56 protein-coding genes and 1 pseudogene (2 of these 57 running past the window's edge) are annotated in these 57671 nt (G+C 56.3%); 15 read left to right on the top strand and 42 right to left on the bottom strand.

What is annotated here, in order from left to right; translation table 11 throughout:
* The 6 genes from xerD to ffh form a co-directional block, all read right to left on the bottom strand.
* On the bottom strand, window positions 1–577 hold the 5' portion of the coding sequence (gene xerD, locus ACJAXR_RS07560) for a site-specific tyrosine recombinase XerD (protein WP_415057885.1). Its footprint begins 335 nt before the window's first position; the window shows 577 of its 912 coding nt (coding positions 1–577); the start codon lies at window positions 575–577; the stop codon falls past the left edge of the window.
* Between the two features lie 133 nt (window positions 578–710).
* On the bottom strand, window positions 711–1058 hold the full coding sequence (rplS, locus tag ACJAXR_RS07555; RefSeq protein ID WP_150277828.1) for a 50S ribosomal protein L19: 348 nt from the start codon (window positions 1056–1058) through the stop codon (window positions 711–713).
* Between the two features lie 32 nt (window positions 1059–1090).
* Window positions 1091–1840 (bottom strand): tRNA (guanosine(37)-N1)-methyltransferase TrmD, encoded by a 750-nt coding sequence (gene trmD / locus ACJAXR_RS07550; RefSeq protein ID WP_415057647.1) that lies wholly within the window; start codon window positions 1838–1840, stop codon window positions 1091–1093.
* 3 nt (window positions 1841–1843) lie between these two features.
* Window positions 1844–2386, bottom strand: coding sequence for a ribosome maturation factor RimM (gene rimM, locus ACJAXR_RS07545; protein ID WP_415057646.1), 543 nt, complete (start codon window positions 2384–2386; stop codon window positions 1844–1846).
* Window position 2387: 1 nt separating this feature from the next.
* On the bottom strand, window positions 2388–2636 hold the full coding sequence (rpsP, locus tag ACJAXR_RS07540) for a 30S ribosomal protein S16 (protein ID WP_415057645.1): 249 nt from the start codon (window positions 2634–2636) through the stop codon (window positions 2388–2390).
* A 160-nt stretch (window positions 2637–2796) separates the two neighbouring features.
* Window positions 2797–4194, bottom strand: a complete 1398-nt coding sequence (ffh, locus tag ACJAXR_RS07535) for a signal recognition particle protein (protein ID WP_415057644.1) — start codon at window positions 4192–4194, stop codon at window positions 2797–2799.
* A gap of 155 nt (window positions 4195–4349) precedes the next feature.
* On the opposite strand from ffh, the gene ACJAXR_RS07530 reads away from it, so the two are divergent.
* Together ACJAXR_RS07530 and ACJAXR_RS07525 are read left to right on the top strand one after the other, a co-directional pair.
* The gene (locus ACJAXR_RS07530; protein ID WP_415057643.1) at window positions 4350–5150 is read left to right on the top strand and encodes an inner membrane protein YpjD; all 801 of its coding nucleotides are present in this window, start codon (window positions 4350–4352) and stop codon (window positions 5148–5150) included.
* Window positions 5151–5187: 37 nt separating this feature from the next.
* Entirely contained in the window at window positions 5188–6498 is a 1311-nt protein-coding gene (locus ACJAXR_RS07525) for an HlyC/CorC family transporter (RefSeq protein WP_415057642.1), read from the top strand.
* 27 nt (window positions 6499–6525) lie between these two features.
* Here ACJAXR_RS07525 and purT read toward each other — a convergent pair whose 3' ends face one another.
* The 4 genes from purT to ACJAXR_RS07505 are packed head-to-tail and all read right to left on the bottom strand — an operon-like array spanning window position 6526 to window position 9048.
* On the bottom strand, window positions 6526–7707 hold the full coding sequence (gene purT, locus ACJAXR_RS07520) for a formate-dependent phosphoribosylglycinamide formyltransferase (RefSeq protein ID WP_415057641.1): 1182 nt from the start codon (window positions 7705–7707) through the stop codon (window positions 6526–6528).
* Window positions 7704–7919 carry a DUF1289 domain-containing protein gene (locus tag ACJAXR_RS07515; protein WP_415057640.1) on the bottom strand — a complete coding sequence of 72 codons (216 nt, stop codon included), beginning with the start codon at window positions 7917–7919 and terminating at the stop codon, window positions 7704–7706. Before ACJAXR_RS07515 ends, purT begins: the two co-directional genes overlap by 4 nt.
* On the bottom strand, window positions 7919–8443 hold the full coding sequence (locus ACJAXR_RS07510; RefSeq protein WP_415057639.1) for a gamma carbonic anhydrase family protein: 525 nt from the start codon (window positions 8441–8443) through the stop codon (window positions 7919–7921). Before ACJAXR_RS07510 ends, ACJAXR_RS07515 begins: the two co-directional genes overlap by 1 nt.
* Window positions 8440–9048: an NUDIX hydrolase gene (locus tag ACJAXR_RS07505; RefSeq protein ID WP_415057638.1), complete on the bottom strand. Its 609-nt coding sequence runs from the start codon at window positions 9046–9048 to the stop codon at window positions 8440–8442. The genes ACJAXR_RS07510 and ACJAXR_RS07505 overlap by 4 nt, the downstream gene beginning before the upstream one ends.
* Window positions 9049–9167: 119 nt before the next feature.
* Between ACJAXR_RS07505 and ACJAXR_RS07500 the strand changes: the two genes are divergently transcribed.
* The gene (locus ACJAXR_RS07500; RefSeq protein WP_415057637.1) at window positions 9168–9725 is read left to right on the top strand and encodes an NUDIX hydrolase; all 558 of its coding nucleotides are present in this window, start codon (window positions 9168–9170) and stop codon (window positions 9723–9725) included.
* Window positions 9725–10225: a L,D-transpeptidase family protein gene (locus ACJAXR_RS07495; protein WP_415057636.1), complete on the top strand. Its 501-nt coding sequence runs from the start codon at window positions 9725–9727 to the stop codon at window positions 10223–10225. The genes ACJAXR_RS07500 and ACJAXR_RS07495 overlap by 1 nt, the downstream gene beginning before the upstream one ends.
* Before the next feature lie 31 nt (window positions 10226–10256).
* On the opposite strand, the gene ACJAXR_RS07490 is transcribed toward ACJAXR_RS07495, so the two are convergent.
* On the bottom strand, window positions 10257–10577 hold the full coding sequence (locus tag ACJAXR_RS07490; protein WP_415057635.1) for an NGG1p interacting factor NIF3: 321 nt from the start codon (window positions 10575–10577) through the stop codon (window positions 10257–10259).
* Between the two features lie 41 nt (window positions 10578–10618).
* On the bottom strand, window positions 10619–11479 hold the full coding sequence (locus ACJAXR_RS07485) for a LysR family transcriptional regulator (RefSeq protein WP_415057634.1): 861 nt from the start codon (window positions 11477–11479) through the stop codon (window positions 10619–10621).
* Window positions 11480–11582: 103 nt separating this feature from the next.
* Here ACJAXR_RS07485 and ACJAXR_RS07480 point away from each other — a divergent pair, with 103 nt between their 5' ends.
* The 3 genes from ACJAXR_RS07480 (at window position 11583) to ACJAXR_RS07470 (ending at window position 16497) form a co-directional block, all read left to right on the top strand.
* Entirely contained in the window at window positions 11583–13073 is a 1491-nt protein-coding gene (locus ACJAXR_RS07480; RefSeq protein ID WP_415057633.1) for an NADH-quinone oxidoreductase subunit L, read from the top strand.
* Window positions 13070–15415 (top strand): YbcC family protein, encoded by a 2346-nt coding sequence (locus tag ACJAXR_RS07475; RefSeq protein ID WP_415057632.1) that lies wholly within the window; start codon window positions 13070–13072, stop codon window positions 15413–15415. The genes ACJAXR_RS07480 and ACJAXR_RS07475 overlap by 4 nt, the downstream gene beginning before the upstream one ends.
* A gap of 176 nt (window positions 15416–15591) precedes the next feature.
* The gene (locus tag ACJAXR_RS07470; protein WP_415057631.1) at window positions 15592–16497 is read left to right on the top strand and encodes a carbamate kinase; all 906 of its coding nucleotides are present in this window, start codon (window positions 15592–15594) and stop codon (window positions 16495–16497) included.
* 15 nt (window positions 16498–16512) lie between these two features.
* Here ACJAXR_RS07470 and ACJAXR_RS07465 read toward each other — a convergent pair whose 3' ends face one another.
* From ACJAXR_RS07465 to ACJAXR_RS07435, 7 genes and pseudogenes are all read right to left on the bottom strand, one after another.
* Window positions 16513–17070 carry a cytochrome b gene (locus ACJAXR_RS07465; protein WP_415057630.1) on the bottom strand — a complete coding sequence of 186 codons (558 nt, stop codon included), beginning with the start codon at window positions 17068–17070 and terminating at the stop codon, window positions 16513–16515.
* A gap of 319 nt (window positions 17071–17389) precedes the next feature.
* Window positions 17390–18763 carry a C13 family peptidase gene (locus tag ACJAXR_RS07460; RefSeq protein ID WP_415057629.1) on the bottom strand — a complete coding sequence of 458 codons (1374 nt, stop codon included), beginning with the start codon at window positions 18761–18763 and terminating at the stop codon, window positions 17390–17392.
* The gene (locus tag ACJAXR_RS07455; RefSeq protein WP_415057628.1) at window positions 18760–19677 is read right to left on the bottom strand and encodes an endo alpha-1,4 polygalactosaminidase; all 918 of its coding nucleotides are present in this window, start codon (window positions 19675–19677) and stop codon (window positions 18760–18762) included. The genes ACJAXR_RS07460 and ACJAXR_RS07455 overlap by 4 nt, the downstream gene beginning before the upstream one ends.
* Before the next feature lie 36 nt (window positions 19678–19713).
* Window positions 19714–20196, bottom strand: coding sequence for a universal stress protein (locus ACJAXR_RS07450; protein WP_415057627.1), 483 nt, complete (start codon window positions 20194–20196; stop codon window positions 19714–19716).
* Entirely contained in the window at window positions 20168–21787 is a 1620-nt protein-coding gene (locus tag ACJAXR_RS07445; protein ID WP_415057626.1) for a BCCT family transporter, read from the bottom strand. The genes ACJAXR_RS07450 and ACJAXR_RS07445 overlap by 29 nt, the downstream gene beginning before the upstream one ends.
* Window positions 21788–21917: 130 nt before the next feature.
* Window positions 21918–23807: a monovalent cation:proton antiporter-2 (CPA2) family protein gene (locus ACJAXR_RS07440; RefSeq protein ID WP_415057625.1), complete on the bottom strand. Its 1890-nt coding sequence runs from the start codon at window positions 23805–23807 to the stop codon at window positions 21918–21920.
* Window positions 23808–23904: 97 nt separating this feature from the next.
* Window positions 23905–25125, bottom strand: a pseudogene (locus tag ACJAXR_RS07435) (spinster family MFS transporter).
* 104 nt (window positions 25126–25229) lie between these two features.
* On the opposite strand from ACJAXR_RS07435, the gene ACJAXR_RS07430 reads away from it, so the two are divergent.
* Window positions 25230–26471, top strand: coding sequence for an MFS transporter (locus tag ACJAXR_RS07430; RefSeq protein ID WP_415057624.1), 1242 nt, complete (start codon window positions 25230–25232; stop codon window positions 26469–26471).
* A gap of 25 nt (window positions 26472–26496) precedes the next feature.
* Here ACJAXR_RS07430 and ACJAXR_RS07425 read toward each other — a convergent pair whose 3' ends face one another.
* The 9 genes from ACJAXR_RS07425 to purL all read right to left on the bottom strand — a co-directional run bounded on the left by ACJAXR_RS07425 (window position 26497) and on the right by purL (window position 39761).
* Complete coding sequence (locus ACJAXR_RS07425) at window positions 26497–26976, bottom strand: DUF1456 family protein (RefSeq protein WP_415057623.1); 480 nt, start codon at window positions 26974–26976, stop codon at window positions 26497–26499.
* A gap of 69 nt (window positions 26977–27045) precedes the next feature.
* Window positions 27046–27294 carry a DUF3297 family protein gene (locus ACJAXR_RS07420; protein ID WP_415057622.1) on the bottom strand — a complete coding sequence of 83 codons (249 nt, stop codon included), beginning with the start codon at window positions 27292–27294 and terminating at the stop codon, window positions 27046–27048.
* 524 nt (window positions 27295–27818) lie between these two features.
* Window positions 27819–28403, bottom strand: coding sequence for a DJ-1/PfpI family protein (locus ACJAXR_RS07415; protein WP_415057621.1), 585 nt, complete (start codon window positions 28401–28403; stop codon window positions 27819–27821).
* A gap of 107 nt (window positions 28404–28510) precedes the next feature.
* Window positions 28511–28774 (bottom strand): Txe/YoeB family addiction module toxin, encoded by a 264-nt coding sequence (locus ACJAXR_RS07410; protein ID WP_415057620.1) that lies wholly within the window; start codon window positions 28772–28774, stop codon window positions 28511–28513.
* Window positions 28771–29013, bottom strand: a complete 243-nt coding sequence (locus tag ACJAXR_RS07405; RefSeq protein ID WP_415057619.1) for a type II toxin-antitoxin system Phd/YefM family antitoxin — start codon at window positions 29011–29013, stop codon at window positions 28771–28773. Before ACJAXR_RS07405 ends, ACJAXR_RS07410 begins: the two co-directional genes overlap by 4 nt.
* A 105-nt stretch (window positions 29014–29118) precedes the next feature.
* The gene (locus ACJAXR_RS07400; RefSeq protein WP_415057618.1) at window positions 29119–29481 is read right to left on the bottom strand and encodes an NADPH-dependent FMN reductase; all 363 of its coding nucleotides are present in this window, start codon (window positions 29479–29481) and stop codon (window positions 29119–29121) included.
* A gap of 605 nt (window positions 29482–30086) precedes the next feature.
* The gene (locus ACJAXR_RS07395; protein ID WP_415057617.1) at window positions 30087–31127 is read right to left on the bottom strand and encodes an HD-GYP domain-containing protein; all 1041 of its coding nucleotides are present in this window, start codon (window positions 31125–31127) and stop codon (window positions 30087–30089) included.
* Window positions 31124–35428 (bottom strand): PAS domain S-box protein, encoded by a 4305-nt coding sequence (locus ACJAXR_RS07390; RefSeq protein ID WP_415057616.1) that lies wholly within the window; start codon window positions 35426–35428, stop codon window positions 31124–31126. Before ACJAXR_RS07390 ends, ACJAXR_RS07395 begins: the two co-directional genes overlap by 4 nt.
* A gap of 436 nt (window positions 35429–35864) precedes the next feature.
* Window positions 35865–39761 carry a phosphoribosylformylglycinamidine synthase gene (purL, locus tag ACJAXR_RS07385; RefSeq protein WP_415057615.1) on the bottom strand — a complete coding sequence of 1299 codons (3897 nt, stop codon included), beginning with the start codon at window positions 39759–39761 and terminating at the stop codon, window positions 35865–35867.
* A gap of 142 nt (window positions 39762–39903) precedes the next feature.
* On the opposite strand from purL, the gene mltF reads away from it, so the two are divergent.
* On the top strand, window positions 39904–41349 hold the full coding sequence (mltF, locus tag ACJAXR_RS07380; protein WP_415057614.1) for a membrane-bound lytic murein transglycosylase MltF: 1446 nt from the start codon (window positions 39904–39906) through the stop codon (window positions 41347–41349).
* 21 nt (window positions 41350–41370) lie between these two features.
* On the opposite strand, the gene tadA is transcribed toward mltF, so the two are convergent.
* The 4 genes from tadA to ACJAXR_RS07360 all read right to left on the bottom strand — a co-directional run bounded on the left by tadA (window position 41371) and on the right by ACJAXR_RS07360 (window position 45574).
* Complete coding sequence (gene tadA / locus ACJAXR_RS07375; protein ID WP_415057613.1) at window positions 41371–41823, bottom strand: tRNA adenosine(34) deaminase TadA; 453 nt, start codon at window positions 41821–41823, stop codon at window positions 41371–41373.
* Window positions 41824–41834: 11 nt separating this feature from the next.
* Entirely contained in the window at window positions 41835–43742 is a 1908-nt protein-coding gene (gene cysN, locus ACJAXR_RS07370) for a sulfate adenylyltransferase subunit CysN (protein ID WP_415057612.1), read from the bottom strand.
* A 24-nt stretch (window positions 43743–43766) separates the two neighbouring features.
* Window positions 43767–44672, bottom strand: coding sequence for a sulfate adenylyltransferase subunit CysD (cysD, locus tag ACJAXR_RS07365; protein WP_415057611.1), 906 nt, complete (start codon window positions 44670–44672; stop codon window positions 43767–43769).
* A 143-nt stretch (window positions 44673–44815) separates the two neighbouring features.
* Entirely contained in the window at window positions 44816–45574 is a 759-nt protein-coding gene (locus ACJAXR_RS07360) for a Nif3-like dinuclear metal center hexameric protein (RefSeq protein WP_415057610.1), read from the bottom strand.
* A 165-nt stretch (window positions 45575–45739) separates the two neighbouring features.
* Here ACJAXR_RS07360 and ACJAXR_RS07355 point away from each other — a divergent pair, with 165 nt between their 5' ends.
* The gene (locus ACJAXR_RS07355) at window positions 45740–46888 is read left to right on the top strand and encodes a S1C family serine protease (RefSeq protein WP_415057609.1); all 1149 of its coding nucleotides are present in this window, start codon (window positions 45740–45742) and stop codon (window positions 46886–46888) included.
* An 11-nt stretch (window positions 46889–46899) separates the two neighbouring features.
* Here ACJAXR_RS07355 and hisC read toward each other — a convergent pair whose 3' ends face one another.
* The 10 genes from hisC to ACJAXR_RS07305 form a co-directional block, all read right to left on the bottom strand.
* Entirely contained in the window at window positions 46900–47955 is a 1056-nt protein-coding gene (gene hisC / locus ACJAXR_RS07350; RefSeq protein ID WP_415057608.1) for a histidinol-phosphate transaminase, read from the bottom strand.
* A 64-nt stretch (window positions 47956–48019) separates the two neighbouring features.
* Complete coding sequence (gene hisD / locus ACJAXR_RS07345; protein WP_415057607.1) at window positions 48020–49330, bottom strand: histidinol dehydrogenase; 1311 nt, start codon at window positions 49328–49330, stop codon at window positions 48020–48022.
* A 40-nt stretch (window positions 49331–49370) separates the two neighbouring features.
* Window positions 49371–50012, bottom strand: coding sequence for an ATP phosphoribosyltransferase (hisG, locus tag ACJAXR_RS07340; protein WP_415057606.1), 642 nt, complete (start codon window positions 50010–50012; stop codon window positions 49371–49373).
* Between the two features lie 19 nt (window positions 50013–50031).
* Window positions 50032–51294, bottom strand: coding sequence for a UDP-N-acetylglucosamine 1-carboxyvinyltransferase (gene murA / locus ACJAXR_RS07335; protein ID WP_415057605.1), 1263 nt, complete (start codon window positions 51292–51294; stop codon window positions 50032–50034).
* Between the two features lie 68 nt (window positions 51295–51362).
* A complete protein-coding gene (locus tag ACJAXR_RS07330; RefSeq protein WP_415057604.1) occupies window positions 51363–51602 on the bottom strand; it encodes a BolA family protein in 240 nt (79 codons plus the stop codon).
* Between the two features lie 54 nt (window positions 51603–51656).
* Window positions 51657–51962, bottom strand: coding sequence for an STAS domain-containing protein (locus ACJAXR_RS07325; protein ID WP_415057603.1), 306 nt, complete (start codon window positions 51960–51962; stop codon window positions 51657–51659).
* Window positions 51959–52606 carry an MlaC/ttg2D family ABC transporter substrate-binding protein gene (locus ACJAXR_RS07320; protein WP_415057884.1) on the bottom strand — a complete coding sequence of 216 codons (648 nt, stop codon included), beginning with the start codon at window positions 52604–52606 and terminating at the stop codon, window positions 51959–51961. The genes ACJAXR_RS07325 and ACJAXR_RS07320 overlap by 4 nt, the downstream gene beginning before the upstream one ends.
* 11 nt (window positions 52607–52617) lie before the next feature.
* A complete protein-coding gene (gene mlaD / locus ACJAXR_RS07315) occupies window positions 52618–53082 on the bottom strand; it encodes an outer membrane lipid asymmetry maintenance protein MlaD (RefSeq protein WP_415057602.1) in 465 nt (154 codons plus the stop codon).
* Between the two features lie 18 nt (window positions 53083–53100).
* Complete coding sequence (gene mlaE / locus ACJAXR_RS07310; RefSeq protein WP_415057601.1) at window positions 53101–53883, bottom strand: lipid asymmetry maintenance ABC transporter permease subunit MlaE; 783 nt, start codon at window positions 53881–53883, stop codon at window positions 53101–53103.
* Entirely contained in the window at window positions 53880–54698 is an 819-nt protein-coding gene (locus ACJAXR_RS07305) for an ABC transporter ATP-binding protein (RefSeq protein ID WP_415057600.1), read from the bottom strand. The genes mlaE and ACJAXR_RS07305 overlap by 4 nt, the downstream gene beginning before the upstream one ends.
* Before the next feature lie 244 nt (window positions 54699–54942).
* Between ACJAXR_RS07305 and ACJAXR_RS07300 the strand changes: the two genes are divergently transcribed.
* The 5 genes in view from ACJAXR_RS07300 to lptB are tightly spaced (each overlapping or abutting the next) and all read left to right on the top strand, a layout consistent with a single transcriptional unit that may run on beyond the window.
* Window positions 54943–55914, top strand: a complete 972-nt coding sequence (locus ACJAXR_RS07300) for a KpsF/GutQ family sugar-phosphate isomerase (RefSeq protein WP_415057599.1) — start codon at window positions 54943–54945, stop codon at window positions 55912–55914.
* The gene (locus ACJAXR_RS07295) at window positions 55911–56444 is read left to right on the top strand and encodes a KdsC family phosphatase (protein WP_415057598.1); all 534 of its coding nucleotides are present in this window, start codon (window positions 55911–55913) and stop codon (window positions 56442–56444) included. Before ACJAXR_RS07300 ends, ACJAXR_RS07295 begins: the two co-directional genes overlap by 4 nt.
* Window positions 56444–57022: an LPS export ABC transporter periplasmic protein LptC gene (lptC, locus tag ACJAXR_RS07290; protein ID WP_415057597.1), complete on the top strand. Its 579-nt coding sequence runs from the start codon at window positions 56444–56446 to the stop codon at window positions 57020–57022. The genes ACJAXR_RS07295 and lptC overlap by 1 nt, the downstream gene beginning before the upstream one ends.
* A complete protein-coding gene (lptA, locus tag ACJAXR_RS07285; protein WP_415057596.1) occupies window positions 57009–57539 on the top strand; it encodes a lipopolysaccharide transport periplasmic protein LptA in 531 nt (176 codons plus the stop codon). Before lptC ends, lptA begins: the two co-directional genes overlap by 14 nt.
* Window positions 57536–57671 carry the 5' portion of an LPS export ABC transporter ATP-binding protein gene (gene lptB, locus ACJAXR_RS07280; protein WP_415057595.1) on the top strand. Its footprint extends 590 nt past the window's final position, so the window shows 136 of its 726 coding nt (coding positions 1–136); it begins with the start codon at window positions 57536–57538; its stop codon lies off the right edge, out of view. Before lptA ends, lptB begins: the two co-directional genes overlap by 4 nt.

The following is a 57671-nucleotide window of genomic DNA, read 5'->3' as shown; positions in this document are numbered from 1 at the left end:
TCAGCGCCTCCTCGCCAAGCGGCACCAACCGCTCCTTGCTACCCTTGCCAGTCACCCTCACCACCCCCTGACGCAGATTGAGCTGATCCAGCCGCAACCCTGTCAGCTCGCTTACGCGCAGACCGCAGGCATACAACACTTCGAGCATGCATCGATCGCGCAAGCCCAAACTGTCCTCGACATCGGGTGCAGCAAGCAGAGCTTCGACATCGGCCTCACTGAGTGCCTTGGGCAAAGGACGACCCATCTTGGGCAAGGCGATATCCAGCGTGGGGTCTTGAGCAATCAGATTCTGGCGCAGGGCATGCCGATAGAACCCGCGCAGACAAGATAGCAACCTGGCGGTAGACCGTGCCTGGTAGCCCTTGTTGATGCGCCAACCAAGATGCTCCATGAGATCAGCCCGACTAGCCCCGAAGAGTCTAGCGTTGCGGGTGGCAAGCCAACCAGCCAGGTGTTCCAGGTCAGTCCGGTAAGCGTCCAGTGTCGGCCGCGCCAGACCACGCTCCAGCCAAAGGTTATCAATATAACCGGCGATAATGCGCTGTTCCTTTTCGCTTACAACTGCCCGCGGCATCGGATGCTGCATGGACGATAAGCCCGTAATAGCCATGTCACACCCCGTGAGAACCAACCGTTCTTGGCATCATACGCCAGACAATAAAAAAGCAGCCCGAGGGCTGCTTTTATCGTACCGAAGAGCGGACTGATCAGCCCAGCTTTTCCTTGATACGTGCAGCACGACCTGACAGTGCACGCAGGTAGTAAAGCTTGGCTTTACGAACATCACCACGACGCTTGACGGTCAGGCTATCAATCAACGGCGAATAACTCTGGAACGTACGCTCGACGCCTACACCGCTGGAGATCTTACGCACGGTGAACGCGGAGTTCAGACCCCGGTTACGCTTGCCGATAACCACGCCTTCAAAGGCCTGCAGACGCTCACGCTCACCTTCTTTCACTTTAACCTGAACGATCACGGTGTCACCCGGAGCGAACTCGGGTAACTTCTTGCTCATCTGCTCAGCTTCGATCTGGGCAATAATGTTAGACATTTAAAACTCCTGCACAAGCCGTCGGACTTGAATCAATGGTTATCGGTTTCCCGTTCGCGGATAAATTCCGCCAACAGCTGTTGCTGTTCTTTGCTCAGCGTTAAATCCTCGAGCAACTCTGGCCGACGTTGCCAGGTTCTGCCCATGGACTGCTTGAGGCGCCAGCGCCGGATCAATTCATGGTTACCACTAAGCAGCACCTCCGGTACGCGCCGCTCTGCAATCTCTTCCGGCCGAGTGTAGTGTGGACAATCCAACCACCCCTCCGAAAACGAATCCTCTACCGCTGAGTCCGCATGCCCAAGCACGCCAGGAATCAGTCTGGTAACCGAGTCAAGAAGCACCATGGCTCCCAACTCCCCCCCCGACAACACGTAGTCGCCAAGGGAAACCTCTTCATCAACGCACATCTCAATAATGCGTTCGTCGATTCCTTCGTAACGCCCGCAAAGCAGCACCAGGCTGTCCAGCGAAGCCAACTCCTGCACCCGCTTCTGGGTCAGAGGCTGGCCCTGGGGCGACAGATAAATCACCCTGGGCGGCGAAGGCGCCTGCGCTGTGATCGCTTCGATCGCCTCCAGCAATGGCTCGACCTTCATCAACATGCCGGGACCACCGCCGAAAGGCCGGTCATCTACCGTGCGATGCCGGTCGTGGGCGTGCTCACGGGGATTACTGAATACGACCTCCAGCTGCCCTCGCTTGACTGCGCGCCCAGTCACACCGTACTCGGTTAACGCAGCAAACATCTCCGGAAAAAGCGTTACTACACCGGCCCACACCGGTCAGAATTCCGGGTCCCAATCAACCTGCATCACTCCTGACTGCAAATCGATGGATTTAACGTACAGGTCCGGTAAATAGGGCAGCAGGCGTTCACGCTGATCCAGACTACCTTCACACGGCCTGACCACCATGACATCGTTGGATCCCGTCTCAAGCAGATGATCGATTCGACCCAGCAATTCGCCCTGGACCGTTATCACCTGCAAGCCTTCCAGCTGATGCCAGTAGTATTCGCCAACATCGAGATCGGGCAGCGCATCTTGCACTACACAAATCTCGAAACCCACCATGCCCAGCGCCTGATCACGATCGGTCACCCCCTCAAGGTTGACCACCAGTATCCGGCCCTGCACTCGCGCATCAAGAAACTTGATGGTTCGGGTCTGTTGACCTTTGCGGAGTATCCACTCGGGATAGTCCAGCACGTTATCCAGCGGGTCCGTGTCGGAGTACACCTTGACCGAACCGCGAACACCATGCACCGAAACAATCTTGCCGAGAACCACCAAAGGTGATCCGGACGACTCCGGCAGGTTGTTCATATCAGGCAGAAGCCTGATTTTCCTTCAACAAACATGCTACGCGCTCGGAGGGCTGTGCGCCCTGGCTCAGCCAGTAAGTAACGCGTTCCTGGTCGACAGACAGGCGAGTTTCGGCACCGTTTGCTACTGGGTTAAAGAAGCCAACGCGCTCAACGAAACGGCCATCACGGGCGTTGCGGCTGTTAGCGACAGTCAGGTGATAGAAGGGGCGCTTCTTGGAGCCACCACGAGCAAGACGAATGGTTACCATGTGGACATCGTTTCCTGTATTTGAATAACACTCATTGAATCAATTACGGGCCACTACCTGGGATGCAGGTCTATTGTGCCCGAAAGGTCGCGTATTCTACGGAATATCGCGGCTATTGAAAACTGTTTTCTGAACTGCAGTCAGGCTGCTGGCAAAACGCCTAGAACTTGGGCATGCCACCACCGCCGGGGGGCATCATGCCACCGCCGCCGCCCATACCACCCATACCGCGCATCAGCTTGGCCATACCACCCTTGCCGCTGACCTTCTTCATCATCTTCTGCATCTGCTTATGCTGCTTGATCACACGACCAATATCCTGGATCTGAGTACCCGAACCCGCCGAAATACGGCGTTTACGCGACCCACTGATGATATCCGGGTTACGCCGCTCGGCCTGCGTCATTGAGTTAATGATCGCTTCCATACGGGTAAACTGCTTTTCCGCCTCAGTCTGTGCGGTTTCCATCTGGGACGGATTGATCTTACCCATCATCGGCAGCTTATCCATCATCGAACCGAGTCCACCCATACCGCGCATTTGCTGCAGCTGGTCGCGAAAGTCCTCGAGATCGAAGCCTTTACCTTTCTTCAGCTTCTTGGCGAGCTTCTCGGCCTTGTCCTTGTCGAGCTTCTGTTCGGCCTGTTCGATAAGACTGAGCACATCTCCCATGCCGAGGATGCGTGAAGCGATCCGATCGGGATGGAAAGGCTCCAAGGCATCGGTCTTTTCACCCACACCCAAAAACTTAATTGGTTTACCCGTGATGTGCCGCACCGACAACGCCGCACCACCCCGTGAGTCGCCATCAACCTTGGTCAGAATCACGCCGGTCAGCGGCAGCGCCTCATTGAACGCCTGTGCGGTCAGGGCCGCATCCTGACCTGTCATGGCGTCGACCACGAACAGCGTCTCGGCCGGCTTGGCCGCCGCGTGAACAGCGCGAATCTCGTCCATCATGTCAGCATCGATCGCCAAACGACCGGCGGTGTCGATGATCAGCACATCCATGAAGCGGTTGCGCGCTTCCCGCAAGGCAGCCTGGACGATATCGACCGGTTTCTGACCGGCATCGGACGGGAAGAAGGTTACTCCGACTTCCGCCGCCAGGGTCTCAAGCTGCTTGATCGCCGCCGGACGGTACACGTCGGCACTGACCACCATGACCTTTTTCTTCTGCCGCTCGCGCAAGGTCTTACCCAGCTTGGCAACAGAGGTGGTTTTACCCGCACCCTGCAGACCGGCCATTAGAATCACCGCCGGCGGCGTAACGGCCAGATTGAGACCTTCGGCCTCCCCCATGACAGCTTCAAGTTCGGCCTTGATGATCTTGACGAATACCTGACCTGGAGACAGGCTGCGAGACACTTCCTGACCCACTGCGCGTTCGCGCACCTGGTCAACGAACGCCTTGACCACCGGCAGGGCAACATCCGCTTCCAGCAAGGCCATGCGGACTTCACGCAGGGTATCCTTGATGTTTTCTTCTGTTAGCTTGGCCCGACCTGTTACGCCCCGCAGACTATGGGACAGACGCTCGGTAAGATTGTCGAACATACTGAATCTCCTATGCTTCCCGTTACCCGGACAGACGGGTGAAGCGATCAAGCGCCGCAGTATACCCTGCAGCGATTGTGGATGACAGGGAGCGCTTTAACAGTAACGCGCCTTGTGCCACACTTCGATTTCGATGAGTCTCTTTGCAAGGAAGTATGACAGCCCTCACCCCCAGCCTGCTTGCCGTGCTCCTGTACTTGAGCGGCAGTATTTACCAAATGCACTGCCTGGCCAAGCGTCGAGCCGTAAACAACAATCTGCTGCGCGTCATCGGCCTAGTTGCGCTGCTGGTGCACGCCGCCAGCCTATACTTGCAGCTAATTACTGACGCCGGACTGGCTCTTGGCGTCTTTAACGCAGCATCGCTGGTTGCCTGGCTGGTTATCGCGATTACTTTGCTGTCCAGCTTTCGCGCTCCGGTCCTCAGCCTGCTACTCGGCTTGTACCCGCTCTCCGTGATTACCGTGCTTTTGGCCTGGCTGTTCCCTGGCCATGGCAAAGTACTAGTATCCGGCGAAGGCATACTGATAACGCATATCCTGCTATCGATCCTGGCCTACGGCATTCTCACCATAGCCGCTTTCCAGGCCGGCCTCTTAGGCCTGCAGAACTATCAGCTCAAACATAAAAACCCAACGCGCTTCATCCGCACCTTCCCACCGCTGCAGACCATGGAGCGATTACTCTTTCAGTTCCTCCTGTGCGGCGAGCTACTCCTGACCCTGGCCCTGATCACCGGTTTCGTATTCCTCGACAACATGTTTTCCCAGGATGTTGCCCACAAGACCCTACTGTCCTGTATGGCCTGGATTGTGTTCGGCATTCTTCTCTGGGGTCGGCATTTCCGTGGCTGGCGTGGCAACAACGCGATCCGCTGGACCCTAGCGGGCTTTTTACTGCTCGCCCTGGCCTATTTTGGCAGCAAGCTGGTCAGCGAGTTTTTTCTGGCCGTCTGACCGGGTCCCTATTACATATTGTCCTTGAGGCCATCCCTTGAACGACTCGCACACCACTCTTCTGCTGATAATTCTCTGCGTGCTGATCGTCCTGTCCGCGTTCTTCTCGAGCTCAGAAACCAGCATGATGAGTCTCAACCGGTATCGTCTCAAACATCTCAGCAAGGAAGGACATAAAGGAGCGCGGCGAGCCTCGCGTCTCCTTGAACGCCCGGATCGCTTATTGGGCACGATCCTGGTCGGTAATAATATTGTCAACATTCTTGCTGCTTCGATAGCGACAGTCGTAGCCGTGCAGATCTGGGGTGAAGCGGGGATTGCCATCGCCACCATCGGCCTGACCATTATCATTCTGATCTTCGGCGAAATCACACCCAAAACCCTGGCCGCCCTGCGCCCGGAGCTCATCGCCTTCCCCGTCAGCATCATATTGCAGATACTGCAGAAGGTGCTGTATCCGGTGGTCTGGGTCTGCGGCAGTATCAGCAATCAACTGTTGCGTCTGCTAGGCGTCAACGTATCCGCCGATGCAGGGGATCAGTTGAGTGTCGAGGAACTGCGTACGGTAGTGCGCGAGGCTGGTCTGGGTATCACCCGCAGCCGTCAGAATATGTTGTTGGGCATCCTCGATCTGGAAAAAATGACTGTCAACGACATCATGATTCCGCGCAACGAAGCAATCGGCATTGACCTCGAAGACAGCCTTTCAAGCATCAATAGTCAGCTACGTACCTGCCACCATACCCGTCTTCCCGTCTTCCAGGGCGACATCAACAATGTAACCGGCATCGTCCATATGCGCTCCATCGCCCGACTGCTCAGCCGCGGCGATTTGACCAAGGAAAACCTGACCAGCGTCTGCAAGGAGCCCTACTTCGTCCCCGAAAGTACGCCGCTGCATACTCAGTTGTTCAACTTTCAGAAGCAGAAACGGCGCATTGCGATCGTAGTGGACGAATACGGCGACGTTATCGGACTGGTTACCCTGGAAGATATTCTCGAGGAAATCGTGGGTGAATTCACCAGCGACATGCTCCTGCCCAGTCAGGATATTCACCCCCAAAACGACGGCCGCTTCGTGATTGAAGGCGGCAGCGCCATCCGGGCGATCAACCGTCAGTTGAAGTGGAAGTTGCCCGCTGACGGCCCGAAGACATTGAACGGCTTGATTACCGAGCAACTCGAGAGCATTCCCGAAACCAGTGTGTGTCTGACGGTAGGCTCTTATCGTATGGAAATCCTGCAAACCAAGGACAACATGGTCAAGAGCGTGAAAGTCTGGGACCGAGCCCTCGACATGGAGGGCCCGCTACCCGAGATTGAGTCCGAGGACGACGACGCGCGCTAACCCAATGGAAAGCGCGCCACCGCCGGCTCACAGCTGGACGTCTATCGCCTCGATAACCGCCATGGCCTTTGCCCGCGCCAAGGTAACATCTACGTCACGGGCCAGTGCGACACCCATTCGGCGCTGACCGCTCACATCCGGCTTACCGAACAGGCGTAATTGGGTATCAGGTTGCTTGAGCGCCTGATGCAAATTACAGAAACTCACCGCACTGGACTCACCCTCCACCATCAGCACCGCCGAAGCACAGGGTCCCATTTGCCGCACCGCCGGGATGGGTAGCCCAACGATAGCCCGAGCGTGCAAGGCAAACTGGGACAAATCCTGAGAAATCATCGTGACCATTCCAGTATCGTGCGGTCTGGGTGAGACTTCATTGAACCAGACCTGATTCCCCTTCACGAACAACTCGACACCGAATACGCCGCGCCCGCCCAGGGCTTCAGTAATAGCTAAAGCGATACGCTTGGACTCGGCCATTGCCTCGTCACTCATGGCCTGCGGCTGCCATGATTCCCGGTAGTCACCCCCGGCTTGACGATGACCGATGGGGTCACAGAACAGGGTGCCGTCGACGTGTCTCACCGTTAACAAAGTGATTTCGTAATCAAATTCGACCAGCCCCTCGACGATGACCCGGCCGCTACCTGCACGGCCGCCGGACTGGGCATGATCCCAGGCGGCCTGAACCTCTTCGTGGGCGCGTACCAGCGTCTGTCCCTTACCTGAGGAACTCATCGCCGGCTTGACTACGCAGGGCAGACCGACTTCATTGATTGCCGCCCGATATTGCTCGGGCGTTTCGGCAAATCGATAATCGGAGGTAGGCAGACCCAGCTCCTCGGCAGCTAGCCGTCGTATGCCTACACGGTCCATGGTCAGCCACGCCGCACGTGCAGTCGGAATCACCGTATAGCCCTCCCGCTCCATGTCGAGCAGGGTCTGAGTGGCGATCGCTTCAATTTCCGGCACGATGTAATCCGGTTGTTCGATCTCGATCACCGCTCGCAAGGCCTCGCCATCAAGCATGCTGACGACGTGACTACGATGGGCGACCTGCATCGCAGGTGCATTTTCATAGCGATCAACAGCTATCGTCTCACAGCCGAGTCGCTGCAACTCAATGACCAGTTCCTTGCCTAGCTCTCCCGCTCCCAAGAGCAATACGCGCATAGCGCTCTGCGTGCCTGGCGTTCCTATCTGGCTCATGTCTGTAACCCGTTATCCGGCGTAGTAGAAAACCAGAGACCCTGCGACTGAGCGCGTGCCTGACACAGGCCAAGCACCTCTCGGCGCCGGGACTCGCTCATGCGTGCCCATTGCGTGATTTCAATCCCGCTGCGCTGGCAACCGGTGCAAATGTCCTGCTCGTCCAGCGCGCACACGCCAACACAGGGAGAAGCAACTACTTCGCCCGACATCAGTCGTCCTGAGGCTTAAGATCGCGCTGATAGCGCTTGGCATTGTGCACGTAATGCGCGGCACTCGCCTCGAGCATCTTCTTCTGCTGCTCGTTCAGCTCCCGCACTACTTTGCCGGGAGAACCCACCACCAGCGAACCATCGGGAATCTCCTTGCCTTCGCCAATCAGCGTGTTGGCGCCAATGATGCAGTGCTTGCCGATCTTCGCACCGTTAAGCACCACAGCGCCGATACCCACCAGACTGTAATCACCCACAGTGCAGCCATGTAACATCGCGTTATGACCCACGGTTACGCCCTTGCCCAGCGTCAACGGATAACCCATATCAGTGTGCATGACGGCACCATCCTGCACGTTGCTGTGCTCGCCAATCAGAATCAACTCATTGTCGCCGCGCAGCACCGCGCCAAACCAGACATTCGCGCCAGCTTCGAGCCGAACCTTGCCGACCACAGCGGCGGAATCAGCGATCCACGCATCGTCCGCCATTTCTACTCGGTCGTTACCCAGGCTGTATTTCATTTTCTCTCCTGCTTGCGATCTTCGTCGTAAGGGGTGTGCAATTGTATTTCGGCATCGAACGCCAGATTGACGAACTCCACCAGCATCAAGGCCGTCAACCCCCAAATCTTGTGGCCTTCGTAACGATAGCTGGGAACATACCAACTGCGCCCTTCGTAATCTATCCGATGGGTCATCTCGCGCCGATCCTCGAGAAAGAAACTCACCGGCACCCTAAATACGGTTTCAATTTCGCCGCTGTTGGGTACCAGGTCGAAGACATCCGGCACGATACCGACAAAAGGGGTAACTTTGATGCCATAGCGCGACACCAGAGAACCAAGCGGGCCAAGCACGTCAACCAGTTCCGGCAACAGGCCTATCTCTTCATGGGTCTCACGCAAGGCAGTGTATTGCAGGTCAACGTCACCCGGGTCCCGACGCCCACCCGGAAATGCGACCTCACCGGAGTGAGTGGACAGGCGCTGGGAGCGGACGGTCAGGATGATCTCGGGCCGATCTTGCACACAGGTCACCGGGATCAACACCCCCGCTTCCGGCAAGCCTGCCGCTTCGATCTCCCGCGGGCGATGTTCGCCTACCCGCAGGCGCATCTTGTCCAGCATTCAGTTCACCTCCGTCGTTTTAGTAATGATGTCATGATCACTTACGTAGAACCAGTTGCCCAACAGGCAAATGCGCCGCAAGATAAGACAAAACGAATTGGACATAGAGATAGTAAACAATGAAATTCTGTAGCGACTGCGGTCAGCAGGTCAGCCAGCGCATCCCCGACGGTGACAACCGTTCGAGGTTCGTTTGCGATCACTGCGATACCATCCATTACCAGAATCCGCGTATTGTCGCCGGCTGTTTGGTGATTCACGAAGAGCAGATCCTCCTTTGCCGTCGCGCAATCGAGCCCCGCATGGGATTCTGGACTCTGCCTGCTGGCTATATGGAAAACGGCGAAACCACAGAAGAAGCCGCATTGCGCGAAACCTGGGAGGAAGCCCAGGCACGAGTCAGTGAACAGGAACTGTACATGCTGTTCAACCTTCCGCACATCAACCAGGTGTACATGTTTTTTCGTGGCAACCTGATCGATCGAGCTTTCGCAGCAGGCGAAGAAAGCCTGGAAGTCAGACTCTTTTCCGAAGGGGAAATCCCTTGGGATGAACTGGCTTTTCCAACCGTTGGCAAGACGCTCAAGCAATATTTCCACGACCGCCAGCACAGTCATTATCCGTTTCGTACCCACGACATCCTTTATCAACCTGGACAGTCACGCAGGAACAGCTGATGTGCCTGCACGCACTCCTTCTGCTAGCCTTGCTAGGCGCGATATCCGTCTCTGGCGCAGCTCAAGCAGATGGGGCCAGAATCGACAAAGTGTTGATACTCAAACAGGAACGTCGGCTTGACATCATCAGTGGCGGCGAGATTATCCGCACTTATCGCGTGGCCTTGGGCCGTCAACCGGTGGGGCACAAGCAAGAGGTCGGAGACCAGCGCACACCGGAGGGCATCTACACTATTGACTGGCGTCACAAGAGTGCCGATTTCAACCTCGGCATGCATCTGGATTATCCCAACTTGAAGGATAAGACCTCCGCCTATAAAAGAGGGGTCGATCCCGGTGGTATGATCATGATCCATGGCACGCCGATTGATGAGGAGTATCCCGAGTGGTACTTCGAAGGCCTAGACTGGACAAATGGCTGTATCGCACTGACCAATCAGGAAATGCGCGCACTGTGGGAGTTGGTACCGGACGGCACTTTAGTAGAAATAAAACCCTGAACCGTATCAAACGTCTTGAACGTCCTGCTCGTCATTGTCCAAGTATTGGACTCAACAACCAACAATCGAACGCCGGCTCTTCATAAGGGTGGGCACTTTTTAGAGCCGCAACAGCGTCCTTGATTCTGTTATCGGCGCAGACCATCTCCACCCGGTACTCCTCGACTATTTCGAGCACTCCCGTCTCTCCCATAAACGGCTGGCTGCCGGGCAAAGGACGGAATTGCCCTTGGCCGCTGATCTGCCAGCAACATTGATCATAATCACCGATTTGCCCTGCACCAGCGGCAAATACTGACGCTTTTACCGCATCAAGGTGACTCTCTGGTACGTAAAAACACAGCTTGTACATTTACCCTCCAATATTCGGATCAGCATGAGCACACCACCAGCTTAGTCGTATCCGGCTAACAGCACGTCCAATAACTCCGGCTTGAAAATCCGTTCGACAGTAATGGCATAGAACCGCTCATAAACGCCGGTCAATGCCTCGCGCTCCACCAGTCTGCCGGTCGCAAGCTCGTCCTTGGCCACAACGCGGGGAAGGACTGCAAAGGCCTGACTGTCCCTGGCCATCAGTCGCAGCATAGCCATGTCGTCTACTTCTGCCTTGAGTGTAGGACTGAAGCCACGTCGCAGACAAAAGGCATCAAACTCACCACGGATGGCGTGTTTACGCGACGGAAGCACCCAGGAATGCGCCTTGAGATCCGCCGTCGCCAATGCGGGCGGGCAGACAATCGCCACCGGCTGCCTGGACAATAGCTGGATTTGCCACGCCTGATTATCACTGATCTCAACGTTGGCGTTGGTCAGAACGACATCAAGCTCATGTCGGGTCAAATCATCCACTAACTTGTTCTGGTTATCTGACACCAGTGACACGCTGGCCTCGGCGTCCTGCATCGCCGGGCCGATGAACTCCTCGATAAAGTTTCGCGACATGTGGCTGGTGGTTCCAATGCGCAAGCGTTTGTTGGCGGAGCTGACGCCAAGGCGAAGTAGGGACTCAAGCTCTGCACCCCGATGGAATATATCTTCGGCGAACTGCATCGCCCGCTGGCCAGCTTCAGTGAGCACAAGCTTGCGCCCTTCGCGATCAAAGAGTTGACACTCAAGGTTGTCCTCCAAGTTGCGGATCTGGGTGGACAACGCTGACTGGGAAATATGCAACTGTTCAGCGGTACGCGTGAGATTGCCGGTGACGGCGACCTGCCAGAAGTAATAAAGATGATGATAATTAAGTCGGCTCATGGCTATTCTGTTCTAAAAAATAGAACGATAGCATCCTTATAATGAATTTCACAGAATGAATAGAGGCGCCGATACTCTCTACAGACCACTGGGAGGATATCGTATGGAATCTGTAGCCGCTTTTGCTGTTTTTGCAGTGCCCCTTGCCTACGCAGCAGCCATGTTGCGAGGGAGTCGCAGTATGAGTGCTCTGATCGCTTTACTGCTCGCGCTGATAGTCACCCTCGTTGACGGTTTCGGGCTCTTCGATTTTGCTCTGGCCCCAGTGCAAATGATCATGTTGCTGCTCGTGGCGAGTATCGGCTGGATTGTCAGCCGATTCAGCGAGCAATACCTGGCAGGTGACCCAGGACAACCGCGCTTCTATCGCTGGCTCAACGCATTACTGGCCAGCGTGACCGTCGTTGTTCTGGCGGATAATCTGCTCTTGTTGTGGGTCGCCTGGGTAGCAATCAGCCTGACACTCCATCAATTGCTGCTGTTTTATCCTGAACGACCCCGAGCAGCCCTGGCTGCCCACAAGAAATTTGTTTTTGCGCGCTTAGCCGATGTCGCCCTGCTGAGCGCCATTGCAATAATCTACTGGCAGTACAAGACCCTCTCCATAAGTACTTTAGGCGATATCTGGCAAACCCAGCAGGTGCTGCCAGTGTCGATGCAGTTCGCCGCACTGTTAATTGTTCTGGTCGCCCTGCTCAAATGTGCCCAGATGCCGTTCCATGGCTGGCTGATTCAGGTAGTCGAAGCGCCAACTCCGGTGTCAGCGCTACTGCATGCCGGCGTGGTCAACCTGGGTGGTTTTCTGCTCCTGCGCCTGGCTGGTATGCTGGAACTGGCAGCAGCCGCGACCGGGCTTCTATTACTGGTCGCGGGTATCACCTTGGTGCTGGCTGGGCTGGTCGCGGTCACGCGCATAAGCGTGAAGATCCGTCTGGCATGGTCAACAGTCGCCCAAATGGCCCTCATGCTGATGCAAATCGGCCTTGGCCTGTACGCTCTAGCGGTGCTGCATCTGGTCGCGCACTCTTGCTACAAAGCCTATTCCTTCCTGAATTCCGGAAGCCGGGTAGAGGAGTTCGTAGTGTCTCGAATGGCGCCAGGTAAAGGTCTGAAACTGCGTCATGCTGCGCTGGGCAGTTTTGCAGCACTGGCAGCCTATATTTATCTCGCGCAGATACTGACGCTGCAGATCACGGCTGCGCAGTGGTTACTACTGGGACTCTACAGCGTCGGCTTCGGCACTCTATGGCGCCGCCGCGGCTGGCTGATGTCACTTGGCATGATTGTCACTCTGGTCTCGCTGCACTTGGGTCTAAAGGCCCTGGTCGAGACTCAGATGATTCTTACTGGTAGCCCCGCGGATACCTGGGCACTGGTATGGACCGCAGTCGCCATCCTGGCGCTTGGTGCCGGTGGCTGGCTGGTGATGTTCGGTCGCAACACCGCGCTGCATCAGGATCTCTATCGCACCCTGTATGCCGGGCTTTATCTGGATGAGTGGGCCACCCGGCTCACCCTGGCACTCTGGCCCGCGCGACTGCCCAAGCCCTTCCCACTGATCAACCACGCACTGGCTCAGGAGACTCGCTCATGATCATGACCGCAGAAAACATCGTCCCGTCAACATCAGTTCTGGATGCTGCCAGTGAGGCCTGTGGCCGGATTGCACCCAATTGGCCACTGGATCAACTGATCGCGGTCAATCCCTGGTGGGCCATGCGCCACCGACCGATGGCCGAGGTAGCGGGTGAATTATCCTGGCTGGGAGGCATAAGCTGCTTTCTGGATTCGGACGATTACCGCGCACAGGGTATTCCCAACGCCATCATTGCCGAGGTGCTGGCCGAACAGGGCGTGCACAACCCGATCGACCAGTTCGTTGCCGCTAACCCAGTGCGGCCTGCCGTTTGGCAGAACCTTGACCAGATGCTCGACGGTCATCGTGATCTGACACGTCAGATTAGCTGGCGCGATGAGGTCCAACATCAGCTAAGCCAGTTTGCCGGGCGTTATTTTGTCGATCAACAAAGTGATTTTTATCAAGCCTGGTTGAAGCAGGTACGCAAGGATCGAGGTCTCTCCATTCTGATGGCAGAACCTGGTCTCACTCGTCAATTCGATGCACTGCCCGACTCGGCCGACACGCTATTGATCATGGCGATGGAGGAACTATTGGTGCCACCACAGCAGCAAGCCGCTTATGCCCACGCCCTCTTACTGAGCCTGAACGGCTGGGCCAGTACCGCGGCCTACCGCTCATGGCAGGCCGGACTGAATGGGACCAGCGACAGCAGCAGCATGGAACTGCTTGCCGCACGCCTGGCCTGGGAGCTGGTATTGTGGCGCCAACTTGGTCAGAAAAAAACCAGCGTGGCAGCCGACTGGAAGCGTCAGATAGACAATGCCAAAAATCAGCGCGCGGCACACCTGGCGTATGCTGAGCACCTTCATTGCTGGCAGTTAGCAATCGAGCGCTTTTTTCAGCAGGGACTGCAGAGCAAGTTTATAGAGCCCTGGAATAAAGATTCAGAGCCAACAACTGACGCGTCTGCGCCCTCTTTGCAAGCAGTCTTCTGTATCGACACACGCTCTGAAGTCATGCGCCGGGCCCTTGAGATTCAGGATCCGACCATCCAGACATTCGGCTTCGCCGGCTTTTTTGGCTTGCCTATCGCTTATCATAGCGGCGCCTACCAACGCCCCCAATTACCCGGGTTACTGGCCCCTCAGCTAGCGGTCACTGACGCCGACAAACAGTATCAAGAGCCCACTGCAGCGAGCCTGACCAGCCGCTGGTTGGCTCTGGCCAAGTCGCCGAACGGCGGATTCAGCCTGGTCGAATCGTCGGGCCTTGCCTATGGGCTGGGCCTCTTGCGCAACACCTTCGGCTGGCGATCCTCGGCCAGCGCGGTTAAGCCAGGCAACCGGCTACATCTGCACAGGGATGGACAAATCCTGTCCACCGTAGAGCAGGCAGAGCTGGCGTTAGGGGTGCTCAAGGCCATAGGTCTGGACAAGGTGCTGGCCAGCCAGGTGCTACTGGTGGGGCATGGCAGCGATTGCCAGAACAACCCTCATGCTGCCGGGCTTGATTGTGGCGCCTGCGGCGGGCAAACGGGCGAGGTCAATGTACGATTACTGGCGCAGATGTTGAACGATAGCCACATTCGGCAGGCTATCTCCGACAAGGGGCTAACCATCCCCGAAACCTGCATTTTTATCCCTGCGCTACATAACACCACCACCGATGAGATTCGTATTCTGGCCGGCGAACTAAGCGCTCAAGCCCAACAGTGGATAGCCATGGCCAGCATAGGCTGTACCAAGGAAAGATCATACAACCTGGGAATTAGTAAAGAGTCCGCTGTCAGGGCAGTTGCCCGTCGTGCCAAAGACTGGTCACAAGTGCGCCCGGAATGGGGCCTGGCCAACAACGCGTGCTTTGTAGTGGCCGCTCGGGCAAGGACTCGACACCTGGACCTCGCTGGGCGGAGTTTCCTGCACGATTACCAATGGCAGGATGACCCCTCGTTCGCATTACTCACCCAGATACTTACAGCGCCCATGCTGGTGACCAACTGGATCAACATGCAATACAACGCATCAGTCACCGAGCCCCACCTCTACGGTTCGGGCAACAAGACGCTGCATAACGTCGTAGGGGGCAACCTCGGCGTGTTTGAAGGTAACGGTGGTGATCTGCGCATTGGTCTGCCATATCAATCGATTCACGATGGCCAGAAGTGGATGCATCAACCCTTGCGGCTGAGCGTCTACGTGGATGCGCCTAAACAGGCCATCGCAGAGATAGTTGCCGCCCACGATGACGTTCGCTGGCTGGTGGATAATCAGTGGTTGTATCTGTTGCAGCTGACTGACGCCGGTGGCTGCCGCTATTTTGAGGGGCAGTGGGCCAAGACGAATAATCTGGACTAGGTTTGCGACAAACAATCTGCCCGCCAAGGCGTCTGGCCGGCAGACTACAATGGCAGCGCTTCAAAACCTGCAGCTAGGTTGATCCTGATCAATTTTTATCCAAAAGAGTGGCCTAGGCTGGGCTGGGATGGGATGGGATGGATCGATAGTTTAATCATCCCGCCCGGAGACGCCACGTGGATAACAATAAGCAAGCTTCGTCCAAGCCTGAAGAAGACCTGGCATCGCGGTTCCCGACAGCCTATACCATTCTGTTTCTGCTTATAGCTCTGGTTGCCGCACTGACCTGGATCATTCCGGCCGGGCACCAGCTGGTCATCACCCATGGCAAGGGACCACAGGTAGGGCTGTTAGCTTTAAAGGGCGCTGCCTACAAACCGGAAGAGGCCTACCCGCTTGACGTATTAGGCGCTGAAACCGATAGCATGATTGGTTATATCATCGAGCAGGAACTGGAAAATGCGCTGGACCACCATCGACCATTGGCCACTCTGTTTACTCAGGTGCTGGTAGACAAGAACGATCCGGCATTCAGCAATCCCAGAAAGTTCGTAGGGCCGACGTACGACAAGGCAGAAGCTGAAAGCAAAGCCACAGCCGCCGGCTGGCATATAGCCCAGGACGGCGATAAATGGCGGCGCGTAGTACCTTCGCCCCAGCCCCTGGAAATTCCGGATCTGCGCGTGCTCAAACTGTTGCTGGCTCAGGGCGTCGTGATTATTTGCGCCGGTGGTGGCGTTCCCATTCTGCGCCGTGAGGACGGCAGCCTGATGGATGTGGAAGCCGTGATCGACAAGGACGCCGCCAGTGCACTGCTCGCGCGCCAACTCGGCGCCGACGCCTTGCTCCTGCTGACTGACGAGGCGGCAATTTACCGTGATTTCGATAAGGACACCGCAGCGCTAATTCTCAGCCTGACTCTGGATGAAGCCCGCAATCTCAACTTGTCAGCCTGCTCCATGGGACCAAAGCTGACCGCTGCGAGTGACTTTGCCTCCAGTGGCGGCCTCAGCGGCATCGGCCGCCTGGAGGATGCGCTGGCGATCCTTGAACGCCGCGCAGGTGCCTGTGTGACCGGTTAGCTTTTAAGGCGAAAATTATCCTGGGTTTTTCCCAAAGAACATACGCCGCAACGTGTTATCGCGAAAAAAGTAGTGATGGACCAGCGATGCAGAGGCGTGAAAGCCGATGAGGTAATAGCCCACAACCGCCGCCGTTTCGTGGATATCCTTCACCCACTTGGACAAGTCCTTGTTCTCCGCAACAAGAGCCGGCAGCTCGAACCCGAAAAAAGGAATCGGCTTGCCACCGAAGCTGAGAATCAACCAACCTGCCAACGGCATCCCGAACATCAGTGCATAAAGCGCGATATGAAAACCTCTGGCAAGCCATTCCTGCCATTGTGGCGGGCGCGGCAGAATGGGGGGTTTTGGGCCGTTATAAAAACGTATCGCCAAGCGCAAAATAACCAAAAAGAGCACCGAGAGACCCAGCATGAAATGCCAGGTCTTCAAACCTTCACGAAAGTCGCTTCCCTTTGGAGCCAGAAAACGCAGCTCCATGCAGGCATACACCGCGGCGATTAACAACAGCATCAGCCAATGCAAGCTGATCGATAAAACGCCATAACGAACAGAATTATTCTGCCAGTTCATATAATGTCTCGATGATGTGGCGTTAACGCCATGCCCGGCGAAAGACGAATCTATCGCAGGCGTTTGGGGCCATCCTTTGACAAGGATGGAGGTTTGAATGACTTGTATTTCAGAGACTCTGAACGGCGATCTGGGTTGCCGCTGGGGAAATCTACTGTATTCCCGTACCGCACTAATAGATACGGCCAAATCGTAATGTTGTGTACTCCTAGGCAATACAGGACCGCTGCGACGCTGTAACTCAAGTTTCAAAAAAGATTTGGCTGAAGCTGGTTACCTATGTATCTGCACCGGCGCTCCCTCCGCGCCAGCTTTATCTTTACTCTTGGCTAGCCACTCTCTGACTCAACCATTGCCGCAGAGTCTCGCCAAGATGAGCCTGGGGATAAGACCAACTCTCTTCTTTCATGCCAATCTCTTCTTCCCAGACGCGTATTTGCTGGTTGATCTGCGCGATCATGGCATCCGGATTGGTAAATGACAGGCCTACGCTCTGATACACCGCCTTGGTGAACCAGGTCATTTCCGAGTCGTCGCCACAGCCAAATGAGGTTCGATCTTCGCGGGCGGAGGCCAGGATCAATATATCGCTGTCCTTCATTTCGTTTAGCCAGTGACCTGAATAGCATGCAGAGACTACCAGCACTTTATGTCTAGCGTTTAACGGCTCGAGCATCTGCGCAAAGTCCTCAGGCGAGAGGTCTGGCAGATCCATTCCCGGTTGCTGCAACAACAGCTGGCCATCCTGGCTGCCGTGGCTGACCAGATGAATGACCAACAGATCTTCCTCGGGGTTCATCTGCTCATCCAGCGCCTTCAGGGCGGCGGCAATTGAGGGCCGGATAGCCAGAGGATAGGTTTGGTAGTCCCGATGATTGAGCAGCATGATGGCGCGATTCTCCACATCAAACTGTTTCTGCAGACCTGCCTTGGCCACCTGAATATCACGCATGAAAACGGACTCGGTACCGTCACCTCCTACTGCCAGAAAGTAGGCATCGGTGACCCCGGGGCGCTCAAGCTCCAGACCCGCGATCTGATCATTCAGACGTTGACGGTCCTCGGCCAGAATCTGCTCGGTAAGAGGCTGTGCTGTGGCCAGCGGGGCGGGCTGGTCGGCGTCAACATAGTCGCCGTACTCCCACATACCCGAAAGGCTCCCTGCCCCGTCGGGCGCATCGGCGTAAGAGTAGGTACCTTCGCCATGGTATAGCCAGTCACGAAACTCACCGTGATAGACGCCGTAGTCCGTCACGTGCTGTCCGGTGACCGGATCGCCGTCCACGAACTCAGCAAAATAGACACTGCCATTCACTTCGTAACGGCCTTGACCATTGAATTCATCGTTCTTGAAGGTACCCTCATACCGGATAGTGTCATCTTCGAATACGCCCTGCCCCGCCATTACTCCTTGCTGAAATTCGCCTTGGTAACGCCATCCTGCATGGGATTCAAGCTCACCCTGGCCCTGCCAATACCCATCGCGAAACTGACCGCTATAGATCATGCCACTGGCAAAGTGTTGAACACCCTGACCATGGAAAAGCCCTTCGTGGATTTCGCCGGAATAGGTACTACCGTCAGGAAGTCGGGCATCCGGTGGCATTAATGACGGAACGTCGCAAGCAGCAAGCAAGAGAGCAGCCATCAATGAGAGAGGTGTGCGAACGATACGCAGAAGGGCAGATGTCATGGTTTTTCTTCAGTCCTGGCAGGGGCATGAGGCAGTCCATTGGATGGCTGGCAGGCTATTCGAAAGGCATCGTCCAAACCCACTGGTAGGATCAGGGTACTGAACTCCAAGCTATTGGCTGTATCGCACAGGGCCATTGTCGCGGGGTTCTGGGCGAGAATATCACCCACTTTCGGGTATTCGGCATTCAAAACTGGCTTGCCTGCCTCGATAAAGGGCGCCAAGAGCTCGCACTCATCGTATTGAAAGCACTGCTCATTGACCGAAAAATCGTAATAATCGACCAGTACAGGGATTTGTTCAAGGTCGTTTTTCAGGCCAACCGCCAGACCGCGTCGATGGGCTTCATTGGCAATAAAGCGGTTGTAGGCAAGCTGGTCGCTGGCAGTAAAGTCAAAGCCGGAGTCGTTCAGGTAACCGTCTACATTATCCGGATCGACGCCGTCGCAGCCTTTAATAACAGCTAGATCGAGCCGGTCCTGCATAATGCGGTGCACATTGGCTGAACGTATATCCAGCCAGCGCTCGTCGGGCCAGCCAACGAGTGGGTGACCTAGCTCGTTGTCGTTAAACCGGACCTTATCCTCGCGAAAACTCTCATGGGAGCCGGCGGAAAAGTAGCAAATAACCTTACGACCCTCAGCCTGGAGCGACTTGATAGTGGCTTCAGACGTGTCAAAGAGGTCGAGCCCATACAGAGCAACGTCATAGTCCGTATTCAGCGGCTGCTCGTCACTGGCCTGCAGTTGCCATTGCCAGGTCACTCCCAGCGGCGGCGCATACCAATCGCCACCGATCATGGGCGCCACATCCACCGCCAATGGCATAGTCCGGCGCGGAACAGCCGAGTCTGACACGTGACATCCGGTGAGCAGCACGACACAGCCTGCTATTAACCACTTTGTTGCTGTCATGACACCTTCTGCTCAAAAAACGAAGGCCCAGGGGCGCTAATGAATGCCGCCAGCGCTGCCACCCTCTTCGTCCGCTTCCTGAGCACTGGGCTTCTCCAGTGACGGCAGCACAAGTACCGGACAGGGCGCATTGACCGAAATATACTCCACCGTTGCCCGACGCAAAGACCAGCGTCCACTGCTGCCACGGGATACCAGCACCATCAAGTCAGCACACAGCTGCCCTGCCAGGCCTACCAACTTCTCACCCGCGCTGCCCGCTACCACGTGCAGACTTGCGTTGCGATTCATAGGCAGGTATTTGCGCCCAAGCAGATCAAGTGTCTGCCGAACCTCCGCCTCTTTCTGCTCCGGCGCCTCTTCCGTCACATACGGAAAGAACCCACCGCCACCCGGACTGTACACACTGGCTAGGTGGAGCTCGCCGTCCTCGGCCAGCAGAGTCATGGCCGTCTCCAGAGCGCATTTGGCTTCGCCATCATCCTCAGGATCAATGGCGATCAACAGTTTCCGATACATGGTCGTTCTCCTGTGCAGTTTCAGCGGTGGCCACCACTTCCGGGAAAGCTTTCCCCTGAACCAGCTCATTCATGCTGTAGCCCCGATAGTCTGCCCTCAGAGCTCTGAAAAGCGCGACTGCCATAAAAATCAGCAGAATACAGAACGGCAAACCCAGGGACGTAATCACGTTTTGCAAGGCGTCCAGCCCACCAGCCAGCAACAGCGTACCGGCGATCACACCTTGAGCCACCGCCCAGAAAATACGCTGGCGCACCAGCGAAGGCTGGTCGTCCCGGCGCGTCAGCATATCAATGACCAAGGAAGCGGAGTCCGATGAGGTAGTAAAGAAAATCACTATAATCATCACGCTCAGGGCCGAGGCAAGCCCCGACAGCGGAAGAGCTTGCAGGAAAGCAAAAATGGCCACCGAAGGATCCTGCTGCACCTGCTCGGCAAGGGCTATCTGACCGTTCATTTCCACCTGAATAGCCGATAGGCCGAAGATGCCAAACCACACAAGAGTGAAGGCGGTAGGCGCGAACAGTACACCGGCCACAAACTCTCGGATAGTGCGCCCCCGGGAAATACGCGCAATAAAGATACCCACATAAGGCGCCCAAGAAATGGTCCAGGCCCAGTAGAACAACGTCCACTGCCGTTGCCAGTCAGTGTCCTTGAAGGTCTCGGTCCAGAATGCCAAACGCGGCAAGGCGTCAAGATAATCACCTATGCTCTGAACCATGCCCTCAGCAATGAAAACTGTCGGGCCAACGATAAAAACAAAGCCGAGCAAGGCCATGGCCAGCACAATATTGAGTTGCGACAGCCGCCTTACCCCCTTGTCCAAACCCAGCGCTACCGATATAGCAGCAATGCTGGTAATGACTGCAATCAGGATCACCTGCACCAGACCGGTAGAAGGCACATCAAATAGATAGTTCAGACCGCTGTTGAGCTGCAGCGTCCCAAGGCCCAGCGAAGTTGCCACGCCAAACAGGGTGCCCAGCACGGCAATCACATCCACTGCCCAACCCCAGGGTCCGAACGCACGGTCCCCAATAAGCGGGTAGAACAGACTGCTGATGCACATGGGCAGGTTATGGCGATAGGAAAAGTATGCGATTGCCAACCCGGGCATGGCAAAGATGGTCCAGGTGTGAAGACCGAAGTGGTAAAGCGCAATGGTCATGGCATCGCTGGCAGCCTGCTCCGAACCTGGCTGTACGCCATCAAAGGGTGGATTGGCAAAATGAGAAATGGGTTCCGCCACGCCCCAGAACATCAGAATAGTACCGATGCCGGCGGCGAACAGCATGGTAAACCAGGTCAGATTGGAGTAATCGGGACGGCTGTCATCCGCGCCCAGACGGATGTTGCCGTAGCGGCTGAATGCCAGACCGAGCAGAAAGATCAGCAGAGCGCTAACGGACAGAATGTAGAACCAACCGAGATTACGCGCCACCCAGCCAGTAAGCAGCCCAAAGCTGTCAGCAACAACAGCGTCGAACGGGATCGCCAGCGCAACAAACAGCGCTGCGATACCCGCCGAGGTGAAAAACACCCCCGGTATGATCTGCAGTCCCAAGCGGCGTTGCAGGCGTTCCAGCATGAGAGCCTCCGTCTATTCAACAGTATCCAAGGGAGGCCTTACGCTAACACACACGCCAACGGGTTATGGGACACAGGTCAATGTTGCACCAGTTACCCGCAGGAAGCTTCCAACCCGAGATTGATCGTGGTCAGTCATTCGCTTGCGGCGGCGTCCAGACCGGAACATCTTCCTTTTTGGGCTCCTCCCAATCTTTCTGCATGGCGCTGCTCAATGCGCCTTCCAGCTTCATGAACAGCTCTCCATAGCGGGGACTGAAGGCAATGCCCTCTTCGATCTCTTTCCAGGCAGCGAACAACTCATCCTCATGGGCCGCTTCGTTTTGCACGAAGGACCATGTCATTTGCTTAGCCCTTAGCGGATGAATACCCAGCGCCGTGAGCGCATGGCCACCCAACTCGAGTGCAGAATGATACGTCTCGCTGACTACGTCATCGGCACCAGCGGCCCTCAGTTCATAACCATGGCCACGGTCAAACGCACGGGCCAAAACCCAGACACCCGGATAAAGCTTTTTCACATGTTCGACCATTTGCGTCGCCCGGTGACGATCATCAATAGCAACCACCAGTAAACGAGCGCTGGCAATCCCAGCGGTTTTAAGTAGATCGTGGCGGCTGGCATCGCCAAAAAAGCTTTTGATATGAATCTGACGCACGTTCTCGATCTGTTTGATCTCATGATCCAGAACAACAATAGGTATGTTGTTGGCCCTGAGTAGCCGACAGACAATCTGCCCGAAGCGCCCCACACCAGCCACAATCACCGGCGCGATCTCATCTATGGTGTCCGCCTCGCGATCATCATTTTGTGAACGCCTATAACGGGGCAGCACCACCCGATCGTAAATGATGAACAGTACTGGCGTGAGGAACATGGAGAACGCCACAACCAACGAGAGAATCTGTGCGATGTCATCGGGAATGACACTGTTCTGCACGCTGTACGTCAAAAGCACAAAACCGAATTCGCCGGCTTGGGCAAGACTCAGCGTAAACAACCAGCCGTTACTGCCCTTGATCCGAAAAATAAGCGCCAGCGCCAACAAGATCAACGCTTTAACTGTGAGGACAGCCACCCCGAGGGACACCACCGTGGCCCACTCCTGGGCCAATATATCGAAGTTTATGCCAGCCCCAACCGTAATAAAAAAAAGTCCCAGAAGCAGGCCTTTAAAAGGTTCGATATTAGCTTCAAGTTCATGCCGAAATTCGCTGTTGGCCAGCACTAGGCCGGCCAGAAAGGCACCCAGTGCGGGCGACAGATTCACCAGGCTCATCAGCGCAGCAATACCGATTACCAACATCAGCGCCGTAGCGGTAAATACTTCCCGCAGGCCCGACTGCACAACGTAACGAAAGAGCGGACGGCTAAGATAGTAGCCACCGACAATCACCGCGGCGACGGCAACGATCACCACCAATGCGTGCGCCCAACCGGGCAGATTTGCCACCAGACTAAGATCACTATGTTGCGCAACGGCACCGGCAGAGCCGCCCATCAATGCGGGCAACGCCAGGAGTGGAATCAACGCCAACATGGGTATCACTGCGATGTCCTGGAACAGCAGGACCGAAAAGGAGCTACGCCCTCCTTCCGTTTTCTCCAAGCCTTTTTCTTCCAGGGTTTGCAGCACAATTGCCGTGGAGGAAAGCGCAAACACAAAACCAACCGTCAACGCCGTTTGCCAGACGAGTCCCAGCCACCACGCCACAAGCATGCCAGCGGCAGCTGTCAGCACGACCTGCAAGCCGCCCAGGCCGATCAGGCGTACACGCATTGCCCATAGAGCTTTGGGATCAAGCTCCATGCCCACCAGAAATAACATCATCACTACGCCAAACTCGGCAAAGTGCTGGATGGTCGTGGTTTCCTGCCCAACCAGACCCGTGACCGGACCGATCACGACGCCTGCGACCAAATATCCCAGCACCGATCCCAAACCAAAGCGTTTCGCCAGCGGGACGGCAATAACGGCGGATACCAGATAGATAAAGGCCTGAATAAAATAGGCGGTCATAACGGGATATCCTTGAAGGCCATGAGAGCACAGACAATGACTACTGAATCGAAGCGGATTGCAGACCTAGCTTACCCGCCTTCACACCCTCAAAAAATCAGCGACTAACCAACTCGGACGCAGAGGCACGTAAGCCGTCTTTCATTTTTCGGGCATCAGCAACAAAGGTGCGCGAAGCACAAAACAGCGCCAGCATAGCCACCAACAGACCGAGCGGAATCAAGAGCATAGCGTCATGCAAACCCTGCGCCTTGAACACTTCATTCATCTGCTCGGCACCGGCCGCCAGCTGCGCGGCGTTTGAGAAGTAATCGGACAACAAGCCAACCGCCAAAGGGCCCATACCACCGCCCAGCAAATACAAGGCAGCAAAAAACAGCGCCATAGCCGTACCCCGCAAGCGCGGTTCAATCACATCCTGCATAGCAGTATAGGTCGTAGTGAAAAAGTTATAGGAAAACAGCCAACCAATGGCGAATATCCCTACAAACATGCTCACCTCAATCTGCCCGGCAATCAGCGCATAGGCGGTTGCCGCTGCAGCAATCAACATACTGATTGCACCAAATAGCATGCGGCCTCTGGCCCAGCGATGATGCACTTTATCGGTAATCCAACCGCCGAGGGTCAGGCCGATCAAACCGGTCACACCAACGATAAGACCCGTTGCCACCGCGGCTTGCTGCAGTGGCAGATTAAAATAGCGTTGCAATAAAGGTACATAAAGGTGTTGCACGCGTAGGACGCAAAATTAAACGCCAGTCCAGCCAACACCAGCCACCAAAAGGTGGGAACCGCAAAAATCTTTCGTACCGGATTGCTTACCGGGTCAGTCGAAGCTTGCGCTACCTCGGACGAACCGCGCAGTGGCTCTTTAATCCTGAAAATAAATATTGCCAGGATTAGCCCGGGTACCGCCGCGATGAAAAACGGTGCCCGCCAGCTATCAAAGGCCGTCACCATCAAACCCACAGTGAAATAAGCCAGTAACAGGCCCACCGGCATCCCCAGCATAAAAATGCCCATCGTCCGGGCACGCATGTGCGCCGGAAACAGATCTCCAATCATTGAATTGGCAGCCGGTGCGTAGCTGGCCTCACCCACACCAACCCCCCATACGGATGATCAGGAAGCTCATGAAACTCCCGGCAGCACCAGTCAAAGCGGTAAAACCACTCCAGACCGCCAGACCCCAGCCCATGATCTTGCGGCGAGAGCCAATATCAGCCATGCGACCGAGCTGAATTCCCGCCAGCGCAGACACCACCGTGTAAAACAGTGCCCGCCAAACATTTTTCGCTTGCTTTGGTTGTTGCATTTATCAACCTCCATTGTTGTTGTTTTTGCAACCCAAGCAAGATGCTACCACCGCAGAAAAAGGGTAACCTGCCCCCTGTAAAACAAGGTGATAAGAGAGTTTCAATGCCCCAAAGCATGAACCGCCCAAACATATTCATTACCGTGCTGTGCGGTACCCTAACGTCCCTGGTTGTGATTGGCTTTGGCCGTCTGGCATACGGGGTCATATTGCCCTCAATGCGCACAGACCTAGGATTGTCCTATCAGCAAGCCGGCATTCTCAGCACGGTCTCGGCCCTTTGCTATGTCTGCTTCGTTCTGATCGGCGGTCTGGCGGCTGCACGTTGGGGAGCCAAGGCATCAATCGTGTTTGGCATGCTCATGGTGGTGCTGGGCTTTGTAGGTCTCGCGTTTGCAGCGAATTTCTGGCTGCTGGCGATCCTGATGGGGTTGCTGGGTATCGGCGCCGCCTTCGCGTTTGCACCCATGGTGGCCTTGTTGGCCGCTTGGTTTCCCGAGAAACGGGGGCTGGTAATCGGCTGCATGACCAGTGGTGTGGGTATCGGTATTCTAGCAACCGGCTTACTGGTGCCTTTTCTGTTCACCGCGTTTGGAGATCAGGGTTGGCGCGTCAGCTGGGCTGTGTTTGCAGGCACTGCCCTGTTCGTCGCAGTGATGATTAGCCTGTTCGTACACAATCCCCCGCGAGCTCATACCAGCGCCGGGGGCCAACTGCCAGCAGACGAAAAGTGGTTGATCTACCGTAACCCTCGCGTGCTTATTGTAGCCGCCACCTATGGCATTATCGGTCTGGGCTATATCGTTCAGACGGTATTTATGGTCAGTTTTATGGTGGAGAGCGGGTACAGCGAATCCACTGCAGGACGCTATGTAGCGATGATGGGCCTGCTATCAATTATTGCAGGGCCGCTGTGGGGTTGGGTATCCGACTTCTGGGGGCGAGGGAATGCCCTGTCGATATCGATCTTCCTGGTAATCGTATCCATGGGATTACCACTCATTGAGCAGACGCTGCCCTACTTCTTCTTTCACTTCGTGATTATGGGGGTGTCTCTCAACGGGGTCTTTGCGATGATTCAAACCAGTGCAACAGACCAGGTCGCACCCCGTTATATCCCCATCGCATTCAGCTTTGCGACCCTGTTCTTTGCCGTTGGCCAGTTCCTCGGCCCAGCCATCGCAGGCTGGCTAATCGGCACCTCAGGAGGCTTTACCGCCGCGTTTGGCTTTACCATGTTGGTCCTGACCACTGGTTTTGCTTTGACACTCGTGATCCGCCGTTTTCCCAATGAGCTTGCGGTGGGGGAGCCGAGCGCAACCCCGAACAAAACCAATGCGCCATGATATGAATCGGATAAGTAACGACTGACTATGACTCCAGTTCAGAATCCCCTGGTCTCAATTGGAGCTGAATACCTGACAAGAATTTGCGAAGAATTTGATCTTTACACTCTCGATAATTCTTGTTGTCTGGCTTACGGAAAAAAGCACTTAATTCGTGCTTACTCAAACGAAAATCAGCCAACTCCATAATATCCAGAACATCTTCGGCTTTTAAATTAAGCGCAATCCGCAATTTCTGGAAAACCATATTATTATTCAGGCGTTCTTCTAATACTGGCTGCGCCCCATCACGCTTACCGCGCTTGAAGTTAATAAATCCATTCAGAAAAGCGACCAGTTCTCTATCTTGCATTTTAAGATAGGTATCATCCTCTTCCTTTTTCAACCATGCACTCACCTGATCTGCTGTAACAGCACAATCTGCTAATGAGAAAATGTCGATTACCACGCTGTCCTTCAAATCAAATGTATAACGTACACGGCGTAAAATATCATTATTGGTCAAAATATATTCCCTAGTCTTAGGTAAACTGAGCGCAATCAAAAGGTCACAAGCATCACATTACTGGGTAACTTAACTATAAAAGGCCTCAACCTTACCTTTCAGGATAATCAACAGGGGTTGCCCGCGACGATCCAACGCTTTCGGCGAAGGGGTTTTTACCCAACCTTCACTGATGCAATATTCCTCGACATTGGTACGCTCTTTTCCATTCAGCTTGATACCGATATTATTTTCAAAAATCTCTTCCACGTAGTGCGGGCTGCGGGGATTGCTGGATAGCCGATCTGGTAGGGCTGGTAGTGACTTGGTGTCATTCATTTTAATAACCTGGAGCGAAGATAAAGCCGAAAATTATAGTCAAAACAGAACCTGCACTCAAGAACTAGATTAGGACTTAAAGGCACAGAACAGATACATTCAACAAACCACAGTTAACTGGTTTTTTTATCTATCGTTATTTCAATTGATTTGCAATCACCAGCAAACCATTTCTGAAAATATAAAGTACCCAATATAGGGGCAGTGCCTTCGTCAGGAGTCTCCTTGTAACGAACGCTATTTTTTGTTTCTTTCTCATATTCAAACATTATTACTTTCTTCAAAATACATCTTCCCTCTAACTAACGTCAAAAATCGTAATTGCTTAATAGCACACGGCCGATTTGTCAAAAAAGCGATAAATATTGCTGCGCGCCTCAGTTGCGGTATTGTCGATCATGATGCACCGCTGACGTGCTCGGCCTGTGTCTAATGTACGTTTCCAAGTACGTACGTCAAGACGAACACTCTGTAGAACGCGGGGCGAAGCGGCGGATGAGAAACCGACCGCCTTACGCGGTTTATTATGTGTTTTGTGTCCATGCGAATTCCATTTGACGCGCTGTGTTTTCCGCCAATTTTTCACTGTGCAATCTACTCACCAGGTGCAGGCTCATATCAATACCAGCAGATATGCCGCTTGAGCTCACAATACTGCCCTCATCAACCCATCGAACACCTTCGAGTACATCGAGGCGGCCGAACATTGTTCTAAGCTCTGGGATGTCTTCCCAATGTGTCGTGACCTTGCACGACAGAGTCTGAATAGCATTGGCCAGTAAAAAGATACCAGTGCAAACGGTAGCCATCAGCTTCACGGACTCAGCTTGACGCTTGATCCAATTGATGACCGTCGTATTTTCCATTTGAGCGGTATGAACACCGCCCGAAATAATCAGCACATCTAGTGGCGGGTGATCCTCGATCGAATAACCTGGAAGGACCTTGTAACCGCCGCGGGCCGAAACGGTTGCACCGCCCTCGGCAATTAAAAACACTGAGAACGGATTTTCAGTTTCACACAAACGCGATGCGGTGGAGAAGACTTCGAATGGCCCAGAAAAATCGAGGACTTCAGCGTCAGGGTAGATAAAAATACCAATATTCACTTAGTTCTCCAAAAACACAGAACGCAAAGCTTTGTGGCAAGTTTGGAGCCGCTAGATAAGCCACGAAGCGGTGGAAAAATTGTCCGGCAACAGCGGCTAGTTATGCATCATTCGTAGTGACTCCAGAGCCTGAGAACTTTCACCACTCGCTCGTCCTCGAGTACTTGGTAGACCAGACGATGTTGAATGTTGATGCGACGTGAGTAGGCTCCCGCAAGATCACCGATTAGCTTTTCAAACGGAGGCGGTTTGCGATATGGGTCTACCGCAATCAGTTTCAACAATTCCTGGGCTTTTGGCTTGAGGCCTCTGGAGGCCAATTTCTTTGCATCTTTCTGGGCTAGCTTGGCGTAAACCAACTTCCATGTCACCAGTCCAGCTCCTCATCGCATTGGTTCACAGGGGTATCCATCCCCTCACGAATAGACTCCCGCATACCTGGTACGGAGAGCAGGTAAAGTGTTTCTTGAATTGCCGACCAGTCTTCTTCGGATACCAAGACGGCTTTGTTCCGTTTACCCATGATGACGATTGGTTGGTGGGACTCAGCGGTCTCGTCAATCAACCGATAAAGGTTGCTGCGCGCCTCAGTTGCTGTGATTCCGGTCATGAAGCACCTCTTGCGTGTTCAATTTTTCACCAAGTGTACGCTTTAAAGTACGTACGTCAAGACGAACGTCTTGCATAACATCCGGCTTACGCGCCGATTGTTATGCTAATCGCACGAAGAGACGTTGCGTTCGGATGGATCCGTCTTGAAATCCTTTACCAGCTTATGCGGGTCAACCTGCGTTCGATATTCCTTCGCTGCTTGAGCCCACCAAGTCAATTGATTGAATGTTCGGCCAAAATAATCAAAACATGCGTCTTGATCCTCTCGGACCAGCATTGAACCATCTGCGTTAAAAATTTCTTGAGCCTTGGGCACATGTATCATTGCAGAAACTGGCAGGCAGCCCAGTTCCGAAAGAAACGTACGCATTCCAACAGCTGCACGCATCCCGCCCCATTGCCCTGCTGAATACGTAATGATCGCGCTCGGCTTACAGGAAAACAAAGAACTGCCAAAGTGGTTCATCGGCTGGAGTACCTTGTTATGGATCAGCCAAGCCGGGAAATCCGGCCCCCAAGACCAGTTTAGTAACAGCCAACTGGCTACGCCAGTAGCCACTGCATTTTGGGAGATGGTCGTCTATGTCCCCCACTCGCGAATGGTAGAAGATGTGAAGTGCTACGGCGGGAAGAACATAAGACCCTGGGTAGTTCCGGCTTGGAATGAACGCCAAACGAAGAAAGGGTGCGACAGTCAGAAACCCGGCGGCAGGCAAACCACACGATGCGCAGGATCCACGGCTGAGCGCCGGAGGGCTGCGGTATGTCTTAAATTGAATATTGTTAGTCTCGGGCAGAACAACGCTTTTGGCCCAGAGTAAGGTTACGTCAGCGAACGGCGCGCGATACAACGACTGGCAAATAGTGCAGTGGCACACGAACCTTGCGAATGGGCGACTAGTAATGGCAAAAGTGGATTTGCCACAAGGACAGCTACAGGTCTGGTTAATCATTTCTGCCACGAGTGACCTCCAATGTAATTGGAGGTCAGATGTACATTAATGCTTGGTGAAATGCTCATTTGACCGTATAACACCCGAAATTAGTGGCCACCGGCCGGCGATCTTAGGATCATTCTAGTTCAGCCCCGACGGTCTTCGGGATTGAGTAGTTAGAGTCCAATACACCTACTTCGGCATCGTCCCAGTGGCTCTGGATGGCAAGAATCTGTGGCAGGATGCCGTTAAATAAAACCACCAGTTCCGGGTCGAAGTGCGTGCCTGAGCCGGCTTCGAGTTGCACCAATATCATCGCCAGCGGCCACGGCTCCTTGTAGGGTCGCTTCATGCTCAGCGCATCGAACACATCAGCCATCGCTACGATGCGTGCCGACTGAGGTATGTCCTGGCCTTTCAAGCCCGCCGGGTAGCCGCTGCCATCCCACTTTTCGTGATGGCACAGCGCAATCTCGGCGGCCAGCTTGAAGACGGGCGCATCGCTCGCGCTCAAGATGTCGAAGCCTATCTGCGGATGCGTGCGCATGACGATCCACTCCTCCTCATTCAGCGGCCCGGGCTTGCGCAGAATGGCCTGCGGCACACCGAGCTTGCCGGTGTCGTGCATCGGTGCGGCCAGTTCCAGGCGCGCACTGCTGTCGTCGTCCCAGCCGCAGGCCACGGCCAGGGCGCGCGAGTAGGCCGCCATGCGCCAGATATGGGCGCCGGTATCGGTGTCGTTGTAATGCCCGGCGTGGCCCAGCATCAGGATCGCTGCGTGGTAGCTTTGCTCCAAGGCGCTCACCTGCACGCGCGCCAGATGCGCGCTCACTCTGGCCCGCACAATCTGGGGCATGAGTGGCTTGACGATGTAGTCCACGCCGCCGGCTTCGAAACCGGCCGCCTCATGCGCGGCGTCGCCATAACCCGTGACAAAGATGACCTGCATGTCGTGCGCGGAGTCGAGCTGCCTGATCTGTCGGCATAACGCGTAGCCATCGATGTCTGGCAAGCCAATATCGAGCAACACCAGTGAGGGCCTGTGCTTGACCACGGCCCTTAGCGCCTCAGCTCCATTGCGGGCCGTCACCAGCGTATAGCTGTCCGCCAGAATACCATCCATGATGGCCAGGTTGGCCGGTTCGTCGTCCACGATCAATATCGTTTTAAGGCTCATGATTTCATCTCAAAATCTATTGTGTAATCGACTGCGATCTGAAGCGTGTGGGCTTCTGCACCCCGAAAGTCGTAGCCCAGCACGCTGACCTCAATGGCGGCCAGCGCGCCTGTCGGTAACTGCTGGGCCAGCGCCGTCATCTCTTTCTTGATTCGCGCCGGATCGTCAGAGTCCAGTGCCTGCAGCAATTGGTTCAGCTGTTTCTTCAGCGCCAACTGCTCAGGCGCAGACAAGAGCGGCGCTGCAACTGCGGCTGTACCGGTTGCCGCATTGGCCTGATCAACAGGCGGCGCGTAGCTGTTGATCTCTGCCAGCACCGCCGCCAGCGCCCGGCTCAAATCGACCAGTGCCGACTCGACATCGTCCTGCATGCCCAGCACCCGCCCTAACTCCTGCGCGGCGCGGCGGGTATCAGGCAAGGCCAGGTTGGCCGCTACCCCCGAGAGTTTGTGGGCCAGCGCGGCAGCGCCGGGCCGGTCGCTACTGGCCAGGTGGGTGCGCATCGTCTCGGCGGCGTCTCGGTAACTCTCGGCAAAGCGGCGCAGATAGGTCTGGTAGGACGCCAGGTCTGACCAGATGGCCAATCCCTGTGCGGCATCCATGACCCCCACCGGCGCGGATGCTTCTGGAGCGGTCGCGAGCGCTGACGTGGCCACCGCATCGAGGCAAGTTCCCTCTGCCACGGCTGCCTGCAGCTTGGCGGGTCGGCGCAAGCGCCGAATCAAGTCAACGGTGAGCGGCACATCAAAGGGCTTGCTGGCAAACGCCGTCATGCCAGCGTCCATGGCCTCCTGCCGCTGCGACTCGAACGCCCCAGCAGTCAGGACCACAATGGGCAGGTCGTCGAACTCGGGCAGGCGGCGCAGGCGGCGTGTGGCCTCCAATCCGTCGAGCACCGGCATTTGCATGTCCATCAGCACCAGGTCCACCTCCAAGGGGTGCGCCAGCAACCAGTCCAGGGCCTGTTGACCGTCTTCGGCCAGGGCCACCGTGGCGGCGTGACCCGTCAAGATGCGTTGCGCCACCTCGCGGTTGATGTCGGAGTCGTCTACCACCAACACGCGTACTCCCGCCAGCAGGTCGCTGGCTGCGCCCACGACCGAAGGCGCACTGTGTTGAGGGGCGCTGCAATGGAGCTGCGCCTGCAGCACCGCTTGCTTGAGGGCGGATGCAGTCACGGGCTTGCTCAGAGTGGCATCTGCCAGTTCTGCGCCTGTCTGGCTGGCAAGCTTCGTGATGTCATGGGCCGTGGCCATGATCACGATCGGACATTCGCTCTGGGACATGCCGGCGCGGATGGCGCGCATCACGGCCAGCCCGTCCATACCCGGCATCTTCCAGTCCAGCAGCACTACATCCGGGTACTTGGCACCCTGGTGCTCAAGCAGGAGCGCCAGTGCTGAGGCACCGGAGTCGAGCTTATTCACGCGCCAACCCAGTTGCTGCGCCACCGCGCCCAGCGCTTGCAACGAGACCTCGCTGTCGTCGACGATCAGCAACTCAAGTTCGGCCAGACTATCGAGTGCGTCCTGCGCCGCCTCGACGCGCTTGAGCGGCAGGGTAAACCAGAACTCACTGCCCTGGCCGGGCACGCTGTTAAGACCCAGCTCACTGCCCATCAAGGCCACCAGTTGGCGGCTGATCGAGAGCCCCAGGCCGGTGCCGCCAAAGCGCCGGGTGGTGGACGTGTCGGCCTGGGTGAAGGCTTCAAAGACACCGCCTTGCTTCTCAGGGGCGATACCGATACCGGTGTCGTGAACACTGAAGCGCAGCCAATCGGTCTCATCGGTGCGCCCCGGCAATTCGATGCGCACCTCGATGCTCCCGCTATGTGTGAATTTGGCCGCGTTGCTCACCAAGTTGATCAGCACCTGCTGCAAGCGCGTGGCGTCGCCCATGATGCTGTGCACGCCTTCGGGCAGGGGCGAGACGACAGCTTCAATGTCTTTATCGCCAATGGCCATCCCCAGGGCCGTGGCCACGTTGTCAACGACCGTCTCCAGATCGAAGGTGGCCTGCTCCAAGATCATCTGGCCAGCTTCAATTTTTGACATATCCAAGATGTCGCTGATGAGGCCCAGCAACATGCGACCCGAGCTCCTGATCTTGCGCACCATCTGTTGCGCGTTCAGGTCAATGTTGGCCTGTTCCAGCAAATAAGCCAGGCCCAAAATCGCGTTGAGCGGCGAGCGGATCTCGTGGCTCATGTTGGCCAGGAAGATGCTCTTAGCCTCGTTGGCGGCTTCGGCCTGCGCGCGTGCCGCCAACACTGCGGCCTGGCTAGACTTCTGGGCCGTAACGTCCTGATGGGTTCCTGACATTAGCAGGGGTTTGCCATCGGCCGTTCGGCTCGTCACGCGGCTGCTGCAATGCAGCCACACCCAGTGCCCGTCCTTGTGGCGCACACGCGCGTCGAATGCATAGTGACCTGACTGATGGGCCAGGTGCTCATTCAGCAGTCTTTTCATACCCTCCAGGTCTTCCGGGTGAATGCGATTCGTCCAGGTCTTCATGCGGGCTGGCATTAACTCTGCGTGCCCGAACCCTATGTAGTTTGCACTGCGCTCGTCCAACGAAAGCGCGTCCGACTGCAAGTCCCATTCAAAAGTGCCGACATTCGCGCCATCGAGAGTGTCGAACAGGCGTCTGCGCTCCTCGGTCAGAATCGCCATATTGCGTTGGCGCTCCGTAATGTCCCGTATGGCGCCGACAAACATCATCTGGCCAACTGCCCCCATCTCAGTCAGTGCCAGTTCCAGCGGAAACTCGCCGCCGTCCGCACGCAGCCCATGCACTTCGACTACTCCGTGGACCCGCCTCGCTTCACCGGCGCGCAGACGCGCCAAACCCGCCGAATGAGCGTCGCGGTAGCGCGGCGGCATCAGCAGGGTCAGGGGCTGACCGATGGTCTGGGCTTCGGTCCGACCGAACATTTTCTCCGCCGCGCCGTTGAACGACTGCACGATGCCCTGATTGTCCATGGTGATGATCCCGTCCGCGATGGTATCGACCACCGCCTTGACCAGTTGCGAAGATCTCTGCAATTCACGCTCGCTCTGCTTGCGTGCGGTAATGTCACGTGCGATCTTGGTCAAGCCTGTGACAATGCCATGCTCATCAATGAGCGGGGAGATCGTGATGGAGACATCGATCAATGAACCGTCCTTGCGCCGCCTCACCGTCTCGAAGTGATCCACGCTCTCATCGTGCGCGATCTTCGCCAGTATCTCGGATTCCTCATTTATTTGCTCGTGGGGGATCACCAGCCCCATAGACTGACCGATCGCTTCATCGGCGCGATAGCCGAATATCCTTTCAGCCCCTGGGTTCCAGCTGGTAATGATGCCGTCCAGTGTCTTGCTGATGATCGCGTCGTCGCTGGATCGCAAAATGGCTTGCTGCAGCCTTTGGGTGAGTTGCAACTCCTTGCGATAGGTAATATCACGCACGATGCCAGTAAACCTGCGCTTGCCGTTGATTAGCATCTCGCTTACGGTGAGATCCATCGGGAATGTGCTTCCGTCCCGGCGCTGTCCGATGAATTCCCGGCCGATGCCGATGGTTTTATGTGTGCCGAGGGTAAAGAAATTCTGCAGATAGCTATCTTGTTGACTACGATATGGCTCGGGCATGAGCATCTTGACGTTGTGGCCGATGACTTCGGCCCCGTTATAGCCGAACAGATCTTCCGCGGCTGGATTGAAAATCTCGATCAGGCCCCGGTGGTCGATGGTCACGATGCCATCGGCCACGTTATCGATGAGTGACTTCAGGACGGTTTGCGCCAAGCGCGCACGCTGCTCACTTTCTTCCAACGCCGAGCGCGCCACTTCCTCTTCCACGCAATCGGCAAGGTCGCGCAGCGTGGCGATGTCCTCGGCGCTGAATTCCCTCCGCCGCACATCGATAATGCACAGCGTACCGACTCGCTCGCCGCTCGGCGCACGCAACGGCGCCCCAGCATAGAAACGGATATTGGGATTGCCGGTTACTAACGGATTGTCAGCGAAGCGCGGATCCTCAGAGGCATCGGGGACAATCATGATGTCCTGGTTCAGGATGGCGTGGCCGCAGAAGGAGATCTCGCGTGATGTCTCGGCCACGTCCAGCCCTACGCACGACTTGAACCACTGCCGCCCCTCATCGACCAGAGACACCAAGGCGATCGGGACGTCGAAATATCGCTGTACGACTCGAGTGATGCGGTCAAAGCGCGCTTCGGCGGGCGTATCGAGCACCTTGAGCGCATGCAACGCCGCCAAGCGTTCCGTTTCGTTTGCAGGGAGGTCGGGAGCCTTCACTGTATTTGCGTCATCTTGACGAGGTCAACGCAAGAACCACGCCGCGAAACGTCGTGGGCAGATGGGAATTTTACGGTCATAACAACCCACTCCAGATCATTACTGGATTAAATATGCTCCCAAACTAGGCGGAGGACTATCCTTTTTTATCCAGACGCCTGGGTCAGTGTGCAGAGCCCCCTTGGCTGAGCTTTTTTCAGGCACGCTAACGCCTTGCCCTATTCACGGACAAGTGGAAGAGTGCGTTAACGGTATGTTGCGAGAGGTGCAGGCTGTCCGTGCCTGAGGGCGGGATGTTTCTGGCATTCCTTTGCTTGTTTCGAGGGTAATCCACAGCAGCGTGGATTGTCCAAGGACATTTCCAGGCGGGGTGACGGAGCCACACAGCATAACCCCGGCAGTTGCCGGGGTTATGCTGTGCTCGATCGGCTGCGGCTTAGCCGACCCAGACCCGCGCGTTGCGGAACATGCGCATCCAGGCGCCGTCCTCGCCCCACTCACTGGGGTGCCAGGAGTTTTGCGAGGCGCGGAAGACCCGTTCCGGGTGCGGCATCATGATGGTGACCCGGCCGTCGCGGGTGGTGAGGCCGGTAATACCGCGAGCGGAACCGTTGGGGTTGGCCGGGTAACGCTCGGTCATGCGTCCGCGATTATCGATATACCGCATGGTGACGCTGTTACTCGCCTCACAGGCGTCCACGGCGGCGGTGTCAGCGAACTCGGCATGGCCTTCGCCGTGGGCAATCGCGATGGGCAATCGGGAGCCAACCATGCCGTTGAAGAAAATCGACGACGATGGTTGAATCTCCACCATGGCTACCCGTGCCTCGAACTGCTCCGAGCTGTTGCGCACGAAATGCGGCCAGTGCTCGCTGCCGGGGATAAGTTCGCGCAGGTTGGAAAGCATCTGGCAGCCGTTGCAGACGCCGAGGGCGAATGTATCGGGCCGCGCAAAAAAGGCGCTGAAGTCTTCGCGTGCCTGGGCATTGAAGAGAATCGACTTGGCCCAGCCTTCACCCGCACCTAACACGTCGCCATAGGAGAAGCCGCCACAGGCCACCAGACCACGGAACTCTTCCAGATGTACCCTGCCACTGAGAATATCGCTCATGTGGACGTCGACGGCAGTGAAACCAGCGCGGGTGAATGCGGCGGCCATTTCGACCTGACCGTTGACGCCCTGCTCACGCAGTATGGCAATACGCGGGCGGACGCTGCCGCCAATATGGGGGGCGGCAACATCCTCGTTGATGTCGAAGCTGAGCAATGCCTGCAGGCCGGGGTTGGCGTCATCGGCCAAGAGCTCGAATTCCTGGTCCGCACAATCGGGGTTGTCGCGCAGGCGCTGGATGTGCCAGCTGGTTTCGCTCCAGGCACGCTGCCAGCTTGCCCGTGAACCGGTGAGCACATCGTCGTCGGCAAAGTTGAAGCTGAAGTTCTGGGCGATTTGCGGCTGACCGATTACGGCGCTGCAATCACCGAGGCCAGCGGCCGAGAGCTGGCTGAGCACGGCTTCAGTATCACTCTGGCGTACCTGGATCACAGCGCCCAGCTCTTCGTTGAACAGCACAGCGGGCAGCTCGCTGGCGGCGTCGGCCAATACATCGAGTTGAATCTGCAGGCCGCAATGCCCGGCAAAGGCCATCTCGGCCAGCGTGGTCAGCAAGCCGCCGTCGGAGCGGTCGTGATACGCCAGCAGCAGTTCATCCTGATTGAGGCCCTGAATAACAGCAAAGAAGGCTTTGAGGTCTTCGGCGTCATCCAGATCCGGCGCTGCCTGACCGATGCTGTTATATACCTGCGCCAGCGCGGAACCGCCAAGACGATTCTGGCCACGACCCAGATCAATCAGGATCAGGTCGGTATCACCCTGGTCAAGATGCAGTTGCGGAGTCAGGGTGGCGCGCACGTCCTGCACGGGGGCAAAACCGGTGATCACCAGAGACAGGGGCGACGTCACGCTGCGTTCTTCGCCTGAGTTCTCCCAGCGGGTTTTCATCGACATCGAGTCTTTGCCCACCGGGATAGTAATACCCAGTGCCGGGCACAGCTCCATACCGATTGCATGGACTGTATCATATAGACGGGCATCTTCACCCGGGTGGCCGGCAGCCGCCATCCAGTTCGCCGAGAGGCGAATATCCGACAGGCGATCAATACGCGCGACCATCAAATTGGTGATGGCTTCAGCCACGGCCATGCGTCCTGAAGCAGGAGCGTCCAACAATGCCAACGGGGTACGCTCGCCCATGGCCATGGCTTCACCGGTGTGCACATCAAAACTGGTGGCGGTTACGGCGCAGTCGGCGACCGGTACCTGCCAGGGGCCGACCATCTGATCGCGGGCGACCAGACCGGTGATGCTACGATCACCAATGGTAATCAGAAAGCTCTTGCTGGCCACCGACGGTAGACGCAGGACACGGTTAACGGCCTCTTCAAGCGGTAGAACGCTGGCATCGAACGAGTCGCTAGGGGCGTCCTCACGCTCGACGCTGCGGTGCATGCGTGGCGGTTTGCCCAGCAGTACCGAGAGGGGCATATCGACTGGTTGATTATCGAAATGGCTGTCGCTCAGGGTGAGCAGTTGTTCTTCAGTTGCTTCACCCACTACCGCGAAGGGGCAACGTTCACGCTCGCAGATGATCTGGAAGCGATCGTAATCGCTGTTATCCACGGCCATCACGTAGCGTTCCTGGGATTCGTTCGACCAGATCGCCAGCGGGCTCATGCCGGGTTCGTCGTTGGGTATGTTGCGCAGCTCAAAACGAGCACCGCGACCACCGTCATTCACCAGTTCGGGGAAGGCGTTGGACAGGCCACCGGCACCCACGTCGTGAATAAAGCGGATCGGGTTCTTGTCGCCAAGCTGCCAGCAGCGGTCAATTACTTCCTGGCAGCGACGTTCCATTTCTGGGTTCTCGCGCTGTACCGAGGCAAAATCAAGATCCTCGGCGCTGCTGCCGGTGTCCATGGACGAAGCAGCACTGCCACCCAGGCCAATCAGCATCGCTGGGCCGCCGAGTACGATCAGCTTGGCGCCAACCGGTATCTCGGCTTTCTCGACGTGACCGGCGCGAATATTGCCCAGGCCGCCGGCGATCATGATCGGCTTGTGGTAACCGCGGATTTCAGGGCCGCGGGGCGAACTGACAGTCTGCTCGTACGTACGGAAGTAGCCCGTCAGGTTGGGGCGGCCAAACTCGTTATTAAACGCAGCCGCGCCCAGCGGACCTTCAATCATGATTTGCAGCGGGGTGACAATGCGGTCGGGCTTGCCGTTATCTTCTTCCCAGGGCTGAACATAGCCGGGGATGCGCAGGTTGGAGACGGTGAATCCGGCAAGACCGGCTTTGGGCTTGCCGCCGCGACCGGTGGCGCCTTCGTCACGAATTTCGCCGCCCGATCCTGTTGCTGCGCCGGGGAAAGGGGCAATGGCCGTGGGATGATTATGCGTTTCAACCTTCATGAGGATGTGCACAGGCTCTTCATGAGCCCGGTACTCGCCAGTGCCGGCAACCGGAAAGAAACGTCCGGCAACGAAGCCTTCGATCACCGAGGCGTTATCCTTGTAGGCAGATAACACGCCTTCGCTGTTCAACTGGTAGGTGTTCTTGATCATGCCGAACAGGCTCTTGTCCTGCGCCTGGCCGTCGATGTCCCAGGTGGCATTGAAGATTTTGTGGCGACAATGCTCGGAGTTGGCCTGGGCGAACATCATCAGCTCGACGTCACTCGGATTACGTCCGAGCTCTTTGAAACTGGTGACCAGATAATCGATTTCGTCGTCGGCCAGTGCCAGGCCTAGGGTGAGGTTAGCTTTTACCAACGCGTCGCGGCCGCCCGCGAGGATGTCCACCCGTTCAAATGGCAGGGGCTCGGCGTGGCGAAACAGATCTGCCGCGGCGTCGATATCAGCCAAAACGCGTTCGGTCATCCGGTCGTGCAACAGAGCTGACACCTGCTGGTGATCAGTATCGCTGAGTTCACCACTGACGTGATAGGCAATGCCGCGCTCCAGCCGAACCACAGCCTGCAGGCCGCAGTTATGGGCGATGTCGGTCGCCTTGCTGGACCACGGGGAAATAGTGCCAAACCGCGGCACAACCAGAAACTGACTGCCCTGAGGCTCTTCTACCGGAACCGAGGGGCCATACCGGAGCAGGCGCTCGATCACTTCCAGCTGTGCTTCATCAAGCGCTTCTTGCAGCTCGGCGAAGTGCATGAACTCGGCGTAGACGGCGCTCACGCCGGGAACCCGCTCCTGCAGTCGGGCGAGGAGTTTGTCACGGCGAAATGGAGAAAGGGCTGGGGCGCCACGCAGTGTATGCATGCTGGTTACGGCCTCGGAGAAAGGAAAAAAGGAAGGAGCACAGGATACCCCAAGCTGGCCGTCGGGGCCATGCCAGGCGAGTGACACATGGTCGAACAGCAAGCAGCTATTTACGCTCCATACTTTTGCCTATACTAGTGCCATGCCAGCAAAAATAATTCGATTCGCACTGCTGCCGCTATCGGCCAGCGTCCTTGTTGCGGCGCTGTTGTCGGGTTGCGAGCAGCCCACCTCCCGCCTGGAGCAAATGCGCGACCAGGGCACGGTTCGCATGGTCACCCGCAACACCCCCACTACATTCTATCAGGACCGCCACGGTAACACCGGACTTGAGTTCGAGCTGAGCAAGCGCTTTGCCGACAGCCTGAATCTGGAACTGGATGTGCAGACGATCGATACACTAGACGATTTTTATCAACAGATGGCATCAGCGACCGGACCAGACCTGGGCGCAGCGGGTATCACTGTCAATCCCCAGCGCGCTGACCAGGTACGTTTCTCAACACCCTACATGGATGTGATCTCTCAAGTGGTCTATCGCCGTGGCGATCCGCAACCACGCACTATAGAAGATCTGTACGGCAAGCGCATCATGGTACTCAAGGACAGTACGCTGGCAGACCAGCTACGTGAATTGCAGATCGATCATCCACAGTTAGTGTTCGAAGAGTCGGATAGAGTCGAAGTAGTCGATCTCCTGCGGCTAGTCAACGACGACGAAATAGACCACGCGGTAGTGTATTCCAACGAGCTGGTAGTCAATCAGGCTTTTTATCCTGCAGTACGGGTTGGTTTTGATCTTTCGGAACCGCAGCCCATGGTCTGGGCCCTGCCTCCAGGTGAAGACGACAGCCTGCAGCAGGCAGTCGATGTGTTTTTTGCCAGCATCCGCGCCGACGGTACACTGGATCAGTTGGTCGAACGTTTCTACGGCCATGCCGACGTACTGGATTATGTAGGCGCCCGCGGCTTCGCCCGGCACATGCAACAGCGCCTACCACAATACGAATCGCTGTTTCGCCAGGCCGGCGACCAATACGGGCTCGACTGGCGCCTGCTGGCCGCAATGGGCTATCAGGAATCTCTCTGGGACGCGGATGCGGTTTCATTTACCGGGGTGCGCGGGATCATGATGCTGACTTTGCCCACAGCGAAGTTCGTGCGCGTGACCAATCGGGTTGATCCCAAGCAAAGTATCTTTGGTGGGGCCCGTTACCTGATCTGGGTGCGCGATCAGCTGTCTACCGATATACCCGAGCCGGATCGCACCTGGTTCGCGATGGCCGCCTACAACATAGGCATTGGGCACTTGGATGATGCGCGCAATCTTACCCGCAGCAACGGCCGCGACCCGAATCGCTGGATTGACGTCAAAGATCACCTGCCGCTATTGTCGAAAAAGGAATGGTATAGCAAGACTCGCTACGGCTACGCCCGCGGCGCCGAGCCGGTGCACTACGTGCAGAACATACGTCGCTATCACGAAATTCTTCAGTGGGTAACTCAACCACAGACCGAAATGGCTCAAGCGGAAGCCGAGCAATACCATGCCCCAGGTATTCTCGACCGCCTACCATCTGACTTTTAAGTGCCTATGCCCCTGATCTGTTCAGCGTCGGGCACGAAAGAAAGACGACAGAAGTTCAGCGCACTCATCCCCCAGCACACCTTCCTCCACCTCGATGCGGTGATTCATCCAGGCCTGTTCGAATACCTGACTACGACTCACAACCGCACCAGCCTTGGGCTCACTGGCACCAAATACCAGACGTGAGACGCGACTGTGAATCAGCAACCCCGCGCACATGGTGCAGGGTTCGAGCGTGACGTAGAGGGTTGTGCCCGGCAGCCGATAATTGCTCTGCGCAAGGGATGCTTGGCGCAGGGCAACCATCTCGGCGTGGGCACTGGGATCGTGACTGCTGATCGGCTGATTGAAGCCGCGGCCGATTACCTTCCCCTGGTGCACCAGCACAGCACCAACCGGCACCTCGCCGAGGTCGGCAGCCAACTGCGCCTCGGCCAGTGCCAGGCGCATGAAGTCGATATCAGCAGATTTCATCAGGCAAATACTCAGATGAGCTTGCGCGTTCTGAGCAGCGCTATCACTTCGGCGACGCAGTTCTCCAGATTCTGCATGCTGGTATCGAGTACCAGGTCGGCATCGATCGGCGCCTCATACGGATACGACACACCGGGGACTGTGCCCTCGGTATTCGCAGCATAGAGGCCGGACGGGTCGCGTTCCTGACAGACATCCATGGGTGTATTCAGATACACCATCAAGCAGCGTTCACCCAGAATATAGCGTGCGTGAGCGCGACTTTCTGCGGTGGGTGCTACAAACGCGCCCAGGGCGATTAGGCCAGCCTCATTCATCTGCCGGGCAATACGTGCCCCCTTGTGTAGGTTTTCGGCGCGACCGGCTGCATCCTGCGGCAGGCCCTTGCTCAGATCCTGACGCAACTCTGTACCGTCCAGGACGTAACACGCCCGGCCGCTATCAAACAGCTTTCGCTCCACCGCATAAGCCAATGTGCTCTTGCCTGCACCGGACAAACCTGTGAACAGCAGCGTCACCGGTTCCTGACCAAAGCGCTGGGCCCGCTCAGAAGCCGTCACGTGGGCGAATCCGCCATGCCGGCTGCCGGTTGTGTTCTGGCCGAGTAGTCCCTTGGCGACGATCATGCCCGCGCCGACGGTGCCATTGGTCATGCGATCAACGACGATAAACGAACCCGTGGTGCGATTGGCCCGGTAATCGTCATAGGCAATTGGGCGCTCAAGGGACAGCTCGACGCGGCCAATCTCGTTCAAGCCCAGTTGCGGCGCTTCCTGCTTTTCCAGGGTATTGACGTCGATACGGTGCACGATGCGAGTGAAGGAACCGGGGCTGTTGCTGGTGGCACGTTTGATGTCGTATTTACGACCCGGCTGCATGGGTTGTTCGTCCATCCAGACCAGGCTGGCCTCGAATAGATCACCGATCAGCGGACGATTATCGATGTGCACAAGAACGTCGCCGCGGGAAATATCGATCTCGTCTTCAAGGGTCAAGGTAACGGCTTGACCCTGACCAGCACTTTCCAGTTCACCATCAAAAGTGACAATCGATTTGACCCGACTACTCTTGCCCGAGGGCAGCACAACGAGTTCATCACCCTTGTGCACCACACCGGACGCCAATGTGCCGGCAAAGCCTCGAAAGTTCAGGTTTGGCCGGGTGACCAGCTGAACCGGGAAGCGCAAATCTGTGAGGTTGCGATCAGCCGCCACTTCGACAGTATCAAGGATTTCCATCAAGGTCTGACCGGTATACCAAGGGCTACGTTCGCTACGGTTGACAACGTTGTCGCCCTTGAGCGCGGACATCGGGACAAAATGCACGCTGTTACCGTCGAGCATTTCCAGCCCGCTGGCAAACTCACGGTAGTCATCGCAGATCTGATTGAATACACCCTGATCGAAATCCTTCAGGTCCATCTTGTTCACGGCCACAACGATATGCTTGATACCCAATAGCGAGGCAATAAAGCTGTGACGCTTGGTCTGGGTTTGCACGCCGTAGCGGGCATCAATAAGGATAATCGCCAGATCACAGGTCGACGCGCCCGTTGCCATGTTGCGGGTGTACTGCTCGTGGCCGGGGGTGTCAGCAATGATGAACTTGCGCTTGGCGGTAGAAAAATAGCGGTAGGCTACGTCAATGGTAATACCTTGCTCGCGCTCGGCCTGCAGACCATCAACCAGCAATGCCAGATCGACTTCTTCGCCGGTGGTACCGGATTTCTTGGAGTCGCGGGTAATCGCTTCCATGTGATCTTCATAGATCATCTTGGAATCGTGCAGCAGGCGCCCGATCAGGGTGCTTTTGCCGTCATCGACGTTACCGCAGGTAAGAAAGCGCAGCAATTCCTTGCGTTCGTGCTGGCCCAAGTACGCCAGGATATCCTGGCTAATCAAATCGGACTGGTGAGTCATGTAATTCTCCGGACTGAGCTGCGCTTAGAAATAACCCTGACGTTTCTTTTCTTCCATGGAACCGGCTTGATCGTGGTCGATCACGCGGCCCTGGCGCTCGGATGTGCGGGTCAGGAGCATTTCCTGGATAATCTCCGGCAATGAAGCGGCGGTCGATTCCACTGCGCCGGTGAGGGGGTAGCAACCCAGGGTACGAAAGCGGACCATTTTCATTTGTGGCACTTCACCCTCTTCCAGTGGCATGCGATCGTCATCGACCATGATCAAAGAGCCATTACGCTCAACGACCGGGCGTTCAGCGGCCAGGTACAGAGGTACGATCGGGATGCTTTCCAGATAGATATATTGCCAGATATCCAGCTCGGTCCAGTTCGACAGGGGGAAGACGCGGATGCTCTCGCCCTTATTCACCTTGCCGTTGTAAATGTTCCACAACTCGGGTCGTTGGTTCTTGGGATCCCAACGGTGATGCTTGTCACGGAAGGAATAGACCCGCTCCTTCGCCCGTGATTTTTCTTCGTCACGGCGGGCACCGCCGAATGCGGCGTCGAAACCATATTTATCAAGCGCCTGCTTGAGGCTCTGGGTTTTCATGATATCGGTATGCACTGCGCTACCATGGGTAAAGGGACCCACACCCTGAGCTACACCCTCGGCGTTTTTGTGCACCAGCAGATCCAGGTCCATTTCCTCGACTATGCGCTTGCGAAAGCTGTACATCTCGCGGAACTTCCAGCCGGTATCCACGTGCAAGACGGGGAATGGTAATCGGCCCGGATAGAATGCCTTGCGCGCCAAATGGAGCATGACGGCCGAGTCCTTGCCAATCGAGTAGAGCATTACCGGGTTCTGGAACTCGGCGGCCACTTCCCGAATAATGTGGATGCTTTCTGCTTCCAGTTGCTTGAGATGGGTCAGTTTTTCCAGCATGACGTACTCGCGATATCGAGGGGACGCCAGGCATCCCGAGTTCATTTCAACGCATTGTAACAAAGCCCAAGCAATCTAATAAGATGCTTTTTAATACCTTTAAAGCATATAGATATAGCTCGCGAATACTCGCAGGTGATTGCTCAGACAGGGTTATCAATGTCGATGAATTGGTGCTCAATGCCAAATTGGGCCGCCAGATGCTCGCCCAGGGCTTTTACTCCGTAGCGCTCGGTCGCATGATGTCCCGCAGCGAAGAAGTGAATGCCGTTTTCCCGGGCAGCGTGTACGGTTGGCTCTGATACTTCACCGGTTATATAGGCGTCGACTCCCAATGCAATGGCGCGCTCGATGTAATCTTGGGCTGCACCGGTGCACCACGCAATGCGCTTGATCGGCCGGTCATTGCCAGCGATATGCAGTGGCTCACGCTGAAGGGCAACCGCCAGCTGCCCGGCCAGCGTAGTGCCGCCGATAGCTTCGGGCAGTTCGCCATATAACCCGACAGAGCGAGGATTGTCTGGCTCCAGACCACCGAGTACGGTCCAGCCAAACAATTTTGCCAACTGAATATTATTGCCCAGCTCGGCGTGAACATCGAGCGGGAGGTGATAGGCGAGTAGATTCATATCGTTGCCCAGCAGAGTTTTCAGGCGGCGCTGTTTAATGCCGGTGATCACTGCCGGCTCGCCCTTCCAGAAATACCCATGATGAACCAGCAGCATCTGCGCGCCGGCCTTAACCGCCGCATCGACCAATGCCTGGCTAGCGGTCACGCCAGTAACCAGCCGCTGCACCTGCGAGGCACCCTCTACCTGCAGACCGTTGGGGCAATAATCCTGGAATGCGTGGCTTTCCAGCAACGTATTGCAGTAGGCGACCAGTCTCGTACGTTCCACCATTGGACATCCTCTTTTCATAAAGCGAGATCCTATTGTCTGCTCTGAAGAGAGCTTTTGCCAGTTCCCCGCCGGTCGGGCGGAACACCTGTATTCTCAGTACGATCCCCTTATACTGTCGCCTATTGAATGCCAATACATGTGGGTAGGCTAGGGACTGACTGATCGATGAATGGGTTGATGCGCGACTGGGGTTGGCCAGTCATCTGTGGTGTGCTGGTGGCACTGGTGCTGGTGAAGTCCTATCCGGAAATACTTGGAGCCCCGGCGAATACGCTTGTGCTGCCTGTTCTGGACGTGGCGCCGATCGAAGATGAGGACAGCAATCAACGCTCCTCATATCGGCTGGCGGTACAGCGTGCTGCACCCGCTGTCGCCAGCGTCTACACCAGTAAACGCCCGGCCAACCCCCTCGATACTACAACAATCCCCAACCCCTCTACCGGTGACTACGCCGACACCATACCCTCACCAACACAGCGCAATTCCAGCTTGGGTTCGGCAGTCATACTCAGCCCGGACGGTTACCTGCTCACCAACAACCATGTGATTGCCGGCGCGCAAGAGATTCTGGTGGCCTTGCGCGATGGACGTCAGACACTGGCCACACTGGTTGGCACCGACCCTGAAACCGATCTGGCCGTACTCAAGATCGAGCTGAATGACCTGCCCTCGATATCCATCAGCGGTGCCCGCGAGCAAGCTGTAGGTGATGTGGTGCTGGCGATCGGCAATCCCTTCGGACTAGGGCAAACCGTGACTATGGGTATCGTCAGCGCGACCGGCCGCAATCAGCTAGGCCTCAATACCTACGAGGACTTTATTCAGACCGATGCCGCTATCAACCAGGGCAACTCCGGCGGTGCATTGATCGACACTTCGGGGAACCTGGTAGGCATCAACACCGCTATCTTTTCCCAGTCGGGGGGATCACAGGGGATTGGCTTTGCCATTCCGGTCAAGCTTGCCACCGAGGTGATGCAGGACATCATTGAGCATGGCCGTGTGGTGCGCGGTTGGCTAGGCGTGGAGGTTCAGCCATTCACCGCTGAACTGGCCAAGACGGTTGGAGTAGATACGGATACCGGCCTGGTTATTTCTGGGCTATACCGCGACGGGCCAGCATCGCAAGCCGGTTTGCTGCCCGGTGATGTGATACTGCGAATTGATGGTACGCCCGCCGCCACGGGCCGCCAATCGATGAACCAGGTAGCCAGAGTGCACCCGGGAGAAACCGTTACCATGGACATAATGCGCGATGGTAAACCCATGAGTTTCGAGGCGGCAGTGGGCGTTCGCCCTAATTTCCACCCCTGATCAGTGACAGCTCAGATCAATGCGTGCAGGGCGTCAATGAGCTTTTGATTCTGCTCTTCGGTACCCACGGTAATACGCAGGAACTGATCGATTCGCGGTTTGGCAAAATGCCGGACAATCACACGCTGCTCTCTCAGGCCTTTAGCTAAGACAGCAGCATCATGCTCCGGATGCCGCACGAATACGAAGTTAGCCGCTGACGGTAGCACCTCAAATCCCATATTCTGCAATCGGGCGGCAAGACTTTCACGGCTCTGAATGACCTTCTGCCGGGTCGCTTCAAAATACTCTCGATCATCGAAAGCCGCTTCAGCACCGGCCAAGGCTAGCCGATCCAGCGGATAGGAGTTAAAACTGTTCTTGATCCGCTCCAGAGCCTCGATAAGATCGGCATGCCCTACGGCCAGCCCCACGCGCAACCCCGCCAATGAGCGCGATTTTGACAGGCTTTGGGTCACCAGCAGATTGGGGTAACGGTCGACCAGACTGATCGCGGTCTCGCCGCCAAAGTCGATATAGGCCTCGTCAACTACCACGACAGAATCCATATTGACCTGCAGCAAGCGCTCGATGGCATCCAATCCCATTGCGATACCTGTCGGTGCATTGGGATTGGGAAAAATAATCCCGCCGTTGGGCAGATTGAAATCGGCCACATCGATGTGAAAATCATCCCTTAGCGGCACTGTGTGCGACTCGATCCCGTATAAGCCGCAGTAAACCGGATAGAAGCTGTAGCTGATATCCGGAAAGAGTAACGGGCGACCATGCTGAAACAGCCCATGAAAGACGTGTGCAAGGACCTCATCCGAACCGTTTCCAACAAATACCTGATCGCTCTGAACCCCGTAATAAGAGGCAATCGATGATTTCAAAGCCTCGGCGTCGGGCGCCGGATACAAACGCAGACTGTCATCGGGTACCGCGCGGATGGCTGCGATGGCCTTGGGCGATGGTCCGTAAGGGTTCTCATTGGTGTTCAGCTTGACCAGATTGTCCAGCTTGGGCTGCTCACCGGGCACATAAGGCACCAGGCTGGCGACAAAAGGACTCCAGAATCGACTCACGATAGTTCCTCAAAGGCAGAGCGGCAGCCGCTCAAAATGGCGTCAGGGTCTGCTCAAACATTGATCAGGACTTGATTCGGTACTCGGCGCTGCGTGCATGTGCCGTCAAGCTCTCACCGCGGGCCAATATGGAGGCCGTCTTGCCCAGCTCGGAAGCGCCTTCGGGTGAGCAGAAGATCACCGAGGAACGCTTCTGGAAGTCATAGACACCCAGGGGCGAGGAAAATCGCGCGGTACCGGAAGTCGGCAGAACGTGATTGGGGCCTGCACAGTAATCACCCAGCGCTTCAGGTGTATAACGCCCCATGAAAATCGCGCCAGCGTGCCGGATCAGCGGCATGAGCGCTTCCGGGTCGGCTACCGAAAGCTCAAGGTGCTCCGGCGCAATGCGGTTGGACACCTCACAGGCATGCTCCAGACTATCAACCTTGATCAATGCGCCCCGATTTTCCAGTGAGGTACGCACCATCTCAGCGCGCTCCAGACTATCGAGCAGCCGGTTGAGGCTCGCCTCGACCGCATCGAGAAAATCCGCATCCGGTGAAAGCAGGATCGACTGGGCATCCTCGTCGTGCTCGGCCTGGGAAAAGAGGTCCATCGCGATCCAATCAGGATCGGTCTGGCCATCGCAGACCACCAGAATTTCAGACGGCCCGGCAATCATATCGATACCCACCTGACCAAACACCGACCGTTTCGCCGTAGCCACATAGATATTGCCCGGCCCGACAATCTTGTCTACCCGCGGCACGGTTTCAGTGCCATAGGCCAGCGCTGCTACTGCCTGCGCGCCACCCAGAGTGAAGACCCGATCCACTCCGGCCAAACAGGCCGCAGCCAGCACCAGTTCATTTATTTCACCACGCGGGGTGGGTACCACCATGATCACTTCACGCACACCGGCGACCTTGGCAGGAATAGCGTTCATCAATACCGAAGAAGGATAAGACGCCTTGCCACCCGGCACATACAGTCCGGCGCGATCTAACGGGGTAATTTGCTGGCCGAGAATCGTACCGTCCGGCTCGGTATAGCGCCAGGAAGGCTGTACTTGATGCTCGTGGTACACCTTGACCCGTTCGGCGGCGAGCTCCAGCGCTGCTCGCTGTTCAGGCGTGATACGCTCCAGCGCCAGTTCGAGGCGGGCACGATCAATGGTCAGGTCAGCCATACTGGCAACGTCCAGTCCGTCAAACCGGGCGGTATACTCGATCAATGCAGCGTCGCCACGCTCGCGTACGGCGGCAATGATTTCTTCCACACGATGATTAACGCTTTTGTTCGACACGCCTTCCCAGGCAAGCAACACGTCGAGATGCTGGCTGAAGTCAGATTGACTGGCATCCAGACGGGCAATTTTCAACGGCGTATTCATCACATTTACCTTTCAGAGGAAGTGGATACAGAAACGGTAGTCAGCCGGTACGTTGCTCGACCGCAGCGGCCAGCAGTTCTATCAATGCCTTGATCCGTGCGTGCTTCATTTTCATTGCAGCTTTATTCACCACCAGCCGAGAACTGATGGTGGCGATCAGCTCCTGCGCTTCGAGGCCATTGGCGCGCAAGGTATTGCCGGTATCGACCACATCAATGATCTTGTCAGCCAGCCCGACCAGTGGAGCCAGCTCCATCGAACCATACAGCTTGATAACCTCAACCTGGCGGCCTTGCTCGGCATAATACCGGCGCGCCACGTTGACGAACTTGGTCGCCACCCGCAAGCGACCCCGTGGTTCTGGTGTGTTGACCGGGCCAGCGGTCATCAACCGGCAATTGGCAATTTTAAGATCCAGGGGCTCGTATAGCCCCTGGCTACCGTATTCCATCAGCACGTCCTTGCCGGCCACGCCCATATCCGCAGCGCCCAGCTCAACGTAGGTCGGCACATCGGTCGCGCGGATAATCAGCAGGCGCACATTGGGATCGGTCGTTTCGAAAATCAGCTTGCGACTTTTCTCCAGATCCTCGAGCGGCTCGATGCCTGCCAGTTTAAGCAGCGGCAAGGTGTCGTCGAGAATACGGCCCTTGGACAGGGCGATAGTCAGACTCTGGGTCATGCGGGGTCCCTTGTGTGGCTCAGGAGACCCGGCGGATGATACCGCCGAGCATCTGCAGTTTTTCCTCGATGCATTCATAGCCGCGATCGATATGGTAGATACGGTCAACCAGTGTTTCGCCTTCGGCGACCAGTCCAGCGATAACCAAACTGGCCGACGCACGCAGATCCGTGGCCATGACCGGCGCACCCTTGAGCTTCTCGACCCCGGTCACGATCGCGGTATTGCCTTCGATAGTGATGCGCGCACCCATGCGATTCATTTCCTGAACGTGCATGAAACGATTCTCAAAGACTGTCTCGATAACCGTCGAGGTGCCTTCGGCAATAGCGTTCATTGCTACGAACTGGGCCTGCATGTCGGTCGGAAATGCCGGATAGGGCGCGGTGCGCAGGTTGATCGCACGTGGACGATTACCCTTCATATCCAGCGATATCCAGTTCTTGCCGGTATCGATCTGGGCACCTGCTTCCACCAGCTTGAGCAGCACTGCTTCCAGGATAGTCGGATCAGTATCCTTGACCTTGATGCGCCCGCGGGTCGCTGCGGCAGCAACCAGATAGGTACCCGTCTCGATGCGGTCAGGCATGACCGAGTAGCGCGCACCGTGCAAACTCTTGACACCGTCAATGGTGATCGTGTCAGTACCATGCCCGGTAATATTTGCGCCCATGGCAATCAGGCACTCGGCCAGGTCAACCACTTCAGGTTCGCGCGCAGCATTCTCAAGAACAGTACGCCCGTTGGCCAGAGTCGCTGCCATGAGAATGTTCTCGGTACCGGTAACCGACACGGTATCGAAGAAAAAGTGGGCGCCACGCAGACCACCATCTGGGGCGCGGGCCTTTATATAGCCATCTTCAACAGTGATCTCGGCGCCCATGGCCTCGAGTCCACGGATGTGCAGATCGACCGGTCGCGAACCAATGGCGCAGCCGCCAGGCAAGGCCACTTCGGCATAACCGAAGTGCGCTACCATCGGTCCGAGGACCAGGATCGAGGCGCGCATGGTCTTGACCAGCTCATACGGGGCTATAAGGGTAGTGATGCGGGTCGGATCGACCGCCACATTCATGCGCTCGTCCAGCACAGGCTCTACGCCCATGCGGCCAAACAGCTCGATCATGGTGGTAATGTCGTGCAAGTGCGGAAGATTGCACACCGTCACTGGGCCGTCAGCCAGCAGCGTAGCCGCCAGAATCGGCAATGCCGAATTCTTCGCTCCGGAAATGCGGATTTCTCCATCCAGACGGTTGCCGCCGGTGATGATCAGTTTGTCCATGTGCAATACGTTCTCTTGTCAGGCGAAAGGCGAAAGATGAGTAGGGTCCTGCGAAACACGCGGCGCAATCAGGGGCGCTGACTCCAGGCGTCACGGGTAAAGAACTTCATACTCACCGCATGGATGCTGCCGTCGGCGATCTGCTCACCAAGCAGTGCATAGATTTCCTGTTGGCGCTTGACCGGGCTCAGCGCTGCAAGTGTGTCGCTGATGACAACAAGCTGGAAATTGCAGCCCTCGCCTTCCACTACGACTTCTGTATTCGGAAGTTGCGTTTCAATCAGTTGCTTAACCTGTTCGGACTGCATGTGTATCCCATCCATAAAAAAGGAGGACAACCCGCCTGCGGAGAGTTGTCCGGGTCAAACTGTCAGCGTGCCCAGCCAGTCTTCCAGCTCGCAGACACGGGCAATGCTTTGCAAGCCAACCGGCAGGTTCTGCAACCGCAGATTACCATCACCCTCGCCCAAGGCACGTGCCGCGACCAGAATCAGGGACAACCCAACACTGTTGGTATGACTGACCCCGGCAAAATCGAGAGTCACATCCCCGGACTGCGCTTTGACAGCCTGTTCCAGCTCGGCGCGCAAGGCAACCGCGCTGGTGAAATCGAGCTCACCCTCAAGCCGGATCAAGCCGTCCTTGTCGCTGGCAATACTGGCGCTCAATTGCTGGCCTTTTGGTCGACAGTTTTGGCTGATTCGGCAACCACGTTGCCCCAGTTATTGATAACTGCGTCCATATCCCCGCGCTGCGTCTGCATCGCTTGGGCGAACTGATCACGGAAAAGCAGACCCATGTTGATACCTTCAACAATGACGTTGCGAACTTTCCACTGCCCATCAATGCGGACCATGGTGTAGGTCACCGGATAAATCATCCCTTTGGAAGTACGGATTTCCATATCAACGCTGGTGCGATCATCGCCGTAGCTGTTACGACCTGTCGCAGGTAATACCTTGATCAACCCGCTATCGAACTCCAGCAAGGCATTGCCGTAAAACTGGACCATGCTGCGTTTGAACGTATCAATAAAGCGCTCCATCTGCTCGTCGGATGCGCGTCCACTGTAGCGTACGGTCATCACGCTGCGCGCAATACCCCGATAGTCCACTATCGGATCCATGACTCCGCTCAGACCTTTCAGAAAGGCTTCGCTATCGCCTTTGTAGGTATCGCGGTTGGCGTCCAGAACTTCCATTACCCGCTTCGACGTATCTTCAACTACTTGTTGGGGTGTTGGCGCTGCGTGGACCGCGAGCGGAACAGCGAGGAACAGGGCCAGCAATGCTTTATAGAGGACTCGCATAATCATTCTCCGTATTAATCTTCTTTGCTGACGGTGCTAAGTAGAAAGCGCCCAATCAATTCTTCCAGAACCAGTGCCGACTGGGTATCAACGATCCGATCGCCGTCCGCCAGCATGGTATCTTCACCACCAACACTGATACCGACGTATTTCTCTCCAAGCAGTCCCGCGGTGAGAATCGAGGCAGCGCTATCGGAGGGCAGTGTATTGACGCTTCCATCAATCGCCATTTCAACCCGCGCAGTGTAACGGCTCTTGTCAAATTCGATAGCCGTCACCTGACCAATAGTGACACCAGCCATGGTGACCTTGGCACGGGGTGTCAGACCCGCAATATTGTCAAAATGGGCGTAGACCTTATAGCTGTCGGCGGTCGGGCTGACGCTGAGGCCGCTGACCCGGAGCGCCAGAACCATCAAGGCCGCGATGCCGAGCAGGATGAACAGGCCAACAGTCAATTCGAGAGTACGAGTACGCATGTTCGGTTTCCTTGCTGATCAAAACATCAAAGCTGTGAGGATAAAGTCCAGACCAAGCACGGCCAGGGACGCATAGACAACGGTACGGGTAGTGGCCCGGCTGATTCCTTCCGATGTGGGCTCGCAATCGTACCCCTGGAAAACCGCAATCCAGGTCACCACAAAAGCAAATGCCACCGCTTTGATAAGACCGTTGATGATATCACTGCTGAACTCGACCGAGTTTTGCATGTTGGCCCAGTAAGAGCCCGAATACACACCAAGCCAGTCCACAGCCACCATCGCGCCGCCCCAGATACCGACAACACAAAAAATCATTGCCAGTAGCGGCATAGAAACAAAGCCGGCCCACAATCGGGGGGCGATCACATACTTCAAAGGATCAACACCGATCATTTCCAGCCCCGACAGCTGCTCGGTCGCTTTCATCAAACCAATTTCGGCGGTTAGTGCCGAACCCGCGCGACCCGCGAACAACAGCGCCGTAACCACAGGGCCCAGCTCACGCAGCAGGGTAAGTGCAACCATCTGCCCTACCGCCTGCTCCGAGCCGTAAGTGCTGAGAATGTTGTAACCCTGCAGAGCCAGCACCATGCCGATGAACAGCCCAGAGACAATAATGATTGCCAACGACAGGACACCCACGGCATACAGCTGTTTGACGAACAGGGCCCAACCACTGCCAAAGTTTGAGCGACCGGCCACTGCATGGAACAGAAAAACACCGGAGCGACCCAATGCTGCCAACACGTCCAGCCCTGACGCACCCATCAGGGCAAGTCGATCAGTGAGCGTTTTCATCGGTTCTCACTCCGCTGCAACAGATCATCGGTGAACTCATCCGCCGGGTAGTGGAAAGGCACCGGACCATCAGGTTCGCCGCGCATAAATTGACGAATACGCGGATTGTCTGACTGCATCAGCTCATCCGGCGCGCCGTGACCCAACACCCCGCCATCGGCAATAACATATAAATAGTCAGAAATACTCGCCGTTTCGGCGAGGTCATGGGATACCACTATGCTGGTCAGACCCAGCGCATCGTTAAGAAGTCGGATCAGTCGCACCAGCACGCCCATGGATATTGGATCCTGACCGACAAAGGGCTCGTCGTACAGCAACAGTTGTGGGTCCAGGGCGATAGCGCGTGCCAGCGCCACACGCCGTTTCATGCCACCTGAGAGCTCGTCGGGCATCAGTCCGTGGGCGCCCCGTAAACCAACGGCTTGCAGTTTCAGTTTGACGATATCACTGATCATGTCTTCGCTGAGCTGGGTATGTACTCGCAGCGGAAAGGCCACATTTTCGAACACGCTCAGATCCGTAAAGAGTGCTCCGCTCTGGAACAACATGCCCATATTCTGCCTGGCACTAAACAGTGCCTCACGCTTGAGGGTAGGTATATCCTCGCCATTGACCAGCACTTGCCCGCGCTCGGGGCGCAGCTGGGCACCAATCAAACGCAGCAGGGTAGTCTTGCCGCAGCCAGATGGCCCCATAATGCCGGTCACCTTGCCACGCGGAATACGGATATCCACACCATCAAAAATGATGCGCCCGCCACGCTTGAAGGTGACCTGCTTGAGGTCGACAATAAACTCTGAGTCGTCAGTCATAAAAGATTCGAGCTTCCTGGTCACCGGCACAAGGCGGGTAAAATGAACGGGTTAATATACCAGCTTGCCGTTACCAGCCCAAGTAACAGCCGAACAAATAGGCTGCAGTGCAATATCCACCTACACATTGCAGCCTTCGCACTGACCTGTCGGCCACTACCCAGCGCCACGGACTCCGGAACGAGTGAGTTAACCGCGACAAAACGCTATACTCTAAGGTCTGTTAACGACATGAAGTGTGCATATGCCCGATTTTGATTTCATAGCCTCTGCCCGTCGCACCATAGAGATAGAGCGCGACTCGGTCCACAACCTGTTGGAACGGCTCGACAGCCATTTTGTGACCGCCTGCAACGCGCTGCTCACCTGCAGCGGGCGCGTCGTGGTGACAGGTATGGGCAAGTCCGGACACATTGGTAAAAAAATTGCTGCAACCTTAGCCAGTACAGGCTCTCCGGCTTTTTTTGTGCACCCGGGCGAAGCCAGCCATGGCGACATGGGTATGATCACGCGTCAGGACGTCGTCGTCGCCCTGTCCAACTCCGGCAACACCGCCGAAGTAGTTACCCTGTTGCCCCTGCTCAAGCGATTGGGCGTGCCGTTGATCAGTATCACCGGCAACCCCGAATCGGTCATGGCCAAAGCTGCACTGGCCAATTTGCACACTGGCGTCGCACTGGAAGCCTGCCCACTGAACCTGGCCCCGACATCCAGTACTACCACGGCACTGGTTATGGGCGACGCGCTGGCCATAGCGCTACTTGAAGCCCGCGGCTTCAGCGCCGAAGATTTCGCCTTCTCTCACCCCGGCGGCACATTGGGCCGACGGCTATTATTGCTGGTAGATGACATCATGCATGCGGGCGAGACCATGCCGCTGGTAGCACCGGATACGCCGCTGCGCGGTGCGTTACTGGAAATGACCCGCAAGGGCCTGGGCCTTACCGGTATCACCGATCATCAAGGCCGACTCGCCGGTATTTTCACTGACGGCGATCTACGCCGCACACTGGACCAGAATCTCGATATTCATACCTCAAGCATTTCCCTGGTCATGACGCCCCACTGCAAGACCGTCAAACAGGGCGCGCTTGCCGCCGAAGCCTTGAAGATCATGGAAGATGCCAAGATCAACGGGCTCTTCGTGGTGAATGCCAGCGGACAACCGGTTGGCGCACTGAACATGCATGATCTGCTAAGAGCAGGAGTGGTATGAGCATAGCGAACACGCATCTGACCGAGCGCGCCGCATCTATCCGTTTGGCAATATTCGACGTTGATGGCGTTCTAACCGATGGTCGGCTGTTTTTCATGCCCGACGGCACCGAATTTAAATCCTTCAACACCCTTGACGGTCATGGCATCAAGATGCTGATGGCGTCCGGGGTGGAGGTGGCTATCATCAGCGGCCGCAAGTCGCCCCTGGTGGAGAAACGCGCAGCCAATCTGGGGATTCGCCACCTGATGCAGGGTCGCGAAGACAAACTTAATGCCCTGGGCGAGTTGCGCGAGATTCTGCCATTTGAACTCGATCAGATCGCGTTCCTGGGTGACGACTTGCCGGACCTGCCAGTCATGCGTCGCGTTGGCTTGGGCATGGCGGTAGCCAGTGCGGACAGTTTTGTTCGCGAACAGGCGCACGGTGTCACCACCGCCAATGGAGGAGCGGGTGCAGCACGGGAGTTCTGCGAGCTGATCATGCGCGCCCAGGGCACACTTCACGGCGCACGCGAGGCTTACCTGTGATGTTCTCGATGCCACGCTATCTGCGGACCGCGAGCTTGATCGGACTGGTCGTCGTGCTTGCCCTGGCAGTGGGTTATTTCAACATTCGACCCTCAACGTTCGACCAGACTCCTTTGGTGCTCGACCCGCTACAGCCTGACTTTTTCATGGAAAATACACAGATTCTGATGTTCAACGAGCAGGGCACTCTGGCTTACCAGCTGCGCAGCGATCGTGCGACCCACCAGCGCGCCGACGACAGCACTCTGCTAGAACAGCCGAACCTGTTGTACTATCGTCCCGGTGAAGCGCACCCCTGGCTACTTCAGGCACAACAGGGTGTAGTCACTTCCGGCGGGAAACAGGTGGACATGATGAATGATGTCCTTCTGCAGCGGCAGGATCCGGCCGCACCCACTGCCCGCCTGACCACCCAAGCGCTGACTCTTTACCCTGAACGCGATTATGCCGAGACCGCACAAAGCGTTAGAATTCAAACGGCCGGAAGCAATACTACCGCAACCGGCATGCAGGTTTTTTTGAATGATGGCCGCCTGGAGCTGCTGTCCAACGTACGAGGTCAGCATGAGCTGCATTAAATCCCTGTCTATTGTCGCACTGTTGCTGTTTCCGGCCCTGCCGGTGATGGCATTGCCCCAGGACAGCAATCAGCCGATCCGCATCCAGGCTAACAGCGCCACACTCGATGAGCGTCGTAATACAGCCGTATATAAGGGCAACGTCATCATTACCCAGGGCAGCATGCGATTGACGGGTAACCGCGTCACCCTCAACACTGATAGTAGCGGTGCGGTCACCAAGATCGTCAGCCAGGGCAGCCCTGCAACCTACGCGCAAACTCCAGGGGCCAGCGACGGCGAGGTGAACGCTCAGGCGCAGACCATCGAATACTTCGCCGACAGTGAACGCATTGTACTAATCGACCAGGCACGACTGGAACAGCGCGGCAACACGTTCGAGGGCCAGTACGTCAGCTACGATATCAATCAGCAGGTGGTTGATGCCGGCCGGCCTGATTCAAATACAACCGGCGAGCCGGGTCGCATCGAAATTGTCATTCAACCTCGCCAGCGCAACGAAGCCACGACCCCATGACCACTCTCGAAGCGCGCCATCTGGCCAAGTCTTATAAATCGAAAAAAGTGGTTGAGGACGTCTCGCTATCGATCCGTAGCGGCGAAGTTGTCGGGTTACTCGGGCCGAACGGTGCCGGTAAGACTACCTGTT

Origin of the sequence: Halopseudomonas sp. (assembly GCF_047631575.1) — a bacterium.
GTDB lineage: Bacteria > Pseudomonadota > Gammaproteobacteria > Pseudomonadales > Pseudomonadaceae > Halopseudomonas.
The sequence above is the reverse complement of the archived record's forward strand: the minus strand, read 5'-3'. Positions and strand labels throughout refer to the sequence as shown.

Excerpts from the sequence above, each read along its gene's own strand:
- rplS (WP_150277828.1), bottom strand. The coding sequence starts at position 1,058 with ATGTCTAACATTATTGCCCAGATCGAAGCTGAGCAGATGAGCAAGAAG.
- rimM (WP_415057646.1), bottom strand. The coding sequence starts at position 2,386 with ATGAACAACCTGCCGGAGTCGTCCGGATCACCTTTGGTGGTTCTCGGC.
- rpsP (WP_415057645.1), bottom strand. The coding sequence starts at position 2,636 with ATGGTAACCATTCGTCTTGCTCGTGGTGGCTCCAAGAAGCGCCCCTTC.
- ffh (WP_415057644.1), bottom strand. The coding sequence starts at position 4,194 with ATGTTCGACAATCTTACCGAGCGTCTGTCCCATAGTCTGCGGGGCGTA.
- ACJAXR_RS07530 (WP_415057643.1), top strand. The coding sequence starts at position 4,350 with ATGACAGCCCTCACCCCCAGCCTGCTTGCCGTGCTCCTGTACTTGAGC.
- purT (WP_415057641.1), bottom strand. The coding sequence starts at position 7,707 with ATGAGCCAGATAGGAACGCCAGGCACGCAGAGCGCTATGCGCGTATTG.
- ACJAXR_RS07515 (WP_415057640.1), bottom strand. The coding sequence starts at position 7,919 with ATGTCGGGCGAAGTAGTTGCTTCTCCCTGTGTTGGCGTGTGCGCGCTG.
- ACJAXR_RS07510 (WP_415057639.1), bottom strand. The coding sequence starts at position 8,443 with ATGAAATACAGCCTGGGTAACGACCGAGTAGAAATGGCGGACGATGCG.
- ACJAXR_RS07505 (WP_415057638.1), bottom strand. The coding sequence starts at position 9,048 with ATGCTGGACAAGATGCGCCTGCGGGTAGGCGAACATCGCCCGCGGGAG.
- ACJAXR_RS07500 (WP_415057637.1), top strand. The coding sequence starts at position 9,168 with ATGAAATTCTGTAGCGACTGCGGTCAGCAGGTCAGCCAGCGCATCCCC.
- ACJAXR_RS07495 (WP_415057636.1), top strand. The coding sequence starts at position 9,725 with ATGTGCCTGCACGCACTCCTTCTGCTAGCCTTGCTAGGCGCGATATCC.
- ACJAXR_RS07490 (WP_415057635.1), bottom strand. The coding sequence starts at position 10,577 with ATGTACAAGCTGTGTTTTTACGTACCAGAGAGTCACCTTGATGCGGTA.
- ACJAXR_RS07485 (WP_415057634.1), bottom strand. The coding sequence starts at position 11,479 with ATGAGCCGACTTAATTATCATCATCTTTATTACTTCTGGCAGGTCGCC.
- ACJAXR_RS07480 (WP_415057633.1), top strand. The coding sequence starts at position 11,583 with ATGGAATCTGTAGCCGCTTTTGCTGTTTTTGCAGTGCCCCTTGCCTAC.
- ACJAXR_RS07475 (WP_415057632.1), top strand. The coding sequence starts at position 13,070 with ATGATCATGACCGCAGAAAACATCGTCCCGTCAACATCAGTTCTGGAT.
- ACJAXR_RS07465 (WP_415057630.1), bottom strand. The coding sequence starts at position 17,070 with ATGAACTGGCAGAATAATTCTGTTCGTTATGGCGTTTTATCGATCAGC.
- ACJAXR_RS07460 (WP_415057629.1), bottom strand. The coding sequence starts at position 18,763 with ATGACATCTGCCCTTCTGCGTATCGTTCGCACACCTCTCTCATTGATG.
- ACJAXR_RS07455 (WP_415057628.1), bottom strand. The coding sequence starts at position 19,677 with ATGACAGCAACAAAGTGGTTAATAGCAGGCTGTGTCGTGCTGCTCACC.
- ACJAXR_RS07450 (WP_415057627.1), bottom strand. The coding sequence starts at position 20,196 with ATGTATCGGAAACTGTTGATCGCCATTGATCCTGAGGATGATGGCGAA.
- ACJAXR_RS07445 (WP_415057626.1), bottom strand. The coding sequence starts at position 21,787 with ATGCTGGAACGCCTGCAACGCCGCTTGGGACTGCAGATCATACCGGGG.
- ACJAXR_RS07440 (WP_415057625.1), bottom strand. The coding sequence starts at position 23,807 with ATGACCGCCTATTTTATTCAGGCCTTTATCTATCTGGTATCCGCCGTT.
- ACJAXR_RS07430 (WP_415057624.1), top strand. The coding sequence starts at position 25,230 with ATGCCCCAAAGCATGAACCGCCCAAACATATTCATTACCGTGCTGTGC.
- ACJAXR_RS07420 (WP_415057622.1), bottom strand. The coding sequence starts at position 27,294 with ATGAATGACACCAAGTCACTACCAGCCCTACCAGATCGGCTATCCAGC.
- ACJAXR_RS07405 (WP_415057619.1), bottom strand. The coding sequence starts at position 29,013 with ATGACCGGAATCACAGCAACTGAGGCGCGCAGCAACCTTTATCGGTTG.
- ACJAXR_RS07400 (WP_415057618.1), bottom strand. The coding sequence starts at position 29,481 with ATGAACCACTTTGGCAGTTCTTTGTTTTCCTGTAAGCCGAGCGCGATC.
- ACJAXR_RS07395 (WP_415057617.1), bottom strand. The coding sequence starts at position 31,127 with ATGAGCCTTAAAACGATATTGATCGTGGACGACGAACCGGCCAACCTG.
- purL (WP_415057615.1), bottom strand. The coding sequence starts at position 39,761 with ATGCATACACTGCGTGGCGCCCCAGCCCTTTCTCCATTTCGCCGTGAC.
- mltF (WP_415057614.1), top strand. The coding sequence starts at position 39,904 with ATGCCAGCAAAAATAATTCGATTCGCACTGCTGCCGCTATCGGCCAGC.
- tadA (WP_415057613.1), bottom strand. The coding sequence starts at position 41,823 with ATGAAATCTGCTGATATCGACTTCATGCGCCTGGCACTGGCCGAGGCG.
- cysN (WP_415057612.1), bottom strand. The coding sequence starts at position 43,742 with ATGACTCACCAGTCCGATTTGATTAGCCAGGATATCCTGGCGTACTTG.
- cysD (WP_415057611.1), bottom strand. The coding sequence starts at position 44,672 with ATGCTGGAAAAACTGACCCATCTCAAGCAACTGGAAGCAGAAAGCATC.
- ACJAXR_RS07360 (WP_415057610.1), bottom strand. The coding sequence starts at position 45,574 with ATGGTGGAACGTACGAGACTGGTCGCCTACTGCAATACGTTGCTGGAA.
- ACJAXR_RS07355 (WP_415057609.1), top strand. The coding sequence starts at position 45,740 with ATGAATGGGTTGATGCGCGACTGGGGTTGGCCAGTCATCTGTGGTGTG.
- hisD (WP_415057607.1), bottom strand. The coding sequence starts at position 49,330 with ATGAATACGCCGTTGAAAATTGCCCGTCTGGATGCCAGTCAATCTGAC.
- hisG (WP_415057606.1), bottom strand. The coding sequence starts at position 50,012 with ATGACCCAGAGTCTGACTATCGCCCTGTCCAAGGGCCGTATTCTCGAC.
- murA (WP_415057605.1), bottom strand. The coding sequence starts at position 51,294 with ATGGACAAACTGATCATCACCGGCGGCAACCGTCTGGATGGAGAAATC.
- ACJAXR_RS07330 (WP_415057604.1), bottom strand. The coding sequence starts at position 51,602 with ATGCAGTCCGAACAGGTTAAGCAACTGATTGAAACGCAACTTCCGAAT.
- mlaD (WP_415057602.1), bottom strand. The coding sequence starts at position 53,082 with ATGCGTACTCGTACTCTCGAATTGACTGTTGGCCTGTTCATCCTGCTC.
- mlaE (WP_415057601.1), bottom strand. The coding sequence starts at position 53,883 with ATGAAAACGCTCACTGATCGACTTGCCCTGATGGGTGCGTCAGGGCTG.
- ACJAXR_RS07305 (WP_415057600.1), bottom strand. The coding sequence starts at position 54,698 with ATGACTGACGACTCAGAGTTTATTGTCGACCTCAAGCAGGTCACCTTC.
- ACJAXR_RS07300 (WP_415057599.1), top strand. The coding sequence starts at position 54,943 with ATGCCCGATTTTGATTTCATAGCCTCTGCCCGTCGCACCATAGAGATA.
- ACJAXR_RS07295 (WP_415057598.1), top strand. The coding sequence starts at position 55,911 with ATGAGCATAGCGAACACGCATCTGACCGAGCGCGCCGCATCTATCCGT.
- lptC (WP_415057597.1), top strand. The coding sequence starts at position 56,444 with ATGTTCTCGATGCCACGCTATCTGCGGACCGCGAGCTTGATCGGACTG.
- lptA (WP_415057596.1), top strand. The coding sequence starts at position 57,009 with ATGAGCTGCATTAAATCCCTGTCTATTGTCGCACTGTTGCTGTTTCCG.